Raw genomic sequence first — 57,151 nt, forward strand, 5'->3', positions numbered from 1 at the left:
GCTCCAGTGATAATTGTCGGAGATGTAGCCGCCCAGGATCGGCCCCATGATCGGCGCGACGAGCGTCGTCATCGACCAGATGCCGAGCGCGGTCGAGCGCTTGTGGACGGGGAAGATCGCGATCAGCAACGCCTGGCTGCCGGGGATCATCGGTCCGGATACCGCGCCCTGGAGAATGCGGAAGCCGATCAGCGACGGCAGGTCCCATGCGATCCCGCACAGGAACGACGCGATCGTGAACAGGAAGACGGACACGCAGAACGTCCGCACCACGCCGAACCGGCCCATCAGCCAGCCGGTCAACGGCACCGCGACTCCGTTGGCGACGGCGAAGGCGGTGACGATCCAGGTGGAGTTGTCGCTGGAAACGCCGAGATTGCCGGCGATGGTGGGGAGCGACACGTTGGCGATCGTCGTGTCGAGCACCTGCATGAAGGTACCGAGCGCGAGCGCGAATGCGGTGAGGGCGAGCGAACCGCCGACGAGAGGGGCGGGACCGGCGCCGGAGGGGGCTGCCATTAGAGAACGTCCCGCTGAGAGCGAACTGCTGCACCCCAACCACCCCGGCGAAGGCCGGGGCCCAATTGGGCAACGTCGCTAACGGGAGGCAGCGCCTCGTTACGACCACCTTTCCAGTTGGGCCCCGGCCTCCGCCGGGGTGGTGTTCCCAACAAAGCCGACCGCCCGGCCCTTGTTTCCCCGCGAAGGCGGGGACCCAGACTGGGCTCCCGCCTTCGCGGGAGAACAAGGAGGGCAGGACCGCACCGGAGCAATGGCCACCGCAAAATCATCACCGGTTAGCCGCAATGATCTGGCGGATCTTCGCGTCGACCGCGGCATCGCCCTGCCCGGTCGCCAGCCCCTTGTACGCCGCCACCGCAGGCCGCCCGACCATCGTCCCCGACTTGTCCGCGGTATCGACGATCGCGTTCACCGACAGCCCGACCCGCAGCGGATTGCGCCGCAGTTCACCCTTGTCGAGCGCGATCCGCACCGGCACGCGCTGCGTAATCTTGATCCAGTTCCCGCTCGCGTTCTGCGGCGGCAACAGCGCGAACGCATTGCCGCTACCCGCACCGAGCCCGACGACATGGCCATGATAGACCAGGTCGTCACCGTACATGTCCGCCGTCACCGTAGCCGCCTGCCCGATCCGCAGATCGCGCAACTGCGTCTCCCGGAAGTTCGCATCGACCCACACCCGGTCGAGCGGCACCACCGCCATCAGCGGCAGCCCCGCCGAAACCTGCTGCCCAAGCTGCACCGTCCGTTGCGCCACGACACCATCGATCGGTGCGACGACGTGCATGTGGCTTCGCGTGATCGCCGCGCGGCGATAGGCTGCGATCGCCGCCAGCACCGCCGGGTTGTTCGACACGGTGGTGCCGACCACGCCGTTGCGCGACTGCGCCTGCTGGCTGCGCGCGAGTTGCAGCGTCGCGCTCGCGACCTTCACCTGATCCGCGGCATGGCTCAGCTCCTCGCCCGAGATCGCGCCCTCGGCGGCCGCCCCACGACGACGCGCAAGATCGTTCCGCGCGCGCGCCAGTTCGGCCTCCGCCTGCACGACCGCGGCCCCCGTCTCGTTCACTTTCGAGAAGTCCGACCGCGTCGCGCGCACCGCCCGCGCCAGTTCGGCCTCGGCCGATGCGAGGCCGACATCCGCGGTCGCCGCGTCGAGATCGATCAGCGGCTGGCCCGCCTTCACGACCTGCGTATTGTCGGCATGGATCGCGGTCACCTGCCCCGGATCGCGCGCGGTGATCGCTACGACATCACCTGCGACATAGGCGTCATCGGTCTCCTGCTCAGGCGCGGCGAGCAGGAAATGGAACACCGCCCACACGATCGCACCGATCACCACGACCACACCGAGGATCGTCAGCGCGCGCTTTCGAGCACGCGGATTGCCAGCCGGAGCCGCGGCAGGCGCCGGCGTTTGCGTATCGGTCATCGCGTCATCCCCTGAAAATCGTAACCACCACCCAGCGCCAGCACGAGTTGCACACGCTGTTGCGCGGCATCGGCGGCGAGGTCGGCATCGGCCTGTTCGGCGGCCAGCGTGCGGACGTCGTTGTCGACCAGATCGAGACGGCTATCGAGGCCGCTCGACACGCGGATCGCGTTCAGCCGCCCGGTCTCGGCATAGCCGCGCACCACCTCGCGCTGTCGCTGGCGGTCCGCATCGAGCGCCCCGATCCGCGCGACGGCATCGCCCGCCTCGCGCACCGCGCCGATCACCCGGTCGTTATAATCCGCCGTCGCCAGATCGAGCAGGGCGGTCGCGCCCGCCAGGTCCGCCTTCAACCGGCCATTGTCGAAGATCGGCAGATGGATCGCCGGCCCGACGCCGACCGTGCCCGCATCGAGCGAGAACAGATTGCCGAGCCCGACCGCCTGGAACCCCGCGAGCGCCGCCAGATTGACGTTCGGATAGAACGCTTTTCGAGCAACCTGGCGCCCGGCGGCCGCAGCCTCGATCCGCGCCTGCGCCGCCGCGATATCGGCACGTCGTGCGAGCAGGTCGGCCGGCACGGTCTTGGGCAACGGCAGCGCCGCATCGAGCCGCAACGCCGTCGCGCCGATCGTCGCCGGATAATCCGCACCACGCCCGGCCAGCGCCGCCAGCGCGTTCTTCGCGAGCACTTGTGCCGCCTGCGCACGCAGCAACGCCTGCCGCGCCTGCGCCAGCAATGTCGTCGCGGCCTGCGCGTCGAGCTTGCTCGCCAGATTGTTGCGAATCCGCACGTTCACCAGCTTCAGCGAATTCTGCCGCGTCGCGATCGTCCGCTCCGCGATACCCGCCTGCGCCTCGGCCCGTTCGAGATCGATATAGGTCTGCACGACCGCCCCCGACAGCGCCATCCGCGCCGCCGCGACGTCGAGCGAAGCCGCACGCATTGACGCCCGCGCGCCCTCGATCGCAGCCTTCTGACGCCCGAACAGATCTAGGTTCCAGCTCAGGTTCGCCGCGGTCGACCCGACGAACCGCGTCGACCCGGCATAGGGCGGCGGGATCGTGTAGCGACCGCTCAGCCGCGCGAGTTGCTCCTGCGCATCGAGCGTCACGTCGGGGCCGTTATCCGCACGCCGAGTCGACAGCACCGCCTGCGCCTGCGCGACCCGTGCCAGCGCCGCATCGAGCGAGGGGCTGCCCGCGACCGCATCGCGCACCAGCCGATCGAGCTGCGGATCGCCGAACGACCGCCACCAGTCGGCGGCGATCACCGGCGCAGCGTCGGGAGCCAGCCCAAGCGCCGTCGCCGATACCGGCTCCACGACGGTCTTGGACGCCGGGATCGCGCACCCCGCGAGCAGCCCCGCCACCGTAATCGAGGCAAGTGTAAAGACCGTCTTCATGCGCGGCGTCCTTCGGTCAGAGCGTCGTCCAGCGTCGTGCGGAGTTTTTGCATCAGTTCGATCAGCGTCTCGATTTCGGCCCGGTCCCAGCCCGTCAGCAGACTATTCCAGTATTCGATGATCTTATCGCGACACCGGATCGCAACCGCTTCGCCGTCGGGCGTCAGCTCGAGATTGAGCACCCGCCGGTCGTCGCTCGCCCGCGACCGCGTGACCCAGCCATTCTGCTCCATCGCGTCGACCAACCGTGTCGTCGCACCCTTGTCGTGCGAAAGATCGCGCGCGACATCGGCACACGTCGTCGCCCGGCCTGCGAGGATGGACATGAGCGCGGACCATTGCGTCCCGGACAGCCCCTCCGCCGCGAACACCGGCTCGATCAGGCTCTGCCCGATCTGATGGATCCGCCGCGCGAGATACCCAAGCGAGCAGTCCGGTCCGAATTCCGATTTTGTGTAGAACGCCATATCGTTGCCATGGCAATCATTGCCCAGGCAGTCAATTGCGCGTTTCGCAAGCGCCATGATGGGACCACGCAAGTCCTGGCGTCGACCCGCGCCCACCGGTCACAGGCCGGTTTACGTTTCAGCCTTAGCCAAGCGCCCGTTCGAAATTACAGCCCCAGTCGGAAACTATAGCCAATCCTGTCGCAAGGACACGGCACAAATCGTGTCGCGACAATTAGCTTAGATGTCGCGCGCACACTTTCGATCGAGTTCATCGAGGCATTGGGCAAGCAACGCGCCAACGAGATGATCCAGTCGCTCGTCGGCGATCAGCAACGCTCGCGCAATCGCTTCCCGCAACGCCCCCGAATCCTCATACTCGACTGCCATGCCTCGTGTTCGCGAGTACGGCACGCTCACGCAAGTCAAAAAGTTAAAACGCTATATCCTAATGCATATTAGAAAATCTCCGCTCACCTTTTGCTGTGGAATCGTGCTTTGACGATGGCTACCATTTGGCATGGCAAACGAACCCGAATCGGGACACGATCAGTCGGCACGCACCGCGGAAAATCTCATCCGCGTACGAGGGCTGCGCTCCGAGATCTTTCCTAGCGAGATCTTCGACGAACACGCCTGGAATATGATGCTGCGCCTGTTCGTCGCGCAGGCAAAGGGTGAAGACGTGTCCGAAAGCGACCTCATCGCGGCAACCGGGACGCCGCCGGGCGTTGGGCAGCGATGGCTGGCGCACCTTGCCACCGATGGCCAGATCGAACCCTATGCGGACGGTGACGCCATCGCCCTGACGCCGTCGGCGCTGGACCGCATGGAGGGCTTCCTCCGCGACGCGAGCGCCATCCACAAGACCGACGGCCCCAGCTGAGCCCCTCGTTCAACTGCGGCGCCGCGACCACGCCGCGGGGGATGAAGATTAGAGCCTTGCACACGCACCGGTGCCCTTCCCCGATGCGCTCCCCCTTGCTAAGGCCCCTCCGGTAACAGCATTTTTCGCTCGGTCCCCGACGCGCCCGCGTGGCCTATACGGCTGCTTTCCCCTCGGCGCCCGGCGGCCCGACGCCCACGGGAAGGACCCCTATGACTGCCATCGGCCAGGACACCCTCAAGACCCGCACCAGCCTCTCCACCGGCGGCAAGTCGTACGACTATTACAGCCTCGCCAAGGCGTCGGAACAGCTCGGCGACATCAGCCGCCTGCCCTTCTCGATGAAGGTCCTTCTCGAGAACCTGCTGCGCTTCGAGGACGGCGTGACCGTCACGCGCGAGGACATCCAGGCGATCGTCGACTGGCAGAAGGAGCGTCGCAGCGACCGCGAGATCCAGTATCGCCCCGCCCGCGTGCTGATGCAGGACTTCACCGGTGTCCCTTGCGTGGTCGATCTCGCCGCGATGCGCGATGCGATGACCAAGCTCGGCGGCAACCCCGAGAAGATCAACCCACAGGTCCCCGTCCACCTCGTCATCGATCACTCGGTCATGGTCGACGAGTTCGGCACCCCGCAGGCTTTCCACGACAACGTCGACCTCGAATATGAGCGCAACATCGAGCGCTACGAGTTCCTTAAGTGGGGCAGCAAGGCGCTCGACAATTTCCAGGTCGTCCCCCCCGGCACCGGCATCTGCCACCAGGTGAACCTCGAATATATCGGCCAGGCCGTCTGGTCGTCGGCTAGCTCGGGTGACCACGGCGACGGCACCATGATCGCGTATCCGGACACGCTGGTCGGCACCGACAGCCACACGACGATGATCAACGGTCTCGGCGTGCTCGGCTGGGGCGTCGGCGGGATCGAGGCCGAGGCTGCGATGCTCGGCCAGCCCGTGTCGATGCTCATCCCCGAAGTCGTCGGCTTCAAGCTGCTCGGCAAGCTGAACGAGGGCATCACCGCCACCGATCTCGTGCTCACCGTCACGCAGATGCTGCGCGCCAAGGGCGTGGTCGGCCGCTTCGTCGAGTTCTTCGGCCCCGGCCTGTCGTCGATGACGCTCGCCGATCGTGCGACGATCGCCAACATGGCGCCTGAGTACGGCGCGACCTGCGGCTTCTTCCCGATCGACGGCAAGACGCTCGATTACATGCGCCTCACCGCGCGGTCTGACGAGAATGTCGAGCTGGTCGAGGCCTATGCCAAGGCCAACGGCTTCTGGCGCGACGAGAACGCGGAAGACCCCGTCTTCACCGACACGCTCGAACTCGACATGGGCACCGTCGTCGCGTCGCTCGCCGGCCCCAAGCGCCCGCAGGACCGCGTCAGCCTCAACAAGGTCGACGAGGTGTTCAACAGCGACCTCCACAAGCTGTACCACAAGGAGCAGGCCGCACGCGTCGCCGTCGAAGGCCGCGAGCATGACATCGGCGACGGCGACGTCGTGATCGCCGCGATCACCAGCTGCACCAACACCTCGAACCCGTCGGTGCTGGTCGCCGCAGGGCTCGTCGCGCGCAAGGCGAACGCACTCGGCCTCAAGTCGAAGCCGTGGGTGAAGACCTCGCTCGCCCCCGGTTCGCAGGTCGTCACCGACTATCTCGACAAGGCCGGCCTCACCGCCGACCTTAACGCGCTCGGCTTCAACCTCGTCGGTTACGGCTGCACCACCTGCATCGGCAACTCGGGGCCGCTGGCACCCGCGATCTCGGCCGCGATCAACGAGAACGACCTCGTCGCCGCATCGGTGCTCTCGGGCAACCGCAACTTCGAAGGCCGCGTGTCGCCCGACGTCCGCGCCAACTTCCTTGCCTCGCCTCCGCTCGTGGTCGCCTATGCGATCAAGGGCACGGTCACGACCGACATGATCGAGACGCCGCTGGGCCAGGGGTCGGACGGCCAGGACGTGTATCTGCGCGATATCTGGCCGACCAACGAGGAAGTCCGCACGACGATGGACGCCAACATCGACGCCGGCATGTTCGGCGCGCGCTACGGCGACGTCTATGCGGGCGACGCCAAGTGGCGCGAGATCGACGTCACCGGCTCGGACACGTACCAGTGGCGTGCGGGTTCGACCTATGTCGCCAACCCGCCCTACTTCGACGGCCTGTCGATGACCCCCGCCCCCGTGCAGGACATCATCGACGCCAAGCCGCTCGCGATCCTCGGCGATTCGATCACCACCGATCACATCTCGCCGGCCGGTTCGATCAAGGCGGATTCGCCCGCAGGCCGCTTCCTGCAGGAGCACCAGGTCAGCAAGGCGGACTTCAACAGCTATGGCGCACGCCGCGGCAACCATGACGTGATGATGCGCGGCACGTTTGCCAACATCCGCATCAAGAACGAGATGGTCCCCGGCATCGAGGGCGGCATGTCGAAGTACGACGGCGAGGTCATGGCGATCTACGACGCCGCGATGCGCTTCAAGCAGGACGGCACGCCGCTCGTCATCGTCGCCGGCAAGGAATACGGCACCGGCTCGTCGCGCGACTGGGCGGCGAAGGGCACGAACCTGCTCGGCGTCCGCGCCGTCATCACCGAGAGCTTCGAGCGCATCCATCGCTCGAACCTGGTCGGCATGGGCGTGCTGCCGTTGCAGTTCGCCGAAGGGACCGATCGCAAGACGCTTGGTCTGGATGGCTCGGAGACGTTCACGATCCTCGACGTCGCGAGCATCCGCCCTCGCCAGGACGTCACCGTGAAGATGACCCGCGCCGACGGCACCAGCGAGACGTTCCAGACCAAGTGCCGGATCGATACCGTCAACGAACTGGAATATTTCCTCAACGGCGGCATCCTCCACTACGTCCTGCGCAAGCTGGCCGCGTAAGACGCCCCACGATCCTCCCCCGCAAGGGGGAGGTGGCGCCGTAGGCGACGGAGGGGGAGGACACCGGAACAGAGGTTTCCCTTACCTCCCCCTCCGTCAGGCAAGCGCCTGCCACCTTCCCCTGACGGGGGAGGATCGATAGGCTTCCAAAATCTCAGGTTATTGTCGCGCGTTTAACGCCGCGATTCCGCACGCTCCCGAACACAAAAAGGCGGGGCGATCGCTGGGATCGCCCCGTAGTTCAGGGAGAAGACCGGGACAGGGGAGACCCGGTCACGTCGCCGTCCACAGGGGGAGAGGGAGCGGCGACGCACCCTCCTTCCTCCCAATATGTTGCAGAGATGTGTCAAACACGGCGAATGACGAACTATTCACCTAACGAAGCTTAAATCCAAATCCTCCCCTGAAAAGGGAGGTGGCAGCGCAAAGTGCTGACGGAGGGGTGACCCGCTCTCGATAGCGCGATACCCCTCCGTCGCTTCGCGCCACCCCCCCTTGCAGGGGAGGACCACAGTTCAGACTGAAATCGCCCGCCCCGCCACGGCATCCAGCTTCGCCACCAACGCCAGATCCCGAGCACCCCGCGCCGTAATGATCGCGCTATCCAGGCACGTATCGATCGGCGAAGCCCCCCGCTCCACCGGCAACGCGCGCAGCAACGCCATCACCATCGCCCGAGCCTTCGCCGCATTCGCACCAAGCTGCGCCACGACCTGCGTCACATCGACGCCCGCCTCCTCCTCGCGCCAGCAATCGTAATCCGTCACCATCCCGACCAGCGCGTAGGGAAGCTCCGCCTCCCGCGCGAGCTTCGCCTCGGGCATCGCGGTCATCCCGATCACGTCGCACCCCCATTGCCGGTACAGCAGGCTCTCCGCACGCGTCGAGAATTGCGGACCTTCCATCGCGAGATACGTGCCGCGATCGTCGACCTGCGCACCCGCCTCACGCGTGGCATCGGCAGCATAACGCGAAAGGCGCGGACAAACCGGGTCCGCCATCGACACATGCGCGACGAGGCCGGTGCCGAAGAAGCTCGACGGCCGCCCCTTGGTGCGATCGATGAACTGGTCGACCACGGTGAAACTCCCCGGCGGCCGCTGCTCGACCAGCGATCCGACCGACGACACCGCCAGCACGTCCGTCACGCCGAGCCGCTTCAACGCATCGATATTCGCCCGCCCGTTAAGTTCGGAGGGGGAGATGCGGTGGCCTCGGCCATGCCTCGGCAGGAACGCGACGCCGACATGCCCGATGCGGCCGGTGTAGATCGCGTCCGATGGCTCGCCCCACGGCGTCTCGACCGTCTGCCAGCGGCCATCCTCGATACCGTCGACCGCGTACAGCCCCGACCCGCCGATGATGCCGATCGTCCAGCCGCTCACTTGGCGAGCGCCCTCGGCCGCGCGTAGACAAAGTAGATCGCGAGACCGAGCAGGTTCCATAATCCGAAATAGAGCTGCGTCTTCGAAGGCAGGCTGAAGAACAGGTACAGGCAGCCGAGGATACCGATCGCCCCGACCAGCGTCGCAGCCGGTGCCCGGAACGTCCGCACCGCATCGGGCGCACGGCGACGCATCACCAGCATGCACGCGCAGACCGCAACGAACGCCGCCAGCGTACCAGCATTGGCAAGCGCCGCGATCTCGGCGAGCGGCAACAGCCCCGCGATGACCGCAACGATCGCCGCAGTGATCCAGGTGATCCGCACTGGAGCACCGCGCTTCGAAACCTTGGCGAGGCTCAACGGGAGCAACCCGTCACGCGCCATGGTGAAGAAGATCCGGCTCTGCCCGAACAGGAACGCGAGCAGCACCGTCGGCAATGCGATAACGGCGGACGCACCGAGGAAGGTGGCGAACCCCGGCCGGCCAATCTCGCGCAGGATCAGCGCGAGCGGCTCGGCGCTGCCGGCGAACTTGGTGTAGGACAGTGCGCCGACCGCAGCGACCGCGACGAGGATGTAGATCGCGATGCACGCGACCATCGACCCGACGATGCCGATCGCGAGATCGCGGCCTGGGTTCTTGGTTTCCTCCGCCGCCGTGGAGATCGCATCGAAGCCGTAGAAGGCAAAGAAGATGATCGCCGCCGCCGCCATCACGCCGCGCTCGGCGCCGTCGGGCTGGACGGCCTTGGGGAAGCCGTAGGGCATGAACGGGTGGAGGTTGGCGCTGTTGAAATAGTGCAGCGCGATGAACACGAACACGGTCAGGGCGATCATCTTCACGCCGACCAAAACCGCGTTCAACGTCGCACTCTCGCGCGTACCGAACGACAGTACGCCCGCCACGACCGCGATGATGAAGATTGCCGGCACGTTGAGAATGCCGCCAAGCTCCGGGCTGAGCGTCAACGCCTCCGGAAACCGGAATGCCCCACGCAGCAACGGCGCTGCGTACCCCGACCAGCCAACCGCGACGGTCGACACTACGAGGGAGTATTCGAGGATCAGCGACCAGCCGATCACCCACGCGATCAGCTCGCCGAGCACGACATAGCTATAGGTGTACGCGCTCCCCGACGCCGGGATCATCGTCGCCATCTCGGCATAGGCGAGCGCCGCGCAGGCACAGATCCCGCCGGCAATGACGAAGGACAGGATCACGGCCGGCCCGGCGAGCCCTGCACCCACGCCGATCAGCGTCAGGATGCCCGTGCCGACGATCCCGCCGACTCCCATCGCCACCAGATGCGGCCACGACAGCGTCCGCGCGAGCTGGTGCTCGGGCGGCTGCTCGGTGACGATTTTTCGGCGAAACAAACTAGCCACGGATATCCCCTCTTCTTTGGCGAGGGGAGTGGCACAGGACGGGAGCGGGGGGCAAGGCCAGCAGCCGATCGCCTACCTCAGCGAAAATATCCTCCCCGGCGGAGGCCGGGGTCCAGTTGGCAAGGTGATCGTGACGATGCGCGGCGCTACGTCGGCGGCGTCACCCAACTGGGCCCCGGCCTTCGCCGGGGTGTTAGAAGGGCTCGCAACAATAGAACGGCGGGGCGCTCCTCCTTGTTCTCCCGCGAAGGCGGGAGCCCAGTCTGTGTCCCCGCCCTCGCGGGGACACAAGCTATCTGATGCCGGAATTCAAACGGTAAAACTCTCGCCACACCCGCAAGCACCCTTGGCGTTGGGATTCTGGAACACGAAGCCCGCGGTAAAGTCGTCCTCGACCCAGTCCATCGTCGACCCAATCAGATACAAAATCGACCCGCCATCGACGAACAAAGTCCCCCCCGGCGTGTCAATCCGCTCGTCGAAAGGCTTGGCCTCAGTCACGTAATCCACCGAATAGGCCAATCCCGAACACCCACGCTTCGGCGTCGACAGCTTCACCCCGATAGCGTCCTCCGGAGCCCGAGCCATCAGGTCGGCGATCCGCGAATGCGCCGTCTCCGTGAGGTTCAGCGCCGCCGGCCGTGCTCGCAATGTCGTCGCCATGTCTTCTTCCTTCCCCCCTCCCGTAAGCGGGAGGGGCCGGGGGTGGGCTCCCGGCCAGCCACTCATAACCGTCGTTCGCGAGGTGAGCGCGTGCCCACCCCCTGCCCCCTCCCGCATGCGGGAGGGGAAAACTCAGAGCATGCCAAGCTCGAGCTTAGCCTCGTCCGACATCTTCTGCGGATCCCAAGGTGGATCCCAGACCAGGTTCACTTCCGCGAAACCAACCCCCGGCACCGACCCGACGCGCATCTCTACCTCCGCCGGCATCGACTCCGCGACAGGACAGTTCGGCGTGGTCAGCGTCATCGCCACCACCGCATGCCCGTCCTCGGTCACCTCGACGCCGTAGATCAGCCCCAGGTCATAGATGTTCACCGGGATCTCGGGATCATAGATCTCCTTCAGCGCATCGATGATCGCATCGTACACCGCGCCTCCGGGCTCGCCAGGCGAGTCCACCTGCGGCTTCTGCGCCAGGAACCCGGCGAGATAATCGCGCTTCCGCTCCGCGTCGGAGTCCGTCTCCATGACGACGCGCGCCTTAGGCGGCGATGCGACCGCATCCACTTCCTCGATCTCGAACCGATCGCTCATTTGAAGATCCTCGTTACTCGCTCGATACCGCGCACCAGCGCCTCGACGTCCGCCGGCCCGTTATACACGCCGAAACTCGCGCGTGCCGTCGCCTCGACGCCCAGCGCCTCCATCAACGGCTGCGCGCAGTGATGACCGGCACGGATCGCGACGCGCTCCTCGTCCAATATGGTGCCGATGTCGTGCGGATGAACCCCCTCAATCGTGAAGCTCACGATCCCCGCCGAGTCCGCCGGGCCATAGAGGCGCACCGAATTGATCCCCGACAGCGCCTCGCGCGTCGCGGTCACCAGCGCGGTCTCATGCGCGTGGATCGCGTCTAGGCCAATGCTCTCGACATAGTCGATCGCCGCATGCAGCCCGAGCGCGCCGACGATATGCGGCGTTCCCGCCTCGAACCGTCCCGGCGGCGGCGCGTAGGTGGTCTTCGCGAACGACACCTTGTCGATCATCGACCCGCCACCCTGATACGGCGGCATCGCGTCGAGCAATTCAGGCTTGGCCCAAAGCACGCCGACCCCGGTCGGGCCGTACAGCTTATGCCCGGAGAACACGTAGAAATCACAGCCGATCGCCTTCACATCGACCGTGATCCGCGGCACCGACTGGCACCCGTCGAGCAGAATCTTCGCCCCGACCGAATGCGCGATCTCGGTCGCGCGCTTCGCATCGAGCACCGAGCCGAGCACGTTCGAGACATGCCCGAGCGCGACCAGCTTGTGTGCCGGCGTGATCATCCGCTCCATCGCGTCGAGGTCGATGCGGTGGTCGGGCGTCAGCGCCAAAACATCGATCGCGACGCCGCGCGCTTCCGCGACCATCTGCCAAGGCACGATGTTCGAGTGATGCTCGAGCATGGAGAGCAGGATGCGGTCGCCCGCCTTCAACTGCGTCCCGGCCCAGCACGTCGCTACCAAATTGATAGCCTCGGTAGCACCGCGCACGAACACGATCTCGTCCGACGATCCCGCGCCGATGAACCGCGCCACGGCCTTACGCGCCGCTTCATAGGCGACCGTCATGTCCGCCGAACGTTGGTACACGCCACGGTGCACCGTCGCGTAGGTCTCGCCATAAGCGCGAGTGATCGCGTCGACCACGACCTGCGGCTTCTGCGCAGTCGCGGCAGTATCGAGATACGCCCAGCCTTCGGGAATCGCCGGGAAATCCGACAGGCGGTCGAGCGCATCCTCCCCGGCACGGGGAGGGGGACCGCGACGCGCAGCGGCGGGGTGGAGGGGGGCTTCCACAGGCGTTACGCCCAGTGGAGAGCCCCCTCCACCAGCTGCGCTGGTCCCCCTCCCCGTGCCGGGGAGGATTTCTATCCCGTCATTCACAACGCCCGCTCCAGCCACGCGTCCGCGTCCGCCACGAAAGCCTCGCGCACCGTCTCGTCCGCGATCTGCACGAACGCATCGCCGACGAACGCGCGCGTCAGCAGCGCCTGCGCCTTGGCATGCGGGATTCCGCGGCTCTGCATGTAGAACAGCGCGCGCTGGTCGAGTTCGCCGACCGTCGCACCGTGCGCGCACTTCACGTCGTCCGCGAAGATTTCCAGCTCGGGCTTCAGGTTCACCGTCGCGGTGCGCTGCAACAACAGCCCGCGCAAAGACTGCACCCCGTCGGTCTTCTGCGCATCGCGCGCCACCTCGACCCGCGCCGCAAGGCTCGCGGTCGACTTGTCCGCCGCGACCGCACGCCAGATCTGCTTGCTCTGCCCGTTCAGCGCCGCATGCCGCACCGACACCGCGCACTCCTGCCGCTGGTCGTTCCGCGTCAGCAATGCGCCGCCATATTCGGCGAACGCATCGTCACCCGTCACCGTGATCGACCCATCGATCCGCGTCCCGGCATCCCCCGCGCCCAACACAGTGACGATCAGGCTCGCCTCCGCACCGATCTCGGCCTCGTCGCGCAACGACACAAAACCACCGGCCTGAAGCAACCGCACGGCCCGCGTAAGTTTCGCACCCTTGCCAAGCATCATCCGCGTCGACCGGTTCGACCAGCCGGTCCCGACATACGTCTCGACCACCGACGCACTCGCGCCATCAGCCAGCACGATCTCGGCCGGAAGCTGGTTCTCACCACCGGTCGCGATGTGGACGATCTGGATCAGTTCGGCCGTCGCATCCGCGTCGACGCGCAAAGACCAGCCCAGGCCGGTCGTCCGACGCCCAAGCGCGTGCGATCCGCCACCGATCGGTACGATCGAGACATGCCGCAGATCGCTGCGCTCCTCGTCGAGCACGCCATCGACGAACACCGCCCGCGCACCCGGCAAATCCAGAAACCACTCGCCGGCATCCAGCGCAACGCCGCGCGGCAGTTCAGCCGCCGCCGCAATCGCCGCCGGATCACCCCAGCGCCAGGACTCTTCACGCGTCGAAGGAAGTTCGGCCCTCAAATCCTCCCCGGCACGGGGAGGGGGACCACGACGCGTAGCGGCGGGGTGGAGGGGGGCTTCCACAGACGCTACGTCCAGCGGAGAACCCCCTCCACCAGCTTCGCTGGTCCCCCTCCCCGTACCGGGGAGGATTTGCGACAGGCTACTCACGCGGCGATCCCCACATAGCCTTCGCTCTCAAGCTGCTTGGCGAGGTCCTTGCCGCCCGAGCGGACGATCTTGCCGTCCGCCAGCACGTGGACGAAGTCCGGCTCCACGTAATCGAGCAACCGCTGGTAATGCGTGATCAGCAGCACCGCCTTGTCGGGCGCGCGCATGATGCGGTTGATGCCGTCGCCGACGACGCGCAACGCATCGATGTCGAGCCCCGAATCGGTCTCGTCGAGGATCGCGAACTTCGGGTTGACGATGCCCATCTGGACCATCTCGTTACGCTTCTTCTCGCCGCCCGAAAAGCCGACGTTCACCGGCCGCTTGAGCATGTCGTAATCCATGCCGAGCAGATCCGCCTGCCCGCGCGCGAGCTTGAGGAACTCGCCCCCCGACAACGGCTTCTCGTCACGCGTCGCGCGCTGCGCGTTGAGCGCCTCACGGAGGAACTGGACGTTCGACACGCCGGGAATCTCGACCGGATACTGGAAACCGAGGAACACCCCCGCCGCGGCACGCTCGTGCGCCTCCAGTTCGAGCAGGTCGACGCCGTCGAACGTCACCGAGCCCGCCGTGACCTCATAGCCGGGCCGTCCGCCGAGCACATAGCCCAGCGTCGACTTGCCCGCCCCGTTCGGCCCCATGATCGCGTGCACCTCGCCCGCGTTCACTTCGAGCGACAGGCCCTTGAGGATTTCCTTGCCGTCGATCTCGGCGTGGAGGTTTTCAATTTTCAGCATTTTTATTTCCGAGTTTTGCAGCAAATTTATCAAGATCGCCGACGACAATTTGCAAGGCACGCCTAGCCTTGGCGAGCGGCACTCCCTGCTCCGCAGCCACTTCGGCCAATGCGGTTTCGGGCAATGAACCTTCAGACACCAACGTTCTGAACGTATCCATCATCTTGCGATACTGAGCCTCCGAAGTGGTCACCCGACCGACCCCTCAAGGCTGATCCCCAGCAGCTTCTGCGCTTCCACCGCGAACTCCATCGGCAACTGCTGCAGCACCTCCCGCGCAAAGCCATTCACGATCAGCGCGACCGCCGCCTCCTGGTCCAGCCCGCGCGACATCGCGTAGAACAGCTGGTCCTCGGAGATCTTCGACGTCGTCGCCTCGTGCTCGATCTGCGCGGACGGGTTGCGGACCTCGATATACGGCACGGTATGCGCGCCGCACTGGTCGCCGAGCAGCAGGCTGTCGCACTGCGTGAAGTTCCGCACGCCCTCCGCGGTCGGCGCGACGCGCACCAGCCCGCGGTACGTGTTGTCCGAACGCCCGGCCGAAATCCCCTTCGACACGATCGTCGAGCGCGTGTTCTTGCCGAGGTGGATCATCTTCGTGCCGGTATCGGCCTGCTGGCGATTGTTCGTCACCGCAACCGAATAGAACTCGCCGACCGAGCCATCACCGAGCAGCACGCACGACGGGTATTTCCACGTGATCGCGCTACCGGTCTCGACCTGGGTCCAGCTGACCTTCGAGTTCTTGCCCTGGCACAGCGCGCGCTTGGTGACGAAGTTATAGATCCCGCCGACGCCGTTCTCGTCGCCCGGATACCAGTTCTGCACGGTCGAATATTTGATCTCGGCATCGTCGAGCACGACCAATTCGACCACGGCGGCATGCAACTGGTTCTCGTCGCGCATCGGCGCGGTGCAGCCTTCGAGATACGAGACGTACGATCCCTTGTCCGCCACGATCAGCGTGCGCTCGAACTGCCCGGTATTCTCGGCGTTGATGCGGAAATACGTCGACAGCTCCATCGGGCAGCGCACGCCCTCGGGGATGTAGACGAACGTGCCGTCGGAGAAGACAGCCGAGTTCAGCGTCGCGAAATAGTTATCGCGCTGCGGCACGACCTTGCCGAGCCATTTCCGGACGAGCTCGGGATATTCCTTGATCGCCTCGGAGATCGAGCGGAAGATCACGCCCGCGGCCTCCAGTTCCTTGCGGAACGTGGTCGCGACCGAGACGCTGTCGAACACCGCATCCACCGCGACGCGACGCTTGGGCGTGCCGTCCTCGTTCAACGGATCCTCGACCACGCCGGCCAGCATCTTCTGCTCGCCGATCGGAATGCCGAGCTTCTCGTAGACGCGCAGAATCTCCGGATCGACCTCGTCGAGCGACCCGAGCTTCGGCTTCGCCTTGGGCTCCGCGTAATAATACGCGTCCTGGTAATCGATCGGGGGGACGTTGAGCTTCGACCAGTCGGGCGCCTCCATCGTCTGCCACAACGCGAACGCCTTCAGCCGCCAGTCGAGCATCCACTGCGGCTCGCCCTTCTTGGCGGAAATGAAGCGCACCGTGTCTTCCGACAGACCCTTGGGCGCGAATTCCTGTTCGATGTCCGAGGAGAAACCCCACTCGTACGTCTTGTTCGCGGCGGCGTAGGCCTCTGCGTTCCGGGTAGCCATTATCTGTCCTCGGCCGCAAAGCGGCTCTCTAAAATCTCCGCGTCTCCGCGTCTCCGCGTGAACAAAACTGATTCACGCGAAGACGCGGAGACGCGGAGGAAAAGGTGAAGCGCTGCGCGCGATGTGTTCTTCATGCGGGCACCTGCGAAAGAGGGGCCTGCGAAAGGCTGGCGAGCGACACGCCGGCTAGCGCACCGCGGACCGCGCCGTTGACGGCGTTCCAGTGCGGTTTCACCTTGCACGTCTGCTCGACGCAGCAATCCTGCGATGCGCCATCGACACACGACGTCAGCGCGATCGGACCTTCGACCGCCTCGATGATGTCGGCGAGCGAGATCATCGCGGGCGGACGCGACAGGCGGAAGCCGCCGCCGGTGCCGCGCGTGCTCTCGATCAGGCCCGCGGCGGACAGTCGGCTTACCAGCTTCTGCACGGTCGGCAGCGGCACGCCGGTCTCCTCGGCGAGCAGCGTCGCGTTCAGCCGCGCGATACCGCCGCAATGACGCGCCGCGGCGCTCATCATTACGACCGCATAGTCAGCTAGGCTGGAAAGACGCATGGTGGCTTCGTAGTCCAATCGGACCGAAATGATCCGATTGGTCAAATGGGCTTTGTGCAGTGCATCGTCAACCCGGCCAGGGGTGCTAACGACTCGCAACTGGAGGCGCGGTTTTGTGCATCGCACACGACCCGAAGCTTGACTTCCCCCCTCCCTGGAAGGGAGGGGCCGGGGGTGGGTTGGCCAGTTGGCGATTGCAGCACGCACCCCACACCGACCCACCCCCAACCCCTCCCTTCCAGGGATGGGAGCAAGGACGACGCGCATGGCCTTCTACCACCCGATCCTGTTCCGCCTCGACGCCGAGCGCGCGCATACCCTCACCATCGCCGCGCTCGCCGCCTGGGGGAAGGCCGGCACGCCACTCGCCCCCAGCGTACCACGGCTCGCAACGACCGTGGCGGGGATCGCCTTCCCCAACCCGATCGGCTTGGCGGCAGGCGTCGACAAGGACGGCCACGCGATCGACGGCTTCTTCGGGTTGGGCTTCGGCAGCGTCGAGATCGGCACCCTCACCCCTCTCGCGCAGCCCGGCAACCCCAAGCCCCGCATCTTCCGCCTCCCCGAAGACCGTGCGGTGATCAACCGTTTGGGCTTCAACAATGGCGGCCTCAATGGCGCGCTTCCCCGGGCACAGAGCGCAAAGAGGAACGGTGTTCTCGGAATCAACGTCGGCGCGAACAAGGACGCGACCGATCGCACCGCCGACTACGTCCACGGCATCACCCGCGCAGCACCCCACGCCGACTACATCACCATCAACATCAGCTCCCCCAACACCCCCGGCCTGCGCGACCTCCAGCACGGCGCCGCACTGCGCGACCTCCTCGCCGCCTGCACCGTCGCCAAGGGCACCACGCCGATCTTCCTCAAGGTCGCCCCAGACCTCGAACCCGCCGACATAGACGACATAGCCCGCGCCGCACTCGACAACCGCATCGACGCGCTGATCGTCAACAACACGACGATCTCCCGCCCCGCCCTGCGCTCGGCCAACGCCAAGGAAACCGGAGGCCTCTCCGGAGCTCCCCTCGCCCCCCTGGCCCGCCAACGCCTGTCGGACTTCCGCAAGGCGACCGGCGCAGCGATCCCGCTGATCTCGGTCGGGGGTGTGAACAATGGCGCCGAAGCCTATGCCCGCCTCCGCGCCGGCGCGAGCCTCGTCCAGCTCTACACCGCGCTGGTCTACGAAGGCCCCGGCCTCCCCGCCCGCATCCTCCGCGAACTGGACGCGCTGCTGACCCGCGACGGCTTCGCCACGGTCGCCGACGCGGTGGGTGTGGACGCCTAACGATCCTCCCCCGCCAGGGGGAGGTGGCTGGCACTTGCCAGACGGAGGGGGAGGTAAGGGACAACCTGTGTTCCGTGTCCTCCCCCTCCGTCGCCTTCGGCGCCACCTCCCCCTTGCAGGGGAGGATCGCGAGGTGGATCGGCGAGACGGGTTGCCTAGTATTCGAACCACGCTAGGCTCGCGCTCGATGAAGACCTCACTCCTAGCGCTCGCCCTCCTCGTCCCCGCAGCCACCGTAGAGGCGCGCGAACCCGCCCCGGCCAAAGATCAGGGCATGGTCAGCGCCGCAGACCCCCGCGCCGCAGCTGCCGGCGTCGAAATCCTCCGAGCAGGCGGCAGCGCCACCGACTCCGCCATCGCCACGATGCTCGCGCTCAACGTCGTCGAACCACAAAGCTCGGGCATCGGCGGCGGCAGCTTCTGGATTTCCCACGCCGCGGGCGGCGGCCTCAGCACGATCGACGCGCGCGAGACCGCCCCCGCCGCCGCCGACGCACGCTGGTTCTACGCGCCCGACGGCACGCCGCTGAGCCACAGCGACGCAGTCCCCGGCGGTCGCAGCGTCGGCATCCCCGGCGCACTCCGCGGCATGGCGCTCGCGCACCGCGCCTCGGGCAAGCTCCCCTGGGCGCGACTGTTCGCCCCCGCGATCCGCCTCGCCACCAACGGTTTCCAGGCCTCCCCCCGCCTCGTCAACGGCATGACCGCCTATGGCGACCACATCACGCTCGAAACGCGCAAACTCTTCTCCGCCCCCGACGGCTCACCGGTCGCGATCGGCGCGGTCATCAAGAACCCGCAGCAAGCCGCCCTCCTCCACCGCATCGCCACCCAGGGCCCCGACAGCTTCTACGTCGGCCCACAGGCGCAAAAGATCGTCACCGCGGTCAACACCGCCGCACGCAACCCGTCGAAGATGACGCTTGGCGATCTCGCCAGCTACGACGCAAAGTCGCGGCCGCCGGTGTGCATCAAATACCGCGTCTACCGTGTGTGCGGGATGGGCCCGCCCTCGTCCGGCGGCATCACCGTGCTGATGATCCTGAAGCAGCTCGAACGCTTCGACATGGGCAAACTCGGCAAGGACAGCGCGCAGGCCTGGCACCTGTTCGCCGAATCCTCGCGCCTCGCCTATGCCGACCGCGACCTCTACGTCGGCGATCCCGATTTCGTCCGCGTACCGGTGCAGGGCATGCTCGATACCAAGTATCTCGCGTCGCGCTCCGCACTGATCTCGCCGGCGAAGACGATGGCGAACGTCACCGCCGGCTCGCCTCCCGGAGCCCCCACGCGCACCAGCGCCCCGGTCAGCGAAGTCCCCGGCACCACCGACATCGCGACGGTCGACGCCCGCGGCAACGTCGTCGAGGTCACCACCACCGTAGAGGGCTATTTCGGCTCCGGCATCACCGTCGACGGGACCGTCCTCAACAACCAGCTCACCGACTTCGACATCGTCCCCGTCAAGGACGGCGCGCTCGTCGCCAACCGCGTCGAGGGTGGCAAGCGCCCGCGCAGCTCGATGTCTCCAACAATCGTCTACGGGCCCGACGGGAAAGTCCGCCTTGCGGTCGGCGCAGCCGGCGGCTCGACGATCATCGCGCAGGTGGCCAAGGCGATCATCGGCGTGGTCGACTGGAAACTGTCGGCACAGGACTCGATCGCACTCGGACTGCTTTATGCACCGGGGCATGTCGCCGCCGCCGAAAAGGGCACAGAGCGCGAGGCGATGGTCCCCGCGTTGCAGGCGCTAGGCGAGACCGTCCAGGTCGCGGCACTCGGCCTGAAGGCCAACGCGATCGAGCGCGTCGGCGGCAAGTGGGTGGGCGCCGCGGATCCCCGCAGCGAAGGTGTCGCTATAAGCCAGGACGGTAGCGTCACGAAGATTCAGCGCGTCGGCGTGCTCCAGCGCGCGCCTGAATAGGCGCAATCCGCCTCCTTGTTCTCCCGTGAAGGCGGGAGCCCAGTCTGGGTCCCCGCCTTCGCGGGGAAACAAGCTTGGAGCGTGACACCCCACCGGGCTATACTACCCCAAAGATCGAGCACCCCGCCAAGGCAAGCTCGCAGAGCAGTTCAGGAGAGACAATGGCCCGCCAGCTCGAACGCTTCCCGAACCTCGTCACGATGTTCTTCGCGCGCGCCGCAGAGAAAGGCGACGCGCCGTTCCTCTGGACCAAGACGAGCGGCACATGGGTCGCCACCAGCTGGGCCGAAGCGGCGCGGCAGGTAGCCAGCCTCGCCACCGCGCTAACCGCGATCGGCCTGAAGCGCGGCGACCGCGTCATGCTCGTCGCCGAGAACCGCCCCGAATGGTGCCTCAGCGACCTCGCGATCATGGCGGCGGGCTGCGTCACGGTGCCGACCTACGTCACCAACACCGAACGCGATCACCTCCACATCATCGAGAACGCCGGCGCCTGCGCGATCATCGTCTCGACCGCCAAGCTCGCCAAGACGCTGCTCCCCGCGGTCATCCGCTCGAACCAGGCGCACACGGTGATTGGGCTCGAGGACATGAAAGTCCCCGCCTCGGTCGACTTCCACAACTGGCACGCGCTGATCGCCGCGCACCCGACCGCGCCCGAGACCGCCGCCGCCCGCGCCGACTTCGAACGCGAAGACCTCGCCTGCATCATCTACACGAGCGGAACCGGCGGCGCACCGCGCGGCGTGATGCAGCACCACGGCGCGATCCTCCACAATTGCGCCGGTTGCGCGGCCGTGATCTCGGAGGATTTCGGCTGGGACGACGAGGTATTCCTCTCGTTCCTGCCGCTCAGCCACGCCTATGAACACACCGGCGGCCAGCACTTCCCGATCTCGCTCGGCGGACAGATCTACTACGCCGAAGGCCTGGAAAAGCTCGCCGCCAACATCGAGGAAACGCGCCCGACGATCATGTTCGTCGTCCCCCGCCTGTTCGAAGTCCTCCGCACGCGCATCTCGAAGACGATCGAGAAACAGGGCGGCGCCTCGGCGTATCTCCTGCGCCAAGCCCTCGACATCGGTAGCAAGCGCTACGCCGGTCGCCTCCGCCTGATCGACCGCCCGATGCAGGCGGCCGTCGCCACGCTCTTCAAACCGAAAATCTCGAAGAAGTTCGGCGGGCGGCTTAAGGCGATGATCTCGGGCGGCGCACCGCTCAATCCCGAGGTCGGCCTGTTCTTCGAGGCGCTCGGCCTCACCTTCCTGCAAGGCTACGGCCAGACCGAAGCCGCCCCCGTCATCTCGTGCAACCGCCCAAAGGCCGGTGTGCGGATGGACTCGGTCGGCCCCGCGCTGAAGGACACCGAAGTCCGGATCGCCGAGGACGGCGAGATCCTGGTGCGCGGCGAACTCGTCATGCACGGCTATTGGCGCAACGATGCCGAGACCGCGAAAGTGCTCAAGGAAGGCTGGCTCCACACCGGCGACATCGGCGAGATCGACGACCGCGGCCGGATCCGCATCACCGACCGCAAGAAGGACCTGATCATCAACGACAAGGGCGAAAACGTCGCCCCACAAAAGGTCGAGGGGATGCTCACGCTCCAGCCCGAGATCGCGCAGGCGATGATCGCCGGCGACAAGCGGCCCTATATGGTGGCGCTGATCGTGCCCGACCCGGAATGGACGCAGGAATGGTGCGCGGGCAACGGCGACGCGTGCAGCTTCGCGCGACTGGCGGAAAACAGCGAGTTCAGGACGGCGATCGGCCACGCGGTCGAGCGGGTGAATGCGGACCTGACGGTGACAGAGCGGGTGCGGCGGTTCGTGCTCGCGGATGGCCCGTTTACGATCGAGAACGAGCAGCTGACTCCCAGCCTGAAAATCCGCCGCCACGTCCTGAAACAGGCTTACGGCGAGCGGCTGGACGCCCTCTACAAATAACCCTCTCCCCTCAGGGGAGAGGGAGGGACCCGCGCGCCCTTGCGCGTGGGAGGGTGAGGGGCGTGAGGCTCGGAACGCCTCCGCCAAAGCCCCTCACCCTTCCGTCGTCAAGCGGCTCCTCCTTCCCTCTCCCCTGAAGGGAGAGGGGTCAAAGATCACTTCTTCGCGGGAGTCGCAGCCGGCACCACGGCCATCGTCCAATCCTTCTCCGGCCGCAGATACTTCGCCGCGGTCGCCTGCAACTCCACCGGCGTCGTCGCCACCAAGTCCGAAGCGATCCGCTGCGTCGCCGCGATCCGCCGCGGATCGAACGTCGCGCCGCCGAGCTGCTGCAACCAGAACTGGTTCCCGGTCGAGGCGCGCAGGATATACTGCCCCATCGGCTTCTTGATCCGGTCCAGCTCGTCCGCCGCGATCGGCGTCGACACCAGTTCCGCCGCGATCTGGCGCGCGATCTGGAAGAAGAACGACACCTTGTCCGGCGCGACCTGCCCGATCGCGACCATCCGCCCGCCGGTGTTCATGCCCACCGGCCACTGGCTCGACACGTTCGGGCTGTAGCTCGCCCCCGCCGCCTGCCGAAGCCGCTCGAACAACCGATCGCTGAACACCTGCGCCAGCACGTCGAGACGCCGCGCCTCGACGATATTGTCGATCCCGCCACCGGTCGGCCATGCGATCACCGCCGCCGCCTGGTTCTCAGGCCCGGTATGCGCACGCATCACCGGCGTCGCGTTGTGCGCGGGGAAGCCAACCGGCGCACCGACCGTCGACACCGCCGTCCGCGGCTTCATTGCCCCGAACGACTTCGCCACCGCGGCGATCGCATCCTCGGTCTTCACATCGCCGAAAATCGAGACCTCGATCGGTCCGGTCTTCAGGATCGGCTCCCAGAACGCGCGGAAGTCCTTCGCATTCAGCGCCTCGACGGTCGGCTTCGACGGCGTCCCCCAACGCGGATCGCCCGCGCGCAGCAGACCTTCGAGGTCCCGCGACAACACGCCGTCCGGCGACGAATCATACCCCGCGAACCCCGCCAGTGCAGCGACCCGCGCCCGCGCCACCGGCGCCGGATCCCACGCCGGGAACGCGAGTTTCGCCGCCATCAGCCGCAACTGATCCGAATAATCCGCAGGCGACGTGATCGCCCCGAGCGTGAACGCATCGTCGTCGATCCCGAAATCGAGCCCGATCCGACGCCCCGCGGTCAGCTGGTCGAGATCACCCTGGTCAAGCTTGCCGATCCCTCCGGCGACCAACGCGAGATCTCCGGCCCAGGCAGGCGTCGGCCGGTTCGACGGGATCGCGGTATAACCGCCGCCGAACCGCACGCGCACATACACGCGCCCGGTTTCGCCCGCGTTCGGGAACAGCAGCACACGCGTGCCGTTGGCGAAGTTCACCTGCTCCATGTCGAACGCGGCGATCTTCTCGCGGCTCGCGACGACGCCCGGCTTGCCGAGCGACGGCAGCTTCGAGAAGTCGACCGCAGCCTGCGCACGACGCTTGCCGGCCAGCCCCGAAACGTCCGCCTTCAACGCAGTCGCCAGCTTGTTCGCAGCCCCCGCATCAGGCGTCTGCGTATTCACGAGAGCGCGCGTCGTCCCCTCGAAGATCGCCTTGCTCGATGCCAGCAGCGTGGCGGGCGTAAACATGCCCTTCGCCTTGGCGTCCTGCAAAATCTTGTACGACGTCTCCGGCCCCGCAACAGTCTCGCGGATGTCCAGCGCGCCGACCATGTCGTCCGCCTGCTTCGACCCCGCCTCGACCCGTGCGGTCTCGACGCTGGTCCGCATGATCGTGTCGAAATCGGCGTATTCGCGGTCGACCTCGGCCTGGCTCGGCGCGTTGGTCTGCGCGTCGGCGATCACCGCGCGCACGTCCTTCAACGCCGCTTCCCAGTCGGTCCCGATCGGCACGATGTTGACGCTGGTCAGGTTCGCCGAGCGCGATACGTCGTCGATCGACACGCCCGCCTGGAGGAAGCTGCCGCCGGCACGCGCCCGCGTTTCGAGGCGTCGGCTGATCAGGCGGGTGGCCAGAACGTCGACCTCACGCCGCTGATTCATGATCGCGGTGTCGTCCTTATACTCCCACGGGCGGACGACGCCGAGCGTCACCACCGCCGGAATAGCCGGCTCGGCAATCGTCGCCGCCACCGGTGCCTTCGGATCGGGCTTGCCGAAATCGGGCGCAGGCACGACCGGGCCGATACCCTTCCAGTCCGCGAAGTTCTTGACGATCAGCCGCCCGAACAGCGCCGGATCCATGTCGCCCGAGATGATGACGACGGTGTTCTCCGGCCGATACCAGCGATCGTGGAACGCCTTCACGGTGGCGCCGGTCGCCGCCTCGAGCGTCTTGATGTTGCCGATCGGCGACCGATCCGCGAGCGGCTGCCCGGCGAAGAACGTCGCGCGGATCGCATCGCCGAACCGCACCTGCGGCCCTGGCTGCTCGCGCTGTTCCGCCAGCACGACCGGACGCTCGGCGGCGACCGAAGCGTCGGTGATGACCGGCTTCTCCATCATCCCCGACATGATCTTCAGGCTCTCGTCGAGCCCAGCTTCGGTCGCCGACGGTAGGTCGAGTTTGAACGTCGTCGAGGTCGGCGTCGTCTGCGCATTCGTATCCGAGCCGAAGGTCGCGCCGAACCGCTGCCACACCCGCTTCGCCTCGCCGTCCGGCACGTATTCCGAGCCACGGAACGACAGATGCTCGATGAAATGCGCGAAACCTCGCTCGCTGTCCGTCTCGTTCAGCGATCCCGCATCGATCCGCACGCGCACCGACACCTGGCCCGGCGGCACGCCGTTCTTGCGCACCGCGAACCGCATGCCGTTGGGCAACGTGCCGAACTTCCACTCCGGATCCCGCGTGAGATCGCTGCCCTTGTAGAGCCATGCGGTCGTATCGATCCCCGGCAGCTCGGGAAGCGTCGGCGCCTCCTTGGCGCCCTCCTTGGTGGGGGTGGACGCAGCCTGCTGCGTCGCCATCTGGCCGCTCGCGGGAATGGCGAGGCCGAGGATGACCGGGAGGAGGACGGGAGCGCGGTACAAGCGCGAAAAAGACACCATGGTTCACCTGTAGCGGTCGCGGGCGTCGCTCGCCAGTGCCGTGCCTCGGCGCGGAACCCGCGGTGCCATCATTTCGTCCAACACTGCCGGTATATCGTGCTCAAACAAAGGGATCGGCGCCATCGCGCGCCTGGATGCAGGATAGAGATGACGGTCGGAGCCGAACTGGGGCAGTCTTCATTGTGGCGGGATTCAGGCGAACCGGCAGCACGCCGCGGCGCCCGCATGCCTGATCTGAACGTGATCTCCGGTGCGCCCAAACCCGGCGCACCGATGGTCGCCGACGCCAACCGCCCATTGATCATCCGCGTCGGCAAGCACTTGCGTGGCGTGTTCGACCGCATGATCGCGTCGTCCTCGCTGGTCGCCAACGATCCGGTGCTCGACGTCCGCGACTTCGCCTGGACCGCAGGCCTGCGCGAGAACTGGGCCGCGATCCGCGACGAGGCCGTCCGCGTCGCCCTGCAAGGCGAGGCGTCGCCCAGCCTCGCGACGATCTCGCCCGATCACCGCTCGATCGCCGAGGTCGACAAATGGCGCTCGTTCTTCCTCTACGGCTACGGCTATCCGATCGAGGAGAGCCTAGCACGCTGCCCGCACACGGCGGCGGCGGTCGCGCGCATCCCCGGCCTCAACAGCGCGTTCTTCTCGATCCTCGCGCCCGGCACGCACATTCCCGAGCACCGCGGCGTGACCAAGGGCCTCATCACCTGCCACCTCGGCCTGATCGTGCCCCGCGACGGCGACGTCCGCATGCGCGTCCACGACCGCACCGTCCGCTGGGCCGAAGGCGAGACGCTCGTATTCGACGACACCTACCAGCACGAGGTGTGGAACGACACCAAAGGCACCCGTGTTGTGTTGCTAATCCAGTTCGAACGTCCCTTGCGCAACCCCGGCAAGTGGATCGCCGACCTGTTCCTGAGCGTCGTTCGCCGCTCCGCCTTCGTCCAGGACGCGGTCCGCAACATCGGCAGCTGGAACGCCGCGGTCAAACAGCTCGACGTCTGACGCGGTACGGGCCTTCGCGGTTCGGGCCTGTGCATTCGGGGCAACCCCGATTGTTCCGGGATCGCACCAAACCGGAGCGGTCTTTGCACGATGCCGTGCAGTTCGCTGCTACGCTCGCCTCGACAGAGGGAGTGGACATCGTGGGCAACGATCGTGCGACACCGAGGTACATCCTGACCATCGACGGTGGCGGGATCCGGGGACTCATCCCCGCACTGATCCTCGCCAATCTGGAAGAACGCGTCGGACGACCGCTCCACCGCTGTTTTGACCTGATCGCCGGCACGTCGACCGGCGGGATCATTGCCGCCGGGCTCACCGCGCCGAGCCAACGCGATCCGAAGACGGCAGCGTGTACCGCGCGCGATCTGGCCGATATGTATCGCAACGACGGCAAGCGGATATTTCCGCACGTGCTCGGGCTGTCGCAGCGCCTGCCGGGATTCCCGTACAGCGCCCGCCCCCTCGAAGAAATTCTCGCAAAGCGGATCGGTACGACCGCGACCACGCGCGACGCGCTGACCAACATCGTCATCCCGGCGTATGATCTGCTCGGGCGCGAGGCGGTCTTTATGGCCGGTGGCCCCGCATATAATGCCGCGATCGGGGACCCGCAGCGCGATTTCCCCTTGTATATTGCCGCGCGGGCGACCTCGGCGGCACCGACCTTCTTTCCCCCTGCCGCGATCGCCGCGACCGCGGCGGTCGGTGCGACCAAGGCCCAGCCCGCGCTTCTCCTCGTCGACGGCGGCGTCTTCGCGAACGACCCGACGATCGCGGCGATCACCGAGGCGCCCAAGCTCGGCTGGAACATCGGCGATCTTGAAATCCTGTCGCTGAGCACGGGCAGTTCCAACCGTCCGTTCAAATCTGCGGGCCACTGGTCGATCTTTGGCTGGGTCAATCCGTTCCGCCGCGTGCCGATCGTCTCCATCCTGATGCAGGCCGGCTCGAGCACGATCTCGTATCAGGCCGAGCGGCTGGTCGGTGCGGCACACTATGATCGCGCCGACATCACGCTGTCGCCCAATGGCGGCGGGCTCGACGATGCCGGCCCGGAGCATCTCGCCGAACTGACCACGCTGGCGGACGACTGGATCGTCGGCCACCCGGAAGTGCTCGACCGCTGGGCCGCCAAACTCAGCGCGAAACGCTAGTATCCGCCGCTCCAGCTCGCAGCCTGAAGCCGTCGCGGTCCGGGGTTTGAAGGATTCGGGGCAAGAGGGGTTTGGGGCGTGAGGGGTTTGCCCGGCAGCTGGCGCGATACGCTTGTCGCCGGAGCGGTGTCGCCGGAGCGGGCGGTCGCTTGCAGCAGCGGCAGCGCGGGCTCGGCGCCGGAAAGAAACGGTTTCCCGTTCCGCGCTTGATCCGCCGCCCCCGTCGGGCCACATGCCATCCATGCTGATCGAAACGGAATCCACCCCGAACCCCTCGACGTTGAAGTTCCTGCCGGGACGCACCGTCATGGATGCCGGCACACGCGACTTTGCCACCCCCGAGGAAGCGGAGACCAGTCCGCTGGCAGAGGCGATCTTCAATCTTGGCGACGTCACCGGCGTGTTCTTCGGCCGCGATTTCGTCTCGGTGACCGCGGGGCCGGGCGTCGCCTGGTCGGACCTCAAGCCCGACGTGCTTGCGATCCTGCTCGATCACTTCTCCGCCGCAATGCCGCTGTTCAAGCCTGCGCGCGCCGGCTTCTCGGTGCCGTCGGACGAGCCGGCGTTGTCCGATGATCCCGCTGACGCCGACATCGTCGCGCAGATCCGCGAGTTGATCGACACGCGCGTTCGTCCCGCAGTGGCGAACGACGGCGGCGACATCGTCTATCGTGGCTTCGACAAGGGCAAGGTCTTCCTCCAGCTCCAGGGCGCCTGCGCCGGCTGCCCGTCGTCGAGCGCCACTCTCAAGAACGGCATCGAGCAGCTGCTGAAATACTACGTCCCCGAAGTCACCGAAGTGAGAGCCGTCTGATGCGACTTGACGATACTGTGCTCGACGCCGTCTTCCGCGATGCCCGAAGCTACAATGGCTATACCGACGAAGCCGTAGCCGAATCGGAACTGCACGCGATCTGGGACCTGATGAAGTGGGGGCCGACCTCCGCCAACCAGCTCCCCGCACGTCTGATCTGGGTGGTCAGCGACGAGGCCAAGCAGAAGCTCGCCGACGCGTGCAGCGCGCAGAACCAGCCGAAGATACTGAACGCCCCCGTGTCGGTCATCATCGGCATGGACACCAATTTCCACGAGCATCTTCCCGAGCTGTTCCCGCACGCCGATGCGAAGTCGTGGTTCGACGGCAACGCCGAACTGCGCGAGGCCTCCGCGTTCCGCAACTCGACGTTGCAGGGCGCCTATTTCATCATCGCTGCGCGGATGCTCGGGCTCGATACCGGGCCGATGTCGGGCTTCGACGCGGGCAAGGTCGACGCAGCGTTCTTCCACGACACGCCCGCGGTGCGGACGAACTTCATCTCGACGCTCGGCCACGGCGATCCCGCGACGATCTACGCCCGCTCGCCCCGCCCCGACTTCGCGAAGTTCAACAGCATCGCTTGATAAATAGCCCTCTCCCCCTCGGGGAGAGGGTTGGGTGAGGGGCTGTTCCAGGCGACGCACTGCTTGGCTGCCCCTCACCCTAGCCCTCTCCCCGAGGGGGAGAGGGAATAAGACGTGCGCACTTTAGTCATCGAAACATCCACCACCGCCTGCTCGGTCGCCCTCCTCGAACACGGTGCCGTCATCGCCCGCGCGCACGAAGTCGTCGGCCGCGGCCACGCCGAGCGCCTGATCCCGATGATCGCGGAGCTCCCGGAAGGCGGCCGCGCCGACCGCATCATAGTCGATTGCGGCCCCGGCAGTTTCACCGGCGTCCGCGTCGGGATCGCCGCAGCCCGTGGCCTCGCGCTCGGCTGGGGCGCGGAAATTGCCGGTTTTTCCTCGCTTCCGCTCATCGCCGCCGCCGGTTTCGCCGAGCGACCAACCCACGATATTGCGGTGGTCATGGAAGGCGGGCATGGCGAGGTCTTCATGCAGGCCTTCTCCGCCGATCTGTCGCCGCGATCCGACATGGTATCGCTGAAGCCGGACGCCGCGCTCGCCGCGCTGGCGGGACAGCGCGCGGTCGGCAACGGCGTCCGCTGGTTGGCCGCGCTGGACGACAGCCTCGATCTTACCGAAGCACTCCCCGACGCGGCCTCCGCGATCCTGCTCCCCGCCTCGCTGACCGCGCTAGCGCCAAGCCCGATCTACGGCCGCGCGCCCGACGCCAAGCCGGCGGTCCCGAGATAATGGCAACGCGGCAAGCCACGACCCGCACCGTCACGCTCCGCACAGGCGACGCGCGCGATCTCGCGATCGTCGATGCGTTGATGACCGAGGCATTCGACCCACGTTACGGCGAGGCCTGGACGCGCAGCCAGTGCCTCGGCGTGCTCGCACTGACCGGCGTCCACCTCACGATCGCGTTCGTCGACGACTTCCCCGCCGGCTTCACGATGACCCGGTCGGTCGCCGACGAAGCCGAGTTGCTCCTGATCGCGGTCGCCCCGGACTATCGCCGTCGCGGCGTCGGCACCGCGCTGATCCGTGCCGCTATCGCCGACTGCTCCGACGGTAAAATCACGAAACTCCATCTCGAAGTCCGCGCCGGCAACGACGCGGTCAAGATGTACGCCACGCACGGCTTCACCAAGGTCGGCGAACGCCGCGCCTATTATCGCGGCAAGACCGGCGTCGCGTATGACGCACATACATATTCGAAAGATATCAACAGCTAAGGCTTATTGCGAGTCGGTATCCCTTTTCGCAACAGCGCGAACGCCCTACATGGGGCCCAACGAGGGAATGAACTATGCCGCGCAAGATCGATCTGGAAGCACTCTGCCAAGAGAAGGGGCTGCGCATCACCGAGCAGCGCCGTGTCATCGCACGCGTGCTGTCCGAAGCCGACGATCATCCCGACGTCGAGAAGGTGTATGAGCGCTCATCGGCGATCGATCCGGGCATCTCGATTGCGACGGTGTACCGCACCGTCCGGCTGTTCGAGGAAGCAGGGATCCTCGACCGTCATGATTTCGGCGACGGCCGTGCCCGCTACGAGCCTGCACCCGAGGCCCATCACGATCACCTGATCGACGTCGAGAGCGGCAAGGTCATCGAGTTCGTCGATCCCGAGCTCGAGCATTTGCAGAAGGCGATCGCAGAAAAGCTCGGCTTCCGGCTCGTCGACCACCGCATGGAACTCTACGGCGTATCGCTCGCCCGCAAGGACTGAACCGATCGACCGCGTCCGCTTTGGCGTGCGGTTGGCAGCGTTGCTGGTCGCGCTGGTCCTGGCGCTGCCGTTGCATGGCGCGTGGCGGCTGTTCGGGCAGAAGTCGCCTTGGCCGCCGCGGTTCCTGGGGCTGGTCGCTAGGATCGTCGGCGCCCGCGCGCGCGTGGCCGGCACCCCGCTTCGCCACGACGTCGTCTTCGTCTCGAACCATCTCAGCTGGATCGACATCCTGCTCCTGTCCGGCGCGACCGGCAGCGCGTTCGTCGCCAAATCGGAACTCAGGAGCGCCCCGCTGGTCGGCTGGCTCTGCACGCTGAACCACACGATCTTCGTGAGCCGCGCCGACCGCATGGCAGTGACCGCCCAGATTGCCCAGATCCGCGGTACGCTCGCGCAGGACTGGCCCGTAACCCTCTTCCCCGAAGGCACGACCGGAGATGGCACCACCCTTCTCCCTTTCAAAGCCGCGCTGCTGGCCGCGCTCGATCCGCCGCCACCCGGCGTCCGAGTCCAGCCGGTCAGAATCGACTACGGCGCGGCTACCAGCGAACTCGCCTGGGTCGGCGAAGAACTTGGCCAACACCACGCCGCGCGCATTTTGAAGCGCCGGGGCACCTTCGTCGCGACGCTGCACTTCGCAGACCCGTTCGATCCCGCGGAATACGGCGACCGAAAGGCCATAGCTGCCGAAGCAAGACGCCGCATGGAAACGCTAGCATAGCTTGTTTCCCCGCGAAGGCGGGCACCCAGTCTGGGCTCCCGCCTTCGCGGGAGAACAAAGTAGTGAAGCCCCGCCCTATCCCCGAGCTGAAACACCACCCCGGCGAAGGCCGGGGCCCAGTTGGAAAGGTTGCTGTAACGGAGCGCCAACTTCAGTTAGCGAGGTCCCCCAACTGGGCCCCGGCCTCCGCCGGGGTGGTGCAAATCGCCAAGCGCCCTTGCCACTCTCGACTGAGCAACAACGCCCCCTCCCCCAAACCGCACAAATTTGGTACGGCCTCCGCATGTCTCCCCCCAAAACCTTCCACGTAAAATCCTTCGGCTGCCAGATGAACGTCTACGACGGCGAGCGCATGGCCGAACTGATGGCCGCCCAGGGCCTTACGCAAGCCGACGCGGTCGACGCCGACGTCGTCGTCCTCAACACCTGCCACATCCGCGAACGCGCCACCGAAAAAGTCTATTCGGACATCGGTCGCCTGCGGAAGGACCAGCGCCGCAAGTCCGGCAAGACCCCGATGATCGCGGTCGCCGGCTGCGTCGCGCAGGCCGAGGGCGAGGAAATCTTCACTCGCGCCAAGGTCGACATCGTCGTCGGCCCGCAAGCCTATCACAACCTCCCCGACCTCGTCGCGAAGGCCGCCGCCGGCACGCCCTCGCTCGACACCGACATGCCGCTGCTGTCGAAATTCGGCGCGCTCCCCGCCCGGCGGAAAGTCGCCCCCTCGGCGTTCCTCACCGTGCAGGAAGGGTGCGACAAGTTCTGCACCTACTGCGTCGTCCCCTACACGCGGGGCGCAGAAATCAGCCGCCCGATCGCCGCGATCGTCGACGAGGCGAAAGCGCTGGTCGATGCCGGCGCACGCGAGATCACGCTGCTAGGCCAGAACGTCAACGCGTGGTCGGAGAACGCCAATACTTCAGAAGGGCGAGGTCTCCACGACCTGATCCGCGACCTCGACCGCATCCCCGGCCTCGCGCGCATCCGCTACACCACCAGCCACCCCAACGACATGACCCAAGGCCTCATCGACGCGCACCGCGACATCGAGAGCCTGATGCCGTTCCTCCATTTGCCCGTGCAGGCCGGCAGCGACCGCGTCCTCAAGGCGATGAACCGCAGCCACACCCGCGACTCCTATCTCCGCCTTCTCGACCGCGTTCGCGCGGTGCGACCCGACATAGCACTCTCGGGCGACTTCATCGTCGGCTTCCCCGGCGAAACCGACGCCGAGTTCGAGGACACGCTCAGCCTCGTCGACGCGGTCGGCTATGCGCAGGCATACAGCTTCAAATACAGCCCCCGCCCCGGTACCCCCGCGGCCTCGATCGTCGAACAGGTGCCGGAATCGGTGATGGACGAACGCCTCCAACGCCTCCAGGCCGCGCTCAACCGCGACCAGCACGCTTTCAATGCCGCCACCGTCGGCCGCACCTGCACCGTCCTGCTCGAACGCGCCGGCAAACTCCCCGGCCAGCTGATCGGCAAGTCACCCTGGCTGCAATCGGTCCACCTGATCGGCAACCACGCGATCGGCGATCTCGTCGAAGTCACGCTGGCGACTGCGGGCCCGAACTCCCTCACCGGGATCGAACGGATCGCAGAAGCCGCCTGAGCCCCGATCCGATCCTCCCCCGCCAGGGGGAGGTGGCAGGCACTTGCCTGACGGAGGGGGAGGCGAGCGCCAACGCATGGATCCGTGTCCTCCCCCTCCGTCACCTGCGGCGACACCCCCCCCTTGCGGGGGAGGATCGTAACGGCGGCCCTGATGCGTCAGCGCAACACCAACGCCCCTCCGCTCGAACCCCCGCGATTTCGCTGTCCTACACCCCGATCGCCTGTCACACTCGCACACGATGCAGCTTCGCCCACGCGACTCGAATCATCTCTCCGCCAGTGCTCCGACGCGGCTTGAACGCGTCGCCCGCGATGCTCATCTTCGTTTCAAAGGTTACGGTTCGACGCTTCCAGGCGTAACCTTTGACACTCTGAAAGGACCGTATGAGCCGTAAACCCGTTCCCGCCCAATCCGGTGACCGCGCCCGGGTCGAGCTGCTGTTCGACAAGCCCCAATTGCTCGTCCGGCTGTTCGGCCAGTACGACCAGAATCTGGTAGCGCTCGAGAATCGCCTCGGCGTCTACATCACCGCGCGAGGGAACAAGATCGGCCTGGAGGGCACCGCCGAACAGGTCGCGATCGCGCGTGACGTTCTCCACGACCTCTACGCCCGAATCCAGCGCGGCGAAGACGTCGACACCGGCCTCGTCGACGCCTCAATCGCAATGGCCGACGAACCCGTTCTCGAAGGCATCATCCGCGCCGATGCCGGTGGCGGCGGTGCCCCGCCGATCATGATCCGCACGCGGAAAAAGACGATCGTCCCGCGTACGCCGGCGCAGGCGCACTACATGCGCGAGCTCGCCAACAACGACATGATCTTCGCGCTCGGGCCGGCAGGTACGGGCAAGACCTACGTCGCGGTCGCACAGGCGGTGCAGCAGCTCATCACTGGCAGCGTCCAGCGCCTGATCCTCTCGCGCCCCGCGGTCGAAGCCGGCGAACGCCTCGGCTTCCTCCCCGGCGACATGAAGGAGAAGGTCGATCCGTACCTTCGCCCGCTCTACGACGCGCTCTACGACTGCCTCCCCGCCGAGCAGGTCGAACGCCGCATCGCATCGGGCGAGATCGAGGTCGCCCCGATCGCCTTCATGCGCGGCCGCACGCTGGCCGACGCGTTCGTCATCCTCGACGAGGCGCAGAACACCACGCCTGCGCAGATGAAGATGTTCCTCACGCGCTTCGGCCAGAACAGCCGCATGGTGATCTGCGGCGATCCCAAGCAGGTCGACATCCCCGGCGGCGTGGCGGCGTCCGGCTTGGCAGATGCAGTCCGGCGGCTCGAAGGCATCGAGAGCATCTCGATGTGCCGCTTCACCGTCGGCGACGTCGTCCGCCACCCGATCGTTGGCCGCGTCGTCGAAGCCTATGAAGGAACCGATGGTTGATGTTTGGGATATCCCGGAGCATATCCGGGATATCCCAGGAGCATGACGATGGCGTCTCTCTACATCAAGGACAACGAAACAGCCGAACTCGCGACCGAGCTTGCGGCGCGTCTCGGTGTGACAAAGACCGAGGTCGTTCGTGATCTACTGCGTAAGCGCAAAGCGGAACTGGCACCGGAAGCTCCTCCGCTGAGCATGCGAGAACGATTGCGCGCATGGCGCGAGGCGCATCCATTAGGCGAGTCGACAGGGCTTGAGGCCAACAAGGCCTTCTACGATTCGTTGAACGATGAGGACGATGATTGACCATTCTAGTCGATGCATCCGCTATCGTCGCAATCGTTCACGGCGAGCCGGAAGCGGACGACTTCGCCGATGTGATCGAGGCGCATGTCGACCGCTATTATTGCGCGGTCGGCGCGTGGGAAGCGGCGCAGGCGATCGCAAGGTTGAAAACCGTCAGCCTCCAGCAGGCGGCCGACCTCATTTCGAGCTTTGCGTATGAAGCCGGACTTCGTCTCGTGCCGATCGGCGAAAGCGAAGGCCAGCAGGCGGTTGTCGCCGCAGCACGCTACGGCAAGGGCCATCATCCCGCCAAGCTCAACATGGGCGATTGTTTCGCCTACGCCTGCGCGAAAACTCATGGCGCGGAACTTCTCTATAAGGGTAATGATTTCGCCCTGACCGATCTCGCCTGAAGGACCTGCATGCTCGAAATCGCGCTTTCCTCCGACGCCCCCTGGCCTCAGCAGGATTGGGACGCGCTTGCCCTGCGCGCAGCAACGGCAGCGATCGAGCGGACCCCGCACGGAGAACTGCTGACCAGCGCGGCAACGGTCGAGATCTCGATCCGGCTTGCGTCGGACGACGAGGTCCACACCCTCAACAAGCAGTACCGCCAGAAGGACAAGCCGACCAACGTCCTGTCCTTCCCGATGGTCCAGCCCGACCTGCTCGACACGGTCACCCAGAACTCCGACGATGGCGAGGTGTTGCTAGGCGACATCATCCTCGCGCACGGCGTCTGCGTCGCGGAAGCGGCGGAGCGCGGCATTTCGGTCGAGGATCATGCGATGCATCTCATGGTGCACGGCACGCTGCATCTGCTAGGCTATGACCATATCGACGGCGACGAGGCCGAGGGCATGGAGCAGATCGAGCGTGATGCGCTCGCCGCGCTCGGACTCCACGACCCCTATTTGATAACAGAGGACTGACGACCACGATGGCCGATGGCCCCAATGCCGGTAACGGCGATAGTAGCGACAGTATCTGGCGCGGGCTCAAGGGCCTGATCTTCGGTGCTCAAGACGAATCCCTTCGCGACCAGCTCGAGGACGCGATCGACCGGCACGAGGGCGATCCCGCCCCCGATGCGAAGGGTGATCTCACCCCGCTCGAGCGCCAGATGGTCCGCAACCTGCTCCACTTCAGCGAACGCGACGCGGGCGATGTCGGCGTGCCGCGCGCGGACATCATCGCGGTCGAGGAGGACACGCCGTTCGCCGATCTCGTCAAGCTGTTCGCCGAAGCCGGCCATAGCCGCCTGCCGGTCTACCGCGACAACCTCGATACGATCATCGGCATGGTCCACATCAAGGACGTCTTCAACATCCTCGCGACCGGCGCCGAGCATCCGACGTCGATCGCCGGGCTGATCCGCGAGCCGCTCTACGCGCCGATGTCGCGCGGCGCGCTCGATCTCCTCGCCGACATGCGGCAGAAGCACGTCCATCTGACGATCGTGCTCGACGAATATTCGGGCACCGAGGGTCTGGTGACGTTCGAGGACCTGATCGAGGAGATCGTCGGTGAGGTCGAGGACGAGCATGACGAAGCGCCGCAGGTGCTCATGACGCCGATCGAAGGGGGGGCCTGGGACGCCGACGCGCGCGCCGAACTGGAGGACGCGGCCGAACTGATCGATCCGCGACTTGCCGAGGTAGATGGCGATATCGACACGCTGGGCGGCTTAGCGGCTTTGTTGGCCGGTCATGTCCCCCAGATCGGCGAGTGCGTCGATCATCCGAGCGGTTGGAAGCTGGAGATCACCGACGCGGACGAACGCCGCATCAATCGGCTACGCCTGCATCCGCCAAAGCCCGAACTGATCGAAGACTGATCAATCTCCTTCGACCGCAAACTACAGGTCATTTCGGCATGGCAATGATCGTCCTCTCATAAGAAGAGTGGGCGATGCGGTACGTGATCGGGCGATATCCAGCCGCTACTACCAAGTTGCTGGCTCTGGTGGTGGCGCGTTCGGCGCATACGATATCGCCACGTCAACCAATTGGCGGATAGGCCTAGAGGTTTGCGGGACTGCCGGCGACCGAAACGCTGCAGCAACGGTCGACATCCTGGTGTTCGAGCAGCGGCCCCGGTTTGGCATTCGTGGTACGGTGCGTGCCGGCTATCACTGGTCCGGTCATACGGCGCTTACCCACTGAACACGACATCGCGATCTCGTCAGCAATCTCCGCGCGCACAAAAGGAGACATCGACAGCAAGGCCGATGTCTCTTTGCTAAGCGAACGACTCGACCGGTACGACGTCGCCCTTGGACGGCGCAGGCTTTTTTGCGAGCCCGACCATCCCGAACACCAGCAGGAACGGCGTCGCAAAGTCGCGGTGGCGCTCACCGAATTCGAACCACACCCCGAACACCAGCGTCTGCACGACACAGGCGAGCACGAGCAGCAGCAATATTGTCGTGCCAGGCGTCTGACGTCGCCATGCCGCACGCGCTGCGCCGAACAGCAGCCCCAGATGCGCGACCTGGGATACCGCGAACGCGCTTGGCGCGATCGCCAGCATGATGGCAGGTCGCAAGCCGGCGAGCCGTGACGCACCGCTTTCAGCGACACCCCAGCCCCTCACCGCCTTCGCCAAGGTGATCCGTACGAAACCTGCCGGATGATGGACGATCCAGTCGATAGCGATCGCCGCGGCCGCTTTGCCGAACGCGATCTCGGGCATGCCATATAATTGCGACGGCGGCGGCATCCAGTGGCCGGTCGCGTCGGGATTGTTGCCGATCCACAAACCATAGCCGCCCGCACTCGTCAGCGGCACGAAAGCGCCGAACAACAGCGCGTTGCGGATCCACCACGGGAGCAGGATCGCGACGACGGCGAAGGGGACCGCCCGCAACCCTGCGGTCATCGCGGGCCACCAGCCGCAGACCGTTGCCGCTACCAGTCCGAACAGCAGGACGAGCGGTGCCTCCCCCGGTTGCGTCAGCGCGAGCAATCCGGCCGTTACGCCAAGGCCGAGCGCTCCCCGCCAACGCCTCGCCCCGGACTGCGGCACATCGTTCTCCGCCTCGCGGGCGAGCGTGATCCACTGGATCGCGAGCAGAACCGCAAGCAGGGCGCATACACCCTCCTTCTGCGCGAGGGGTGCCGACAACAGGACCGAGGGCCAGATCAGGTACAGCCATGCTGCGGCGATCCCCGAAGACCGACGGCCCAGCATGCTCGCCAAAACGATCATCGCACCGGCCGTTGCCAGGTCGAGGATGGTCGCGAAAAACGTCAGCGCAGTGGTAGAAAACCCGAGAACCGCGCCGCTTCCCGCCAGCAGGATCGGATAGATGGGCGGATAGAGAGCGCGAGTTTCGACGCCCATATAGGAGTCGGTAATGACCAAGCCCCGGCCCTCGAGCAGGTGCTGCGCGAGCACCACGTAGTTGCGCGCATCCCCCAGCGGGATCCTGCCATCTGCGACGACCATCACGGCAATCCGCAGCGCAATCATCAAGGCCGCCATGGTCGCGAACGTAATGGTCGACGGCGCGTAGCGGAGCAGCATCAGCGGCACGATCGCCGCTGCGATCCAGACCACCCCCATCACGAAGGCGAGTCTCGGCACATGCCAATTTTCCCAAAGGCCCGGGAAAGAGAACAGGCCATACCCGGCAAACACCAGCAGTGGCACGACGACCGCGAGGCGCGACATCCGCAGATCGATCGATGGCGACAGAAAGCTCATGATCGAGGCTTACCGGCAAGATGTTGACGAGCGCTGAAACGCATCGAGCTACGAACGCCTTTTGCATCTTTCGCCTTACCGGACGTGCGACTATCCTGGTTGAATGCGCAAACACATCCTCATCGTCCTTGGCCTGATCCTGCTCGTGATCGCCGCGGGCGTTACCTATCTCGCCTGGCCAGACACTGCCGAACTGTCGGTCGATCAGGTCACCGGCAAGCTGCCCAAGATCAGCGATCCGCGGATCCAGACGATCCCGACCGTGAAGGTCGCCAAGGTCGTCGGCTGGCAGAACGGCACGATGCCGACGCCCGCCGCAGGGCTGAAGATACAGCCGTTCGCGACCGGGCTCGACCATCCCCGCTGGATGTACCGCCTGCCGAACGGCGATGTGCTGGTCGCCGAAACCAACTCGCCCCCGCGCGAAGGCGGCGGGATCACCGGCTGGGTGATGAAGGTGCTGATGGGCCGCGCCGGTGCGGGCGTCCCCTCGGCGAACCGCATCACGCTGCTCCGTGACGCGAATGGTGATGGCGTAGCGGAAACCAAGTCGGTGTTCATGACCGGGCTCAACTCGCCGTTCGGCATGACATTGCTCGACGGCCAGCTGTACATCGGCAACACTGACGCGCTCGTCCGCGTCCCCTATGTCGACGGCGCGACCAAGATCACCGCCAAGCCCGAGCTCGTTATCAAGCTCAACCCCGGCGGCAATCACTGGGCGCGCAACGTCATCACTGCGGCCGACGGCAAGACGCTCTATGTCGGCGTCGGCTCCTCGACCAATATCGCCGAGAACGGCATGGACGCCGAGAAATACCGCGCCAACATCCTGCAGGTCTGGCCGAAGGACAAGAACTGGCGGATCTACGCCGCCGGCCTGCGCAACCCGAACGGCATGGCGATCAACCCCAAGTCGGGCGGGCTGTGGACCGTCGTCAACGAGCGCGACATGCTCGGTTCGGACCTTGCACCCGACTACCTGACGCAGGTCGAGTTCGGCGATAATTTCGGCTGGCCCTGGTATTATTGGGGTGGCTATCCCGACAGCCGCGTCGAGCCGAAGAACCCGCAACTCCAGCAATATTCGAAGCGTCCGGACTATGCGCTCGGACCACACGTCGCGGCACTCGGCCTGACCTTCTCCGCAGACGCGAAGCTCGGTGCGAAATTCGCCAACGGGGTATTCGTGGGCGAGCACGGCTCGTGGAACCGCAAGCCGGTGTCGGGCTACAAGGTCGTCTACATTCCGTTCGGCGATACCGGCTTCCCCGCGGCGAACGCGAAGCCCGTCGACGTGCTTGGCGGTTTCCTGAACAAGGACGGCGACGCGCAGGGTCGCCCGGTCGGCGTCATCACCGACAAGACCGGTGGCGTGCTGGTCGCGGACGACGTCGGCAACGCGATCTGGCGCGTCAGCGCGGGGGGCTGATCTTGGCGGAGGGCGGCCGAGACTCCGCTCTCCGACACGCTGGTAATTGGCGCGTACGATTCCAACTTGTGTCATCCCCGCGGAGGCGGGGACCCATATGCTCAAGGGCTATCGATCGACTCTCGAGCATTGCCGTATGGGTTTCGCCTACGCGGGAATGACGATCCGGGGGTTAGGTCGGCGGCTTTCTATCAGCGCCTAACGTACCCGCTCACCCCGCCAAAATCCCCCTAGCCTCGTCCAGGTCATCCTCGTCGATCATCACGCGAACCGGGATCAACAAACAGCTCCCCTCCATAATCGACATCCCGCCATCGAACGCGATCGCCGGGATACCCTCGCTCTCCAGCCGCCCGACGATGATATGCGCCTCGTTGCGACCATACCGCCCGAGTTCGACCAGGCTCATGCGCCAACGCGGTCCGGCAGGACGGTGCCAAGCCGAACAGGCAACCCGTCGATGCTCTCGGTCGGCCCCGCCAGTTCCTCGATCCGCTCGGCATCGGTCTGCTTCGCGTGATACTTCGATAGCGTCTGCCGTTCGCGGTCCAGCGTCATGAACGGCACGCCCCACCCGCAACTCGTCTGCACCTCGTCGACCGCAATGACGAAAATCTGCCGCGTGCCAGGCAACGGCGTGAACCGCGCGTAGAGGTCGGCCCAGCCATCATCCTGCGGCAACACCGCACGGCCCTTGCCATAGATGCGGAAGATCAGCGCGGGCTGGTCGAACGCGCAGAACATGATCGTGATGCGACCATCGGCGCCCAGATGCGCGTTCGTCTCATTCCCGGAACCGCCGACGTCGAGATACGCGACCGTCTTCGGATCGAGCACGCGAAAACTGTCCATGCCCTTCGGACTGAGATTGATCCGCGCGCCTTCCGCGGCTGTCGCAACGAAGAATACCGGTTGTCGCATCACGAACGCGCGATGATCGTCGGTCAATGCAGGAAAGAAGTCCATCGGTAGGCTCCGAATTGACGCGCTCCATGGACGCGCATACTCTGTGCGCATGAAACATGATCCAATTGCCACCGGCAAGCGCAAACCGGTCAACATGTCGATTGATACCGGCATCGTCACCGCGGCGAAAGACGTGGGCGTCAACCTGTCACGCGTTACGGAAGCGGCGCTGCGCGTCGCGATCAAGACCGAGCGTGAACGGCGGTGGAAGGAGGAGCATCGACAGTGGATCGAAGCGCAGAATAGATGGATCGACGAGAACGGAATTCCGCTTTCTGGTCTCAAGCCGCTCTGAATGGCGCAATTCGACGTCCATTCCATCGACGGTCATGGCCTCGTCGTGAACTGCCAGAGCGATCTTTTGAGCGACTTACGCTCGCGGGTCGTTGCCCCATTACGCCAGCCTGACGAACCGTCGGTTTCGCAGTCGAGGCTCAATCCACTCGTGACAGTGCATCAGACGGAATATCGGGTCGCCGTCCAATTTCTACGCGCCGTCGATAGCCGACAACTTGGTGAAAAGATCGGTTCGCTTCTCGACTACGAATATGATCTGAAGGCCGCAATCGACATGGTCGTCGGCGGACTTTAAGCCGCCGTCCCTCCGACCGTAAGCCCATCGACCAGCAACGTCGGCTGCCCGACGCCAGCCGGCACCGACTGCCCGCCCTTGCCGCAAATCCCGATGCCCTCGTCGAGCGCAAAGTCGTTGCCAATCCCACGCACCTTGGTCAGCGAACTCGGGCCATCGCCGATCAGCGTCGCGCCCTTGATCGGCGCACCGAGCTTGCCGTCTTCGATCAGATACGCCTCGGTGCAGCTGAACACGAACTTGCCCGACACGATGTCGACCTGCCCACCGCCGAACGCCTTGGCGAAGATGCCCTTCTTCACCCGGCTCAGAAGCTCGGCCGGATCGTCGTTGCCCGCCTTCATGAAGGTGTTGGTCATCCGCGGCATCGGTGCGTGCGCATAGCTTTCGCGCCGGCCGTTGCCGGTCGCCTCGACGCCCATCAGCCGCGCGTTGAGGCGGTCCTGCATATAGCCCTTGAGGATGCCGTCCTCGATCAGCACGGTCTCGCGCGTCGGCGTGCCCTCGTCGTCGATCGTCAGCGACCCGCGGCGATCCTGAAGCGAACCGTCATCGACCACCGTCACGCCCTCGGCCGCAACGCGCTCGCCTATCCGTCCCGAGAACGCCGACGTGCCCTTACGGTTGAAATCGCCCTCGAGCCCGTGACCGATCGCCTCGTGCAGCAGGATGCCGGGCCAGCCATTGCCGAGCAACACGGTCATCTCGCCCGCCGGTGCCGCAATCGAGTCGAGGTTCACCAGCGCCTGCGACAGTGCCTCGTCGATCGCGCGGTTATACGTCGCCGGGTCGAACAGGTCGTTGTAGAGATAGCGGCCGCCGATCCCGTAGCTCCCCGTCTCGCGACGCCCGTTCTGCTCGGCGACGATCGAGACGTTGAGGCGGACCAACGGCCGCACATCGGTCGCGACGAAGCCATCCGCGCGGACGATCTCGACCACCGACCATGTCCCCGACAGGCTGACCGAGACCTGCGCAACGCGAGGATCGCGCGCGCGCGCGGCGGCGTCGATCGTCTGGCACAAATTCACCTTGTCGGCGAAGGGGACGAGATCAAGCGGATCGGCAGCGGTGTAGCGGCGCTGGTTGGTGCCTTGCGGCGGGCCGGCCTTGGCAGCCACGCCGGGCTCGATCAGCGCCATCGTCTCGGCGGCGCGACGGATCGCGGCGGGGGTCATCTCGTTCGAATGCGCGAACGCGGTCATCTCGCCCGAGACGGCGCGCAGTCCGAAGCCCGAGCTGGTGTCGTAGGAAGCGGTCTTCAGCCGGCCGTCGTCGAACCCGAACGCCTCGGCCTTGCGATACTGGAGATACAGCTCGCCGTCATCGGCCTTGCCGAGCGCCTTGGCGGTCAGCGCCTGCGCCTGTTCGGGGTCGAGCGTGTCGCGGTAGAGGAACGAACGGGGGTCTGCTGCTATCGTCATCCGATAGATATAAGCGGCTTAGCGCCCTGCGCCATCCCCGTGATCGCGCAATGTCGACTGGTCCGCGCCATCGGCAGCGCCGCCGACCAGGATGAAGCGGCGGTCGCAATAGCCGCAATCGACATAGCCGGTCTCGTCGATCTGCAACCACACGCGCGGGTGGCCGAGCGCCGCACCGCCGGGAATGTCGGTGGCACCGTCGCATGCGACGCGGTTGTGGGTGACACGGGCGGTTTCAAGCGGCGGATGCATGAGGGCGCGATAGCAAGCGCGCGCGGGCCGGGCAATTGGTTCTTCGGCGTGGGCAAGAAGGAAGAATGGGTTCACGCGGAGGCGCGAAGACGCGGAGGCGTTGCATCCAGCCCATCGGTCGGGAGACATCATGATCTGTTCCGCGGGTAGGTGATCGAGCGGTCGCTACGCGACAAGCGCAACACCTCCGCGTCTCCGCGCCTCCGCGTGAACAAATCTTCTTTGCAACGCCCGAGGGGATGACCAGCCCCGCCCGCCCCGCTATGCCGCAGCCATGACCGAAGCTGCGATCGCAATCTCGAACCTTTGCAAAACCTACGCTGGTGGCAAGCGTGCCTTGGACGGGGTGACGTTCGACGTCCCCCGCGGCCAGATCTTCGGCCTGCTCGGCCCCAACGGTGCGGGCAAGTCCACGCTGATCAACATCCTCGCCGGCCTCGTCAACAAGACCGACGGCAGCGCAGCGATCTGGGGGTTCGACATCGACGAGCACCCGCGCAACGCCAAGGCGTCGATCGGCATCGTCAACCAGGAGATCCTGTTCGACCCGTTCTTCTCGCCCTTCGAAACGCTCGAAATCCAGGCCGGCCTCTACGGCGTCCCCAAGGCGAAGCGCCGCACGATGGAACTGCTCCGCGCGGTCCATCTCGAAGACAAGGCGCACGCCTATGCCCGCACGTTGTCGGGCGGCATGAAGCGTCGCCTGATGGTGGCGAAAGCGATGGTCCACTCGCCCCCCGTCCTCGTCCTCGACGAACCGACCGCTGGCGTCGACATCGAGCTCCGCCAACAGCTCTGGACCTATGTCCGCAGCCTCAACCAGGCCGGCGTGACGGTCGTCCTCACCACCCATTACCTCGAGGAAGCCGAGGAACTCTGCGACCGGATCGCGATCATCAACAACGGCCGCCTGATCGCGAACGAACCGACGCGCGAACTGGTCGGCAAGGCGCAGGAGAAGATCGTCGCCGTCACCGTCGATCGCGACGTGACCGACATCCCCGCCAACGCCTGCTTCCAGAAGATCACGCTCAAAGGCACGCGCACCCTCGAAATCACCTACAAGAAGGACCGCGTGAACGCCGGCGAAGTCCTCGCCGCGATCCAAGGCAGCGGCTTCGGCATCGTCGACGTCTCGACCAAGGAACCCGATCTCGAGGACGTCTTCCTCAGCCTGACCCGCGCCGCCAACGCATGACGAGCGACATCCTGATCGTCGGCTCGGGCGCCGCAGGTCTAACCGCGGCACTCAACCTCGCCGACCGCTTCAAGGTCACGGTGTTAGCCAAGGGCGCGCTCAACGAAGGCTCGACTGCCTGGGCGCAGGGTGGGATCGCCGCGGTGCTCGAACCCGGCGACACGTTCGAGAACCATGTCGAGGATACGATGGTCGCCGGCGCCGGGCTCAACGACCGCGCGATCGTCGAGATGGTCGTCGAAGGCGCCCCCGCCGCGATCGAACGTCTCACGCATCTCGGCGTCCCGTTCGAGACCGAAGGCAACGCGCTGCATTTGACTCGCGAAGGCGGCCACTCGCACCGCCGCATCGTCCACGTCGCCGACGCGACCGGCTGGGCCGTGCAGGAAGCGCTCCAGAAGGCCGCGGAGGCACACCCGAACATCACGCTAGTGCCCGACCAGATCGCGATCGACCTCGCCACCGGCCGTCACGAGGAACGCTATTCGGGCTCGGGCAACGTCTGGGGCGTCTACGCGGTCGACCGCAAGACCGAGCGCGTCGCCCTCTACACCGCGCGCGCGACGATTCTCGCGACCGGCGGCGCGGGCCGCACCTATTTGTTCTCGACCGCCCCCCGCGGCGCGACTGGCGACGGCATCGCGATGGCATGGCGCGCGGGCGCCCGCGTCTCCAACATGGAGATGATGCAGTTCCACCCGACCTGCCTCTACAATCTGGAGGTCAAGAATTTTCTGATCACCGAGGCGGTCCGCGGCGAAGGCGGGCAGTTGATCAACCCGTCGACCGGCAAGCGTTTCATGACCTATTACGACCCCGCGCGGATGGAGCTCGCCCCCCGCGATATCGTCGCACGCGCGATCGACGCCGAGATCAAGCGCTACGGGCTCGACTACGTCCATCTCGACATCAGCCACATGCCGCCCGAGTTCATCCGGCATCACTTCCCGAACATCCACGAGAAGCTGCTCGGTCTCGGTATCGACATGACGACGCAGCCGATCCCGGTCGTCCCCGCGCAGCATTATACGTGCGGCGGCATCGTCATCGACGAACACGGCAAGACCGACCTTCCCGGCCTGTATGCGGCAGGCGAGTGCACCGAGTCCGGCCTGCACGGCGCCAACCGGCTCGCATCCAATTCGCTGCTCGAATGCTTCGTGTTCGGCGAGGCGGCGGCGGACAACATCGCAGCTGCGTGGGACTCGCTGCCCCCGCCCCCGCCGATCCGCCCGTGGGACGAAAGCCGCGTCACAGACTCCGACGAAGAGGTCGTGATCAAGCAGACCTGGACCGAAATACGCCGCTTCATGTGGAATTATGTCGGCATCGTCCGCACCACCAAGCGGCTCGAACGCGCCAAGCACCGCATCGAACTGCTCAACGACGAGGTCGCCGAATATTACCAGCATTTCCGCGTCACGCCCGACCTGATCGAGCTGCGCAACCTGCTCCAGACCGCCGAACTGATCGTGCGATCCGCGCTGCATCGGCATGAGAGCCGCGGGCTGCATTTCACGCTCGACTACCCCGAGACGCTGCCGGAAGCGATCGATACGGTTCTCGTTCCATAGAATGACGGCGGCTCGGCGCATCGTCGGCGCGCTTCGTCGCAGCGACGTGCTGCCGCGGTTTCCCGTGGCCGATCAACGGATAAGGATCGATGCTTCAGTGCAGGGCGTTCAATCCATCATGACATCGGCGAGTGCGTTCAAGCGTTTTCTGGCAACCGCCCTGTTCGGCACGGCGCTCGCCGGATGCGGATCGGCATCGCGACCGACCCCGCCCGCCGTCTCCCCGGTACATCAGTCCGAGGGGTTCGTCTCGATCCCGGTGCCGCTGCCCCTGCCGCGTACGCCGCGACCCGCGCCTACCAGCCTCGTCAACGCGATCTCCGAACTGCAAAGCGGGTTCCAGGGCAAGGCGGGCATCGCGGTGCGCGCGGTCGACGATGGCTGGACGGTTGAGGCAGGCGGCCGGCAGTTGCTGCCGCAGCAGTCGGTCAGCAAGCTATGGGTCGCGATGACCGTGATGGACCTGCGTGATCAAGGCAAGATCCGCCTCGACGAGCCGATCGTCGTTCGGCCGCAAGACCTCACGCTGTTCCACCAGCCGATCGCCATGCTGGTCAAGGGCGACGGCTATCGGACGACGGTCGGCGAGTTGCTCACACGCGCGCTCACGCATAGCGATAACACCGCGAACGACCGGCTGCTTACGCGCGTCGGCGGCCCTTCCGCGGTACGTTCGATGATCGAGCGGAAACGGCTTGGCGCGATCCGGTTCGGGCCGGGCGAGCGGATGCTGCAAAGCGGTACGGCGGGGCTGACCTGGCAGCCATCCTACGCGGTCAATGGCGGCTTCATGACGGCGCGCAACCGGTTGTCGCCTGCGGTGCGGGAGGCTGCGCTGAATGCGTACGTCCGCAATCCGCCCGACGGTGCCGCGCCGCTCGCGATCGCCGATGCTATCGCGCGGCTGGCTAAGGGCGATATCTTGTCCGAAACTTCGACGAAGATTCTCCTCGATACGATGGGCCGTTCGGTCACCGGCCGCGCCCGCCTGCGCGCCGCGCTCCCCAGCGGCTGGGAGATCGCGCACAAGACCGGCACCGGTCAGGACCTCGGCCGCCGCAACGCTGGCTTCAACGATGTTGGATTGCTCACCGCCCCGGACGGGCGTCGCTACGCGATCGCGGTGATGATCGGGGATACGATCCGGCCGATGCCCGAGCGCCAGCGGTTGATCCAGGCGGCAGCGGCGGCGGTCGCCAACTACGCGGGCAACACCCGATCGATTGGCTGAAGTCGTCGTGCTGCAGTGCAGCGTAAGGTGGCAGAGGCATGATCACGCCGCGCCGCCACGCCGCAGACTCAGCCGCCGTCTTGGTGTGACTTTATCGTAACCTTTGGGATCGCGCGCGGTGCCGAGTCGGCGCCCAGCCTTCCAACGAAGGCCGAGGCCGACCACGCCGGTCAATCGAACCCGTTCGCTAGAAACCGCTCGGCGACCGCACAGTGCATCGCGATTCCGTGCGCCATCACGCGCTCGTCGATCGTCATCTTGGTATTGTGCAGCGGCGGGTTGGTACGTGGATCGCTACCCTCGGGCGCGGCGCCGATGAACGCCATGGCTCCGGGCAGCTTCTGAAGCACGTACGAGAAGTCCTCTGCGCCCATCATCGGCGGCATCACCTGATACGCGCCCTCGCCGCCGATCGCGGTCGCGCACGCCTTCATCAAATCGGTGGCGCGCTCGTCGTTGACTGTGACCGGATAGCCCTCCTCGATCGTCGGCGCCCCCACCGCGCCATGCGCCGCGGCGATGCCCTCGACCATGCGGATGAACGCCGCGCGGACCTGCTCGCGCGTGCGCTCCGAGAGCGTGCGCATCGTGCCGAGCATCTCGACGGTCGACGGGATGACGTTGTGCGCACTGCCGGCGTTAAGCTTGGTGATCGACAGCACCGCGGGATCGGTGACCGCCACCTGCCGTGCGACATAGGTTTGCAAAGCGGTAACGATCTCGCAGGCGATCGGCAGCGGATCGAGGCAGTCGTGCGGCATCGCCGCATGTCCCCCACGGCCGGTGATCGTCGCACGCAGCGTATCGGTCGACGCCATCAGCGTGCCCGCGCGGCTGACGACATGCCCCATCGGCATGTTCGGCGAGATGTGCAGCGCGAAGCCGGCTTCGGGCAGCGGCGAGTCGAGCAGACCGTCGGCGATCATGTGCCGGGCGCCGTGATGACCCTCCTCGCCCGGCTGGAACATGAACACGACCGTGCCGGGAAGTTCGTCACGCCGTGCGCAGAGCGCCTTGGCCGCGCCGACGAGCATCGCGGTATGCGAATCGTGGCCGCAGGCGTGCATCGCGCCGTCGATCTTCGACGCGAACGGCAGGCTGGTTTCCTCCTGCATCGGCAACGCGTCCATGTCGCCGCGGAGCAGTACCGTCCGCCCGTTGCCGCCGGCATTGCCGCCGCGCCCGCCACGCAGGATCGCGACGAAGCCGGTGGTCGAAGTGCCTTCGCGGATTTCGAGCGGGAGGCCAGCGAGCGCCGCCTTCACCTTGTCCGAGGTGCGGGGGCAGTGGAGGCCGACTTCGGGATCGGCGTGGATCGCGCGGCGGAGGGTGATCGCATCGTCTAGGCTGTCCTCGCCGATGACGGTCCAGTCGGTCGGCGTCCAGTCGGTAGTGGATTCGAAATCGAGGGACATATCTGACTCCGTGAAAACTGGCTTCCACCCCGGCGAAGGCCGGAGCCCAATTGGAAAGGTCGATGTAACGAAGCGCCGTCCGACGTTACCTCCGTTCCCCAATTGGGCCCCGGCCTCCGCCGGGGTGGTGTGTTTGTTTGGGGGGCGGCTCGGCCCCTGATCATGAAGGCAGTCTACCCCCGGAACAGCCCGCCTAAAACCCCGCGCAGCACCGTGCCGACCAAGCCGCCACTCGACGACCGGCGCGACTTCGTCCCGAAGACCTGCTTGCCGATCTCATTCGCCACCTGCCGCCCGATCGACGAACTTGCTGCGCGTGTCGCCGACGATGCCATCTTGGTCCAGGGCGAATTTGCCGCCTCGCGGTCAGCCTCGCGCTGCTGGCGGTCCGCCTCGCGTTGGTCAGCAATGCGAGCCCGCTCCGCCTCTTTCGCCGCCTTGGCATCGACCTTCGCCTGCGCCGCAGCGGCCTTATCCGCCTCGGTCGTCGCCTTCTCCTCAGCCGCCGCAGCGCTCGCCTCCTGCGTCTTCGCCGCGAGCAATTCCTCCGCCGACTCCCGATCGACCAGCGTGTCGTACTTCGCGCCGACCGCATCGGTCTCGATCATCACCTTCCGCTCGGCAGGCGTGATCGGCCCAACGCGCGAGGCGGGCGGCTTGATCAGCGTCCGCTCGACCGGGGTCGGCGCGCCGTCCGCCTGAAGCAGCGACACCAGCGCCTCGCCGACCTTCAGCTCGGTGATGATCGTCGCAACATCGACGCCGGGGTTCGCCCGGAACGTCTCAGCCGCCGACCGCACCGCAGCCTGATCGCGCGGCGTGAACGCGCGCAACGCATGCTGCACGCGGTTGCCGAGCTGGCCCGCGACCGTGTCGGGAACGTCGATCGGGTTCTGCGTGATGAAATAGACGCCCACCCCCTTCGAGCGGATCAGACGGACGACCTGTTCGATCTTCTCGAGCAGGGCCTTCGGCGCCTCGTCGAACAGCAGATGCGCCTCGTCGAAGAAGAAGCACAGCACCGGCTTGTCGGGATCGCCGACCTCGGGAAGATGCTCGAACAGCTCGCTCATCAGCCACAGCAGGAACGTCGCATACAGCTTCGGCGAGGCCATCAGCTTGTCGGCGGCGAGGATGTTGACGATCCCCCTGCCCCGGTCGTCGACGCCGATGAAGTCGCTCATTTCGAGCGCCGGCTCGCCGAAGAAATTCTCCGCGCCTTGCGTGCGCAACTGGAGCAGCGAGCGCTGGATCGCGCCGATCGACTGCTTTGAGACGTTGCCGTACGTCACCGTCAACTCGTCCGCCCGCCCCGTGCATTCGGTCAGCATCGCCTGAAGATCGTCGAGGTCGATCAGCAGCAGCCCCTCCTTGTCGGCGACGTGGAACGCGATCGTCAGCACGCCCTCCTGCACCTCGTTGAGGTCCATTAGCCGCGACAGCAGCAGCGGCCCCATCTCGCTGATCGTGGTGCGGATCGGATGGCCCTGCTCGCCGAACAGGTCCCAGAACTGTACCGGGTTGTCGGCATAGGCCCAGCCATCGTCGTCGATTGCCTTCGCCCGCTCGGCAAAGCTCGCGTGCGTCTTCGCAGTTGGCGAGCCCGCCATCGCGAGGCCCGACAGGTCGCCCTTCACGTCGGCGACGAAGCAAGGCACGCCATTCGCGGAGAAGCCCTCGATGATCCCTTGCAACGTCACCGTCTTGCCGGTCCCGGTCGCGCCCGCGATCAGGCCGTGGCGGTTAGCGCGCTTCAATTCGAGCGTCTGCGGCTTGCCGTCCACGCTCGCGCCGATGAAGATGCCGTCGGTCATGGGTCTCGTCCTCTGTGTCCGACGGCGACCCTAACCCCGCGCGTCGCAAAGAAAAAGGACCGCCGCTCAGGCGAGCGACGGTCCTTTTGAATCAGTCGTGTCGGTCGTAGATTACTTGATCTTGACCGGCAGGAACGTTGCGGGGCTACGGCCGCGCTTCACCTGCAACAACACCTGGGGGCGGCCTGCCGCCTTGGCCGTGTTGACCGCGTTCTGGACGTCGACCGCGGTGCGGACGGGCGTGCCGTTGACCGAGATGATGACGTCGCCGCGCTTGAGCTTGCCGAACGCATCGCTGGTCTGCGCAACCACCGCGATCACGACGCCCTGCGTGCTGGCTTCGACGCCGACCGCCTGCGCGATCGCCGGGGTCAGCGGCTGTACGCCGATGCCGAGCGCCGCGCCCGCCGTGGGTGCGGCGGGGGTAGCCGAGTCATCGCCGTCATCGCCGTCGTCGCTGCCGAAGCCCTGGGCATCACCGCCGACCACCGCCGCCAGCTTGTCCGCGGTCGGGCGTGGCACGACGACCACATTGGAGACCACCGGCTTGCCGTTGCGCAGGATGTCGAGACGTGCGGTCGCTCCCGGCTTCACGTTCGAGACGAGGTAGGACAACGACTGGTCGACCGTCACGGCCTGACCGTTGACCTTCGTCACCACGTCGCCCGCACGCACGCCGGCCTTTGCCGCCGGGCCGCCCGCGGTGACGTCGTTGATCAACTCGCCCTGGTTCTTGGCGATGCCGAGTGCCGCGGCGGTATCCTCGTTGATCGTGCCACCCGGCTGCAGCTGCACGCCGATATAGCCGCGCTCGATCGTGCCGCCCTTCATGAAGGTGGCGATGATCGGCTTGGCAACGGCCGCGGGAATCGCGAAGCCGATACCAATATTGCCGCCCGACTGGCTGAAGATCTGCGAGTTCACGCCGATCACGTTGCCGTTGAGGTCGAACATCGGGCCGCCCGAGTTGCCCTGGTTGATCGAGGCATCGGTCTGGATGAAGCGATCATACGCGCCGCCCTGGCCGGTGACGCGGTTGATCGCCGAGACGATACCCGCGGTCACGGTGCCGCCGAGGCCGAACGGCTCGCCGATCGCCACGACCCAGTCGCCGACGCGCGCGCCGTTCGAATCGCCGAACTTCACGAACGGCAGGTTGGCCGCGTCGATCTTGAGCAGCGCGAGATCCGATTCCTGATCCTTGCCGATGACCTTGGCGACATATTCCTTCTTGTCGCTCAGCGTGACGGTGATCGAATCGACCGTCGCGCCCTGCGCGCCCGGCGAGATCACGTGGTTATTCGTGACGACATAGCCGTCCGGCGAGATCAGGAAGCCCGAACCGAGCGAGGCGCCTTCACGCTTCACCGGCGCGCCGCCCTGGCCGCCGCCGCCCATGCCGCCGAACAGGTCGCCGAACGGCGTGCCCGCGAACGGATTGGCCTGTTGCTTCTGGACGATCGTCTGCTTGGTCGAGATGTTGACGACCGCAGGCTGGAGCCGGGCGACCATGTCGGCGAAGCTCATCGGCGCACCGGGCTTCGGCGAGACGGCCTGGATCGCACCGGGTTCGTTCTGCGCGACCTGCGCACCGCTCGGTTGGAGCGCGAGCGTCGCGGTCGCACCGCCGAGGAGAAGAGCACTGGTAATGGCGTAGGCGTAACGCACTAGATGTTGTCCTCTCGTTTCATCAATCGAAACAGGTACCCCGTAGGGATGCCGTCCTGAATGATGCTTGAATATGAACGGGCGTTCAAAGGTTCCGCAGGCTCAACGCCCGCGGCCCTCGAATTCCCGCAAGTAGCTGTTGTTCGGCGAAAGAATGATCGAGGTCGATCCTTCTGGTGCCGGCCCACCGTCCGCACCGAACGTATGCCGATACGACTGCATCGCGCGGTAGAAGTCGTAGAAATCGGCATCCTTGCCGAAGCTCTCGGCATAGATCTTCGCCGAATCCGCATCGGCCTGCGCACGGACGATCTGCGCCTGCTTCTGACCCTCGGCACGGATCGTGATCGCCTCCTGCTGGCGCGCGCTGGACATACGCTTGAGCGCGCTTTCGAGCGGCAGGCCGACGGGAAGGTTCGCCTGCTTGATACGCACGTCGACGATCTCGACGCCGTACTGGCTGGCGACGCGCTGGAGGCCCTTCTGGATGTTGTCCATCAGCTCCGAGCGCTCCGGGCTTAGCAGTTCGACGAAACGCCGCTTGCCGAGTTCGTTGCGCAGCGCCGAACCGAGGATAGGGCGAAGCTGATCGGGAATCCGGTCCTCGCTGCCGACCGCGTTGCGCATCTTCCGCGGATCGACGATCCGATAGCGCGCATAGGCGTCGACCTCGAGCCGAAGCTGGTCGGTCGACAGCACCAGCGTGTTGTCGAGTTCGAGATCCTGCACGCGCTTGTCGATCCAGACGATCCGGTCGACGAACGGAATGCGCGCGATCAGACCCGCGCCGGTTTGGCCGAACGCGGTGTTGGGCTGCCACGCGTTGACGGTGCGGATCGGCTGGCCGAAGCGCAGGATCACAGCCTGCTTGGTCTCGGGGACGATCGCAAAGGTCGATGCGGCGAGGATCACCAGCAGCAGCGCGACGATGCCGGCGACGATCGGATTACGGAAACTCACGGCGTTCACTGATCGGCTCCAGACTGGGGGGCAGCCGCCGCCGCGGCGGGCGCTGGCGTCGACTGGACAGCCTCCGGGTTCGGCAAGCGTTTGGCGTTCGACAGCGGCAGATACGGCACCACCCCGCCCGGCGTCTCGACGATCGTCTTGTCGCTTTTGGCGAGCACCGCCTCCATCGTCTCGTAATACATGCGGCGACGCGTCACTTCGGGCGCAAGCTTGTACTGCTCGTACACCTTGTCGAACGACGCGGCCTCGCCCTGCGCGCGCGCCACGACCTGCTGCGCATACGAGCGCGACTGGTTGAGGTTGGCGATCGCCTCCTGCTGTGCGGCGGTAACCGCGTTGAAGTCCTCGACGATCCGCGCGGGCGCAGCAGCCTGCTTGATCGCGACGCCCTGAATACGGACGCCCGATTTGTAGTCGTTGAGGATCTGCTGCGTGAGTTCGGCGACGCGTTGCTCGATCACGGTACGACCCGTGCCGATCGCCTGATCGAGCGTCGTCGTCGCCACCACCGCACGCATCGCGCTCTCGGCAGCGGCCCGAACAGTGTCGTTCGGCTCGGCGAGCTGGAATACGTAATCGCGCGGATCCGAGATATCCCAACGGACCGAATACGCCAGATCGATGATGTTCTGGTCGCCGGTCAGGGTTAGGTTCTCGCCATCGCCAACGGGGAAGTTGTCGGTACGGATCTTCTGCACATCGACCACCGTCACGTCGGCAATCGGCGCGGGCATCGTCAGACGAACACCCGGATCGAGCGTGCCTGCGTATTTGCCGAAATAAGTGACGACGCCGCGCTGCTGGGGGCCGATCTGATGCACCGAGGTGAACAGGATCCAGACAATCGCGATGATCGCGACGCCGATCGCCCAAAGCGCGCGGGCGTTGGCGCCCGAGGGCAGGCCGCCGAAGCCGCCAGTGCCGCCACCGCCGTCGCCCGAACCGCGCGCTTTCCGCAGGAACTCGTCGAGCGCGGTCGGTTTGGCGGCAGGCTTGCGGCCACCTGGAGGTTGCGCCCAGGGATTGCGCGGGCCGCTGTTACCGTCGTCACCCGAGCTGCCCCAGGGGCCTTTCGGTGTTTCGGTGGCGAGGATATCGGGGCGCCGGAACCAGCGCGAGAGGATCGTCATACCAACCTTTATAGGTAGGCGCGGACGGAAATACAGTGCCAAGCGGCCCGAGCGGCCCTATCTGCGCCGCATGATCGATATCGAAGCGGTAAAGGCGGCGGTGGCCGCAGTGGCGGGGAAGCGGGCGACCGTGCGGCTGGAGGCAACGCGCGCCGGCATCATCATCGATGCGACCGGGCTCGATCCGCAGGCGCGCGATGCGCTTGAGGCGACCGTGCGGATGGCGGCGACGCAGCCGGGTATTTCGGAAGTCCGCATTGCCGTGACCGCCGAGCGCTCGACGCGGCGGCTGATCGCGGTCGCCAGCGGCAAGGGCGGCGTGGGCAAATCGACGCTCGCCGCCAACCTGGCCATCGCGATGTCGCGTGCCGGGCGGCGGGTCGGGTTGGTCGACGCCGATATCTACGGGCCGTCGCAGCCAAGGCTGATGAACGTCGAGGGCACGCGGCCGACCGCGAAGGACAAGGTGCTCGATCCGGTCCCTACCCCTTACGGCGTGCCGTTGCTGTCGATGGGACAACTGGTCGAGCCGGGCAAGGCGATCGCCTGGCGCGGGCCGATGGCGGCGGGGGCGCTCGGCCAGCTGGTCGAGGCGGATTGGGGCGTGACCGATACGCTCGTGCTCGATCTCCCCCCCGGCACCGGCGACGTCCAGCTGACGATGGTCCAGAAATATCGGCCGGCGGGGGCGGTGATCGTCTCGACTCCGCAAGATCTCGCGCTGATCGACGCGCGTCGCGCGATCGATCTGTTCGAGAAGGCCGGCATCCCGATCATCGGCCTGGTCGAGAACATGGCCGGCTATATCTGCCCGCATTGCGGCGAGGCGTCCGATCCGTTCGGCCATGGCGGCGCAGAAGCGGCGGCGCGCGAACTCGGCATTCCGTTCCTCGGCCGCGTACCGCTGACGATCTCGATCCGCACCGCGTCCGATGCAGGCACCCCGCCGGCTTCGGATCCAAGCGATGCGGTCTTCATGCCAATTGCGGCTCAGGTCGTCGCATGGCTCGGAAAACTGTGAAACCCGTGTGCCTGATCCACGTTATGTGATTACCGGTCGTACCGAGTGGCCTTCTACCACGGTACGAGCGGACCAGATTTCTTCTTACAGGAGGCATCGATGCCATTGACTGCCGATGCCGACATCAAGACGCTGCTCGAAGGCGCGCGCACGATCGTGATGATCGGCGCCTCCGACCGTCCCGACCGCCCTTCCTACAACGTTATGTCCAAGCTCCAGGCGCATGGCTATCGCGTGATCCCGGTCAATCCGCAGATCACCGGCGAGCATGTCCACGGCGAGTTCGTTTTCCGCGACCTGTCGCAACTCGGCGACCCGATCGACATCGTCGATATCTTTCGCAACTCGGCGGCTGCCGGCGAAGCGGTCGATCAGGCGATCGCGGCAGGTGCGAAGGCTGTCTGGATGCAACTCGGCGTCGCCAACGAAGAGGCTGCGGAACGCGCCGAAGCCGCTGGGCTGAAAGTGGTGATGGATCGTTGCCCGGCGATCGACATCCCCCGACTCGGAGTCGCCAAGATCGAGCAATGATGCTTGCTCCTTCGGACGATCGCGGCCAGTCTGCGTATCAGTCCGGGAGACGCCGATGCTGGTCATGCTGTTGTCGATACTGATCGAAGACCCGCTGATGGCGACCGCGAAGGCGCGCATGGCCACCGAGCAACCCTGTATCCAGAGCGCCGACGAGACCGATATCACGGTCTGTGGAATGCGACATGCCGACCGGTTTCGCGTGCCGTTCGTCGAGCATGACGCCGGCGACCCCAAGCATGAAAGCGTCCGCAACGAACGCACCCGCCTGCTCCGTCGCACCTCTCCGCTCGCCGATCTCAGCCCATTCCAGGTTGGCGGCGGGATGGCAGGCGTCACCATGACGGTCGGCGGTGAAGGTGGCACGTCGTTCCGTAAGCCCGCACCGTAAGGGCCCGAGAATGTTTGCAACAATCGTGTCGGCGATGCTTCAGGTGGCTGCCCCTACCGCCGCCACAGCGGCACCACCCATGCCGGAGCGCTTCTCGATCCTCGTCGACCCGTGCGCGACGCAGATGCAGGACGGGACCGAGATCATCGTCTGCGGCAAATCCGCGACAACCACCCCGCGCCTGCCGATGCGCGACGATCGCGGCCCGCCCAATCACGCGGTCGCCTCCAATCCCAACCTCACCGCCGTCCGCGCGCTGGAGTTGTCGGATACACCCTGTGCAGTTCGACAGGGGGGATGCCAAGTTGGCTTCGGCCCGCCGATCGCCCCGATCGCCAAGGCTGCGGTAGGGTTGATCAAGAGCGCTCTCGCGAAGAAACCCGACAAACGCGGCCGCGTACCGATCGATCTCGACGGCCCCGTCGGCACCGTGAACTAGGCAGCAGGCTGGATATCCCCCTTCGCCTTGCTCCAGGCCTTCCCGCCGACGAGCCCGTTGTCGCGCGGCCATAACGGTGCTGGTTCAGAATGTGGGGGCGGACTGGCGAGCCCACCTCAATCTAGGATATGCATCCACATCGGCCGGCCCACCAGACTCTGCGACCCTCGCAGCTTCTCCAGCGCCTGAGCGATCGAGCGTTCCGGGCTTTCATGCGTCACGATCGCCACCAGCACGCTGCCATCCGCGATCGCTCCGCGCTGGATCAGGCTCTCGATCGAGACGCCCGCGTCGCGCATTGCCGCCGCGATCTCGGCCAGCACGCCGACCCGGTCCGCGACGGTAAAGCGGAGATACGCGCGGCCGCGTCGCTCGCCGCTGTCCGCCTTGGGTGCCGATGTCAGCGCCACCACCGGCATAGCGAACGGCGGGCCGAACTCGCCCCGCGCGATGTCGATCAGATCGGCCACCACCGCACTCGCGGTTGGGCCATCGCCCGCGCCGGCGCCCTGGAACAGCAGGCGACCGACGAAATTGCCTTCCGCGACAACCGCGTTGAGCGATCCTGTGACGTGTGCCAGCGGATGATCGATCGGCACCAGGTGCGGATGCACGCGCTGGAACAACCCGTCCGCATTCGCCTCCGCCAACCCGAGCAGTCGCACGCGATAGCCGAGCGCCGCCGCCTCCGCGATGTCCGCGCCG

The 57,151-nt window shown here is 66.0% G+C and carries 56 protein-coding genes (2 of these 56 only partly in view); 29 read left to right on the forward strand and 27 right to left on the reverse strand.

Going from position 1 to position 57,151, the window contains the following annotated elements; translation table 11 throughout:
* The 5 genes from O6W96_RS07630 to O6W96_RS07650 all read right to left on the reverse strand — a co-directional run.
* Positions 1-519, reverse strand: partial view of a DHA2 family efflux MFS transporter permease subunit gene (locus tag O6W96_RS07630; protein ID WP_107962793.1) — the beginning only. Its footprint begins 1,026 nt before the window's first position; 519 of the gene's 1,545 nt are visible here — the first part of the coding sequence; it begins with the start codon at positions 517-519; its stop codon lies beyond the left edge, outside the window.
* Positions 520-790: 271 nt separating this feature from the next.
* Entirely contained in the window at positions 791-1,954 is a 1,164-nt protein-coding gene (locus O6W96_RS07635; RefSeq protein WP_353468989.1) for an efflux RND transporter periplasmic adaptor subunit, read from the reverse strand.
* Entirely contained in the window at positions 1,951-3,360 is a 1,410-nt protein-coding gene (locus O6W96_RS07640) for an efflux transporter outer membrane subunit (protein WP_353468990.1), read from the reverse strand. The genes O6W96_RS07635 and O6W96_RS07640 overlap by 4 nt, the downstream gene beginning before the upstream one ends.
* Positions 3,357-3,827: a MarR family winged helix-turn-helix transcriptional regulator gene (locus tag O6W96_RS07645; protein WP_353468991.1), complete on the reverse strand. Its 471-nt coding sequence runs from the start codon at positions 3,825-3,827 to the stop codon at positions 3,357-3,359. Before O6W96_RS07645 ends, O6W96_RS07640 begins: the two co-directional genes overlap by 4 nt.
* Before the next feature lie 219 nt (positions 3,828-4,046).
* Entirely contained in the window at positions 4,047-4,196 is a 150-nt protein-coding gene (locus tag O6W96_RS07650) for a hypothetical protein (protein WP_353468992.1), read from the reverse strand.
* Between the two features lie 130 nt (positions 4,197-4,326).
* On the opposite strand from O6W96_RS07650, the gene O6W96_RS07655 reads away from it, so the two are divergent.
* Together O6W96_RS07655 and acnA are read left to right on the forward strand one after the other, a co-directional pair.
* The gene (locus tag O6W96_RS07655) at positions 4,327-4,692 is read left to right on the forward strand and encodes a hypothetical protein (RefSeq protein ID WP_353468993.1); all 366 of its coding nucleotides are present in this window, start codon (positions 4,327-4,329) and stop codon (positions 4,690-4,692) included.
* Positions 4,693-4,904: 212 nt separating this feature from the next.
* A complete protein-coding gene (gene acnA, locus O6W96_RS07660; protein WP_353468994.1) occupies positions 4,905-7,589 on the forward strand; it encodes an aconitate hydratase AcnA in 2,685 nt (894 codons plus the stop codon).
* A 515-nt stretch (positions 7,590-8,104) separates the two neighbouring features.
* Here acnA and mtnP read toward each other — a convergent pair.
* The 10 genes from mtnP to O6W96_RS07710 form a co-directional block, all read right to left on the reverse strand.
* The gene (mtnP, locus tag O6W96_RS07665; protein ID WP_353468995.1) at positions 8,105-8,974 is read right to left on the reverse strand and encodes an S-methyl-5'-thioadenosine phosphorylase; all 870 of its coding nucleotides are present in this window, start codon (positions 8,972-8,974) and stop codon (positions 8,105-8,107) included.
* A complete protein-coding gene (locus tag O6W96_RS07670) occupies positions 8,971-10,362 on the reverse strand; it encodes an amino acid permease (RefSeq protein ID WP_353468996.1) in 1,392 nt (463 codons plus the stop codon). Before O6W96_RS07670 ends, mtnP begins: the two co-directional genes overlap by 4 nt.
* A gap of 309 nt (positions 10,363-10,671) precedes the next feature.
* On the reverse strand, positions 10,672-11,025 hold the full coding sequence (locus O6W96_RS07675) for a HesB/IscA family protein (protein WP_353468997.1): 354 nt from the start codon (positions 11,023-11,025) through the stop codon (positions 10,672-10,674).
* A 132-nt stretch (positions 11,026-11,157) separates the two neighbouring features.
* A complete protein-coding gene (locus O6W96_RS07680; protein ID WP_056057670.1) occupies positions 11,158-11,619 on the reverse strand; it encodes an SUF system Fe-S cluster assembly protein in 462 nt (153 codons plus the stop codon).
* A complete protein-coding gene (locus O6W96_RS07685) occupies positions 11,616-12,794 on the reverse strand; it encodes a cysteine desulfurase (protein ID WP_353469384.1) in 1,179 nt (392 codons plus the stop codon). The genes O6W96_RS07680 and O6W96_RS07685 overlap by 4 nt, the downstream gene beginning before the upstream one ends.
* 158 nt (positions 12,795-12,952) lie before the next feature.
* A complete protein-coding gene (locus O6W96_RS07690; protein ID WP_353468998.1) occupies positions 12,953-14,026 on the reverse strand; it encodes a SufD family Fe-S cluster assembly protein in 1,074 nt (357 codons plus the stop codon).
* A gap of 146 nt (positions 14,027-14,172) precedes the next feature.
* Positions 14,173-14,916, reverse strand: coding sequence for a Fe-S cluster assembly ATPase SufC (sufC, locus tag O6W96_RS07695; protein ID WP_056489234.1), 744 nt, complete (start codon positions 14,914-14,916; stop codon positions 14,173-14,175).
* Positions 14,903-15,109 carry a hypothetical protein gene (locus tag O6W96_RS07700; protein ID WP_353468999.1) on the reverse strand — a complete coding sequence of 69 codons (207 nt, stop codon included), beginning with the start codon at positions 15,107-15,109 and terminating at the stop codon, positions 14,903-14,905. Before O6W96_RS07700 ends, sufC begins: the two co-directional genes overlap by 14 nt.
* A complete protein-coding gene (sufB, locus tag O6W96_RS07705; RefSeq protein ID WP_060523826.1) occupies positions 15,106-16,596 on the reverse strand; it encodes a Fe-S cluster assembly protein SufB in 1,491 nt (496 codons plus the stop codon). Before sufB ends, O6W96_RS07700 begins: the two co-directional genes overlap by 4 nt.
* 130 nt (positions 16,597-16,726) lie before the next feature.
* A complete protein-coding gene (locus tag O6W96_RS07710) occupies positions 16,727-17,155 on the reverse strand; it encodes an SUF system Fe-S cluster assembly regulator (RefSeq protein WP_060523825.1) in 429 nt (142 codons plus the stop codon).
* A 265-nt stretch (positions 17,156-17,420) separates the two neighbouring features.
* Here O6W96_RS07710 and O6W96_RS07715 point away from each other — a divergent pair, with 265 nt between their 5' ends.
* From O6W96_RS07715 to O6W96_RS07725, 3 genes are all read left to right on the forward strand, one after another.
* Positions 17,421-18,446: a quinone-dependent dihydroorotate dehydrogenase gene (locus O6W96_RS07715; RefSeq protein WP_353469000.1), complete on the forward strand. Its 1,026-nt coding sequence runs from the start codon at positions 17,421-17,423 to the stop codon at positions 18,444-18,446.
* Positions 18,447-18,633: 187 nt separating this feature from the next.
* The gene (gene ggt / locus O6W96_RS07720) at positions 18,634-20,370 is read left to right on the forward strand and encodes a gamma-glutamyltransferase (protein WP_353469001.1); all 1,737 of its coding nucleotides are present in this window, start codon (positions 18,634-18,636) and stop codon (positions 20,368-20,370) included.
* Positions 20,371-20,531: 161 nt separating this feature from the next.
* Positions 20,532-22,316 carry an AMP-dependent synthetase/ligase gene (locus tag O6W96_RS07725; protein ID WP_353469002.1) on the forward strand — a complete coding sequence of 595 codons (1,785 nt, stop codon included), beginning with the start codon at positions 20,532-20,534 and terminating at the stop codon, positions 22,314-22,316.
* A gap of 155 nt (positions 22,317-22,471) precedes the next feature.
* Here the strand turns inward: O6W96_RS07725 and O6W96_RS07730 are convergent, their stop codons facing one another.
* Positions 22,472-25,393: a M16 family metallopeptidase gene (locus O6W96_RS07730; protein WP_353469003.1), complete on the reverse strand. Its 2,922-nt coding sequence runs from the start codon at positions 25,391-25,393 to the stop codon at positions 22,472-22,474.
* Between the two features lie 225 nt (positions 25,394-25,618).
* Between O6W96_RS07730 and O6W96_RS07735 the strand changes: the two genes are divergently transcribed.
* The 14 genes from O6W96_RS07735 (at position 25,619) to O6W96_RS07800 (ending at position 36,528) form a co-directional block, all read left to right on the forward strand.
* Positions 25,619-26,404 (forward strand): aspartyl/asparaginyl beta-hydroxylase domain-containing protein, encoded by a 786-nt coding sequence (locus O6W96_RS07735; RefSeq protein WP_353469004.1) that lies wholly within the window; start codon positions 25,619-25,621, stop codon positions 26,402-26,404.
* A gap of 140 nt (positions 26,405-26,544) precedes the next feature.
* Positions 26,545-27,561, forward strand: coding sequence for a patatin-like phospholipase family protein (locus O6W96_RS07740; protein ID WP_353469005.1), 1,017 nt, complete (start codon positions 26,545-26,547; stop codon positions 27,559-27,561).
* Between the two features lie 241 nt (positions 27,562-27,802).
* The gene (locus tag O6W96_RS07745) at positions 27,803-28,375 is read left to right on the forward strand and encodes a NifU family protein (protein WP_056050182.1); all 573 of its coding nucleotides are present in this window, start codon (positions 27,803-27,805) and stop codon (positions 28,373-28,375) included.
* Entirely contained in the window at positions 28,375-28,962 is a 588-nt protein-coding gene (locus O6W96_RS07750; RefSeq protein WP_353469006.1) for a malonic semialdehyde reductase, read from the forward strand. The genes O6W96_RS07745 and O6W96_RS07750 overlap by 1 nt, the downstream gene beginning before the upstream one ends.
* Before the next feature lie 114 nt (positions 28,963-29,076).
* Positions 29,077-29,694 carry a tRNA (adenosine(37)-N6)-threonylcarbamoyltransferase complex dimerization subunit type 1 TsaB gene (gene tsaB / locus O6W96_RS07755; RefSeq protein WP_353469007.1) on the forward strand — a complete coding sequence of 206 codons (618 nt, stop codon included), beginning with the start codon at positions 29,077-29,079 and terminating at the stop codon, positions 29,692-29,694.
* Positions 29,694-30,182, forward strand: coding sequence for a GNAT family N-acetyltransferase (locus O6W96_RS07760; protein WP_353469008.1), 489 nt, complete (start codon positions 29,694-29,696; stop codon positions 30,180-30,182). Before tsaB ends, O6W96_RS07760 begins: the two co-directional genes overlap by 1 nt.
* A gap of 74 nt (positions 30,183-30,256) precedes the next feature.
* On the forward strand, positions 30,257-30,679 hold the full coding sequence (locus O6W96_RS07765; RefSeq protein WP_353469009.1) for a Fur family transcriptional regulator: 423 nt from the start codon (positions 30,257-30,259) through the stop codon (positions 30,677-30,679).
* A gap of 25 nt (positions 30,680-30,704) precedes the next feature.
* On the forward strand, positions 30,705-31,400 hold the full coding sequence (locus O6W96_RS07770) for a lysophospholipid acyltransferase family protein (RefSeq protein WP_353469010.1): 696 nt from the start codon (positions 30,705-30,707) through the stop codon (positions 31,398-31,400).
* Between the two features lie 283 nt (positions 31,401-31,683).
* On the forward strand, positions 31,684-33,015 hold the full coding sequence (miaB, locus tag O6W96_RS07775) for a tRNA (N6-isopentenyl adenosine(37)-C2)-methylthiotransferase MiaB (RefSeq protein ID WP_353469011.1): 1,332 nt from the start codon (positions 31,684-31,686) through the stop codon (positions 33,013-33,015).
* A 386-nt stretch (positions 33,016-33,401) separates the two neighbouring features.
* Positions 33,402-34,406 (forward strand): PhoH family protein, encoded by a 1,005-nt coding sequence (locus tag O6W96_RS07780; RefSeq protein ID WP_353469012.1) that lies wholly within the window; start codon positions 33,402-33,404, stop codon positions 34,404-34,406.
* Positions 34,407-34,454: 48 nt separating this feature from the next.
* Positions 34,455-34,712, forward strand: coding sequence for a type II toxin-antitoxin system VapB family antitoxin (locus tag O6W96_RS07785; RefSeq protein WP_353469013.1), 258 nt, complete (start codon positions 34,455-34,457; stop codon positions 34,710-34,712).
* Entirely contained in the window at positions 34,709-35,104 is a 396-nt protein-coding gene (locus O6W96_RS07790) for a type II toxin-antitoxin system VapC family toxin (protein WP_353469014.1), read from the forward strand. Before O6W96_RS07785 ends, O6W96_RS07790 begins: the two co-directional genes overlap by 4 nt.
* A 9-nt stretch (positions 35,105-35,113) precedes the next feature.
* Positions 35,114-35,623, forward strand: a complete 510-nt coding sequence (gene ybeY, locus O6W96_RS07795) for an rRNA maturation RNase YbeY (RefSeq protein WP_353469015.1) — start codon at positions 35,114-35,116, stop codon at positions 35,621-35,623.
* Between the two features lie 8 nt (positions 35,624-35,631).
* Positions 35,632-36,528 (forward strand): hemolysin family protein, encoded by an 897-nt coding sequence (locus tag O6W96_RS07800; RefSeq protein ID WP_353469016.1) that lies wholly within the window; start codon positions 35,632-35,634, stop codon positions 36,526-36,528.
* A 404-nt stretch (positions 36,529-36,932) separates the two neighbouring features.
* Here O6W96_RS07800 and O6W96_RS07805 read toward each other — a convergent pair whose 3' ends face one another.
* Positions 36,933-38,399, reverse strand: coding sequence for a glycosyltransferase (locus O6W96_RS07805; RefSeq protein ID WP_353469017.1), 1,467 nt, complete (start codon positions 38,397-38,399; stop codon positions 36,933-36,935).
* A gap of 103 nt (positions 38,400-38,502) precedes the next feature.
* Between O6W96_RS07805 and O6W96_RS07810 the strand changes: the two genes are divergently transcribed.
* Positions 38,503-39,831 (forward strand): PQQ-dependent sugar dehydrogenase, encoded by a 1,329-nt coding sequence (locus O6W96_RS07810; RefSeq protein WP_353469018.1) that lies wholly within the window; start codon positions 38,503-38,505, stop codon positions 39,829-39,831.
* A 211-nt stretch (positions 39,832-40,042) separates the two neighbouring features.
* On the opposite strand, the gene O6W96_RS07815 is transcribed toward O6W96_RS07810, so the two are convergent.
* Complete coding sequence (locus tag O6W96_RS07815; protein WP_353469019.1) at positions 40,043-40,240, reverse strand: DUF2007 domain-containing protein; 198 nt, start codon at positions 40,238-40,240, stop codon at positions 40,043-40,045.
* Complete coding sequence (locus tag O6W96_RS07820; RefSeq protein WP_353469020.1) at positions 40,237-40,797, reverse strand: pyridoxamine 5'-phosphate oxidase family protein; 561 nt, start codon at positions 40,795-40,797, stop codon at positions 40,237-40,239. The genes O6W96_RS07815 and O6W96_RS07820 overlap by 4 nt, the downstream gene beginning before the upstream one ends.
* Before the next feature lie 49 nt (positions 40,798-40,846).
* On the opposite strand from O6W96_RS07820, the gene O6W96_RS07825 reads away from it, so the two are divergent.
* Positions 40,847-41,092, forward strand: a complete 246-nt coding sequence (locus O6W96_RS07825) for a type II toxin-antitoxin system CcdA family antitoxin (protein WP_093398828.1) — start codon at positions 40,847-40,849, stop codon at positions 41,090-41,092.
* Positions 41,093-41,389, forward strand: coding sequence for a CcdB family protein (locus O6W96_RS07830; protein ID WP_133019331.1), 297 nt, complete (start codon positions 41,093-41,095; stop codon positions 41,387-41,389). It begins immediately after the preceding gene.
* Here the strand turns inward: O6W96_RS07830 and tldD are convergent.
* Positions 41,386-42,813, reverse strand: coding sequence for a metalloprotease TldD (gene tldD, locus O6W96_RS07835; RefSeq protein ID WP_353469021.1), 1,428 nt, complete (start codon positions 42,811-42,813; stop codon positions 41,386-41,388). The two genes, O6W96_RS07830 and tldD, sit on opposite strands and share 4 nt — an antisense overlap.
* A gap of 18 nt (positions 42,814-42,831) precedes the next feature.
* The gene (locus O6W96_RS07840; RefSeq protein ID WP_353469022.1) at positions 42,832-43,065 is read right to left on the reverse strand and encodes a zinc-finger domain-containing protein; all 234 of its coding nucleotides are present in this window, start codon (positions 43,063-43,065) and stop codon (positions 42,832-42,834) included.
* 274 nt (positions 43,066-43,339) lie between these two features.
* Between O6W96_RS07840 and O6W96_RS07845 the strand changes: the two genes are divergently transcribed.
* The 3 genes from O6W96_RS07845 to O6W96_RS07855 all read left to right on the forward strand — a co-directional run bounded on the left by O6W96_RS07845 (position 43,340) and on the right by O6W96_RS07855 (position 47,068).
* The gene (locus O6W96_RS07845) at positions 43,340-44,263 is read left to right on the forward strand and encodes an ABC transporter ATP-binding protein (RefSeq protein ID WP_132896132.1); all 924 of its coding nucleotides are present in this window, start codon (positions 43,340-43,342) and stop codon (positions 44,261-44,263) included.
* A complete protein-coding gene (gene nadB / locus O6W96_RS07850; protein ID WP_353469023.1) occupies positions 44,260-45,837 on the forward strand; it encodes an L-aspartate oxidase in 1,578 nt (525 codons plus the stop codon). Before O6W96_RS07845 ends, nadB begins: the two co-directional genes overlap by 4 nt.
* 118 nt (positions 45,838-45,955) lie before the next feature.
* Positions 45,956-47,068, forward strand: a complete 1,113-nt coding sequence (locus O6W96_RS07855) for a serine hydrolase (protein WP_353469024.1) — start codon at positions 45,956-45,958, stop codon at positions 47,066-47,068.
* A 170-nt stretch (positions 47,069-47,238) separates the two neighbouring features.
* Here the strand turns inward: O6W96_RS07855 and O6W96_RS07860 are convergent, their stop codons facing one another.
* From O6W96_RS07860 to hflK, 5 genes are all read right to left on the reverse strand, one after another.
* A complete protein-coding gene (locus O6W96_RS07860; RefSeq protein WP_353469025.1) occupies positions 47,239-48,483 on the reverse strand; it encodes a M20 metallopeptidase family protein in 1,245 nt (414 codons plus the stop codon).
* A gap of 173 nt (positions 48,484-48,656) precedes the next feature.
* A complete protein-coding gene (locus O6W96_RS07865; RefSeq protein WP_353469026.1) occupies positions 48,657-50,297 on the reverse strand; it encodes a helicase HerA-like domain-containing protein in 1,641 nt (546 codons plus the stop codon).
* A 111-nt stretch (positions 50,298-50,408) separates the two neighbouring features.
* Positions 50,409-51,965, reverse strand: a complete 1,557-nt coding sequence (locus O6W96_RS07870; RefSeq protein ID WP_353469027.1) for a Do family serine endopeptidase — start codon at positions 51,963-51,965, stop codon at positions 50,409-50,411.
* 102 nt (positions 51,966-52,067) lie between these two features.
* A complete protein-coding gene (gene hflC / locus O6W96_RS07875) occupies positions 52,068-52,934 on the reverse strand; it encodes a protease modulator HflC (RefSeq protein ID WP_435372197.1) in 867 nt (288 codons plus the stop codon).
* A complete protein-coding gene (gene hflK, locus O6W96_RS07880) occupies positions 52,931-54,064 on the reverse strand; it encodes a protease modulator HflK (protein ID WP_353469029.1) in 1,134 nt (377 codons plus the stop codon). Before hflK ends, hflC begins: the two co-directional genes overlap by 4 nt.
* Positions 54,065-54,134: 70 nt before the next feature.
* On the opposite strand from hflK, the gene O6W96_RS07885 reads away from it, so the two are divergent.
* The 4 genes from O6W96_RS07885 to O6W96_RS07900 all read left to right on the forward strand — a co-directional run bounded on the left by O6W96_RS07885 (position 54,135) and on the right by O6W96_RS07900 (position 56,446).
* Positions 54,135-55,085, forward strand: coding sequence for an Mrp/NBP35 family ATP-binding protein (locus O6W96_RS07885; RefSeq protein ID WP_353469030.1), 951 nt, complete (start codon positions 54,135-54,137; stop codon positions 55,083-55,085).
* A 99-nt stretch (positions 55,086-55,184) separates the two neighbouring features.
* Positions 55,185-55,616: a CoA-binding protein gene (locus O6W96_RS07890; protein WP_353469031.1), complete on the forward strand. Its 432-nt coding sequence runs from the start codon at positions 55,185-55,187 to the stop codon at positions 55,614-55,616.
* A gap of 55 nt (positions 55,617-55,671) precedes the next feature.
* Entirely contained in the window at positions 55,672-56,007 is a 336-nt protein-coding gene (locus O6W96_RS07895; protein ID WP_353469032.1) for a hypothetical protein, read from the forward strand.
* Between the two features lie 10 nt (positions 56,008-56,017).
* A complete protein-coding gene (locus O6W96_RS07900) occupies positions 56,018-56,446 on the forward strand; it encodes a hypothetical protein (protein ID WP_353469033.1) in 429 nt (142 codons plus the stop codon).
* Positions 56,447-56,562: 116 nt separating this feature from the next.
* Here the strand turns inward: O6W96_RS07900 and O6W96_RS07905 are convergent, their stop codons facing one another.
* Positions 56,563-57,151 carry the 3' portion of a homoserine dehydrogenase gene (locus tag O6W96_RS07905; protein WP_353469034.1) on the reverse strand. 701 nt of this gene lie beyond the right edge of the window, so only the last 589 of its 1,290 coding nucleotides appear in the window; the start codon falls outside the window, past its right edge — the gene reads right to left on this strand; it ends in the stop codon at positions 56,563-56,565.

Source organism: Sphingomonas faeni (genome assembly GCF_040407495.1).
Classification (GTDB): Bacteria; Pseudomonadota; Alphaproteobacteria; order Sphingomonadales; family Sphingomonadaceae; genus Sphingomonas; species Sphingomonas faeni_D.

Excerpts from the sequence above, each read along its gene's own strand:
- O6W96_RS07635 (WP_353468989.1), bottom strand. The coding sequence starts at position 1,954 with ATGACCGATACGCAAACGCCGGCGCCTGCCGCGGCTCCGGCTGGCAAT.
- O6W96_RS07640 (WP_353468990.1), bottom strand. The coding sequence starts at position 3,360 with ATGAAGACGGTCTTTACACTTGCCTCGATTACGGTGGCGGGGCTGCTC.
- O6W96_RS07645 (WP_353468991.1), bottom strand. The coding sequence starts at position 3,827 with ATGGCGTTCTACACAAAATCGGAATTCGGACCGGACTGCTCGCTTGGG.
- O6W96_RS07650 (WP_353468992.1), bottom strand. The coding sequence starts at position 4,196 with ATGGCAGTCGAGTATGAGGATTCGGGGGCGTTGCGGGAAGCGATTGCG.
- O6W96_RS07655 (WP_353468993.1), top strand. The coding sequence starts at position 4,327 with ATGGCAAACGAACCCGAATCGGGACACGATCAGTCGGCACGCACCGCG.
- acnA (WP_353468994.1), top strand. The coding sequence starts at position 4,905 with ATGACTGCCATCGGCCAGGACACCCTCAAGACCCGCACCAGCCTCTCC.
- O6W96_RS07675 (WP_353468997.1), bottom strand. The coding sequence starts at position 11,025 with ATGGCGACGACATTGCGAGCACGGCCGGCGGCGCTGAACCTCACGGAG.
- O6W96_RS07680 (WP_056057670.1), bottom strand. The coding sequence starts at position 11,619 with ATGAGCGATCGGTTCGAGATCGAGGAAGTGGATGCGGTCGCATCGCCG.
- sufC (WP_056489234.1), bottom strand. The coding sequence starts at position 14,916 with ATGCTGAAAATTGAAAACCTCCACGCCGAGATCGACGGCAAGGAAATC.
- sufB (WP_060523826.1), bottom strand. The coding sequence starts at position 16,596 with ATGGCTACCCGGAACGCAGAGGCCTACGCCGCCGCGAACAAGACGTAC.
- O6W96_RS07710 (WP_060523825.1), bottom strand. The coding sequence starts at position 17,155 with ATGCGTCTTTCCAGCCTAGCTGACTATGCGGTCGTAATGATGAGCGCC.
- O6W96_RS07715 (WP_353469000.1), top strand. The coding sequence starts at position 17,421 with ATGGCCTTCTACCACCCGATCCTGTTCCGCCTCGACGCCGAGCGCGCG.
- ggt (WP_353469001.1), top strand. The coding sequence starts at position 18,634 with ATGAAGACCTCACTCCTAGCGCTCGCCCTCCTCGTCCCCGCAGCCACC.
- O6W96_RS07725 (WP_353469002.1), top strand. The coding sequence starts at position 20,532 with ATGGCCCGCCAGCTCGAACGCTTCCCGAACCTCGTCACGATGTTCTTC.
- O6W96_RS07730 (WP_353469003.1), bottom strand. The coding sequence starts at position 25,393 with ATGGTGTCTTTTTCGCGCTTGTACCGCGCTCCCGTCCTCCTCCCGGTC.
- O6W96_RS07735 (WP_353469004.1), top strand. The coding sequence starts at position 25,619 with ATGCCTGATCTGAACGTGATCTCCGGTGCGCCCAAACCCGGCGCACCG.
- O6W96_RS07745 (WP_056050182.1), top strand. The coding sequence starts at position 27,803 with ATGCTGATCGAAACGGAATCCACCCCGAACCCCTCGACGTTGAAGTTC.
- O6W96_RS07750 (WP_353469006.1), top strand. The coding sequence starts at position 28,375 with ATGCGACTTGACGATACTGTGCTCGACGCCGTCTTCCGCGATGCCCGA.
- O6W96_RS07760 (WP_353469008.1), top strand. The coding sequence starts at position 29,694 with ATGGCAACGCGGCAAGCCACGACCCGCACCGTCACGCTCCGCACAGGC.
- O6W96_RS07765 (WP_353469009.1), top strand. The coding sequence starts at position 30,257 with ATGCCGCGCAAGATCGATCTGGAAGCACTCTGCCAAGAGAAGGGGCTG.
- miaB (WP_353469011.1), top strand. The coding sequence starts at position 31,684 with ATGTCTCCCCCCAAAACCTTCCACGTAAAATCCTTCGGCTGCCAGATG.
- O6W96_RS07780 (WP_353469012.1), top strand. The coding sequence starts at position 33,402 with ATGAGCCGTAAACCCGTTCCCGCCCAATCCGGTGACCGCGCCCGGGTC.
- O6W96_RS07785 (WP_353469013.1), top strand. The coding sequence starts at position 34,455 with ATGGCGTCTCTCTACATCAAGGACAACGAAACAGCCGAACTCGCGACC.
- ybeY (WP_353469015.1), top strand. The coding sequence starts at position 35,114 with ATGCTCGAAATCGCGCTTTCCTCCGACGCCCCCTGGCCTCAGCAGGAT.
- O6W96_RS07800 (WP_353469016.1), top strand. The coding sequence starts at position 35,632 with ATGGCCGATGGCCCCAATGCCGGTAACGGCGATAGTAGCGACAGTATC.
- O6W96_RS07805 (WP_353469017.1), bottom strand. The coding sequence starts at position 38,399 with ATGAGCTTTCTGTCGCCATCGATCGATCTGCGGATGTCGCGCCTCGCG.
- O6W96_RS07810 (WP_353469018.1), top strand. The coding sequence starts at position 38,503 with ATGCGCAAACACATCCTCATCGTCCTTGGCCTGATCCTGCTCGTGATC.
- O6W96_RS07815 (WP_353469019.1), bottom strand. The coding sequence starts at position 40,240 with ATGAGCCTGGTCGAACTCGGGCGGTATGGTCGCAACGAGGCGCATATC.
- O6W96_RS07820 (WP_353469020.1), bottom strand. The coding sequence starts at position 40,797 with ATGGACTTCTTTCCTGCATTGACCGACGATCATCGCGCGTTCGTGATG.
- O6W96_RS07825 (WP_093398828.1), top strand. The coding sequence starts at position 40,847 with ATGAAACATGATCCAATTGCCACCGGCAAGCGCAAACCGGTCAACATG.
- O6W96_RS07830 (WP_133019331.1), top strand. The coding sequence starts at position 41,093 with ATGGCGCAATTCGACGTCCATTCCATCGACGGTCATGGCCTCGTCGTG.
- tldD (WP_353469021.1), bottom strand. The coding sequence starts at position 42,813 with ATGACGATAGCAGCAGACCCCCGTTCGTTCCTCTACCGCGACACGCTC.
- O6W96_RS07840 (WP_353469022.1), bottom strand. The coding sequence starts at position 43,065 with ATGCATCCGCCGCTTGAAACCGCCCGTGTCACCCACAACCGCGTCGCA.
- O6W96_RS07845 (WP_132896132.1), top strand. The coding sequence starts at position 43,340 with ATGACCGAAGCTGCGATCGCAATCTCGAACCTTTGCAAAACCTACGCT.
- nadB (WP_353469023.1), top strand. The coding sequence starts at position 44,260 with ATGACGAGCGACATCCTGATCGTCGGCTCGGGCGCCGCAGGTCTAACC.
- O6W96_RS07855 (WP_353469024.1), top strand. The coding sequence starts at position 45,956 with ATGACATCGGCGAGTGCGTTCAAGCGTTTTCTGGCAACCGCCCTGTTC.
- O6W96_RS07860 (WP_353469025.1), bottom strand. The coding sequence starts at position 48,483 with ATGTCCCTCGATTTCGAATCCACTACCGACTGGACGCCGACCGACTGG.
- O6W96_RS07865 (WP_353469026.1), bottom strand. The coding sequence starts at position 50,297 with ATGACCGACGGCATCTTCATCGGCGCGAGCGTGGACGGCAAGCCGCAG.
- hflK (WP_353469029.1), bottom strand. The coding sequence starts at position 54,064 with ATGACGATCCTCTCGCGCTGGTTCCGGCGCCCCGATATCCTCGCCACC.
- O6W96_RS07885 (WP_353469030.1), top strand. The coding sequence starts at position 54,135 with ATGATCGATATCGAAGCGGTAAAGGCGGCGGTGGCCGCAGTGGCGGGG.
- O6W96_RS07890 (WP_353469031.1), top strand. The coding sequence starts at position 55,185 with ATGCCATTGACTGCCGATGCCGACATCAAGACGCTGCTCGAAGGCGCG.
- O6W96_RS07895 (WP_353469032.1), top strand. The coding sequence starts at position 55,672 with ATGCTGGTCATGCTGTTGTCGATACTGATCGAAGACCCGCTGATGGCG.
- O6W96_RS07900 (WP_353469033.1), top strand. The coding sequence starts at position 56,018 with ATGTTTGCAACAATCGTGTCGGCGATGCTTCAGGTGGCTGCCCCTACC.